At 70.4% G+C, this 56137-nt stretch carries 53 protein-coding genes (2 of these 53 only partly in view); 18 read left to right on the plus strand and 35 right to left on the minus strand.

The genetic code is table 11. The features are described from left to right. From HBB12_RS10410 to HBB12_RS10455, 10 genes are all read right to left on the minus strand, one after another. A protein-coding gene (locus HBB12_RS10410; RefSeq protein WP_236989277.1) for a coiled-coil domain-containing protein crosses the window boundary here: on the minus strand, positions 1 to 463 show its 5' end (the start). It extends 1040 nt beyond the left edge of the window; only the first 463 of its 1503 coding nucleotides appear in the window; the start codon lies at positions 461 to 463; the stop codon falls past the left edge of the window. A 165-nt stretch (positions 464 to 628) separates the two neighbouring features. Beyond that, the gene (locus HBB12_RS10415) at positions 629 to 1465 is read right to left on the minus strand and encodes an alpha/beta fold hydrolase (RefSeq protein ID WP_236989278.1); all 837 of its coding nucleotides are present in this window, start codon (positions 1463 to 1465) and stop codon (positions 629 to 631) included. Continuing rightward, positions 1462 to 2700: an MFS transporter gene (locus HBB12_RS10420; RefSeq protein WP_236989279.1), complete on the minus strand. Its 1239-nt coding sequence runs from the start codon at positions 2698 to 2700 to the stop codon at positions 1462 to 1464. Before HBB12_RS10420 ends, HBB12_RS10415 begins: the two co-directional genes overlap by 4 nt. A 202-nt stretch (positions 2701 to 2902) precedes the next feature. Then, positions 2903 to 3685 (minus strand): hypothetical protein, encoded by a 783-nt coding sequence (locus HBB12_RS10425; RefSeq protein ID WP_236989280.1) that lies wholly within the window; start codon positions 3683 to 3685, stop codon positions 2903 to 2905. Then, complete coding sequence (ureG, locus tag HBB12_RS10430) at positions 3685 to 4314, minus strand: urease accessory protein UreG (RefSeq protein WP_236989281.1); 630 nt, start codon at positions 4312 to 4314, stop codon at positions 3685 to 3687. Before ureG ends, HBB12_RS10425 begins: the two co-directional genes overlap by 1 nt. Before the next feature lie 34 nt (positions 4315 to 4348). Beyond that, positions 4349 to 4705: a tRNA-binding protein gene (locus HBB12_RS10435; RefSeq protein ID WP_236989282.1), complete on the minus strand. Its 357-nt coding sequence runs from the start codon at positions 4703 to 4705 to the stop codon at positions 4349 to 4351. Between the two features lie 71 nt (positions 4706 to 4776). Further along, positions 4777 to 6312 (minus strand): exopolyphosphatase, encoded by a 1536-nt coding sequence (ppx, locus tag HBB12_RS10440; protein ID WP_236989283.1) that lies wholly within the window; start codon positions 6310 to 6312, stop codon positions 4777 to 4779. 66 nt (positions 6313 to 6378) lie between these two features. Beyond that, positions 6379 to 8631, minus strand: coding sequence for an RNA degradosome polyphosphate kinase (locus HBB12_RS10445; protein WP_442919354.1), 2253 nt, complete (start codon positions 8629 to 8631; stop codon positions 6379 to 6381). Between the two features lie 242 nt (positions 8632 to 8873). Next, positions 8874 to 9608 carry a P-loop NTPase family protein gene (locus tag HBB12_RS10450; protein WP_236989285.1) on the minus strand — a complete coding sequence of 245 codons (735 nt, stop codon included), beginning with the start codon at positions 9606 to 9608 and terminating at the stop codon, positions 8874 to 8876. A gap of 44 nt (positions 9609 to 9652) precedes the next feature. Then, complete coding sequence (locus HBB12_RS10455; RefSeq protein ID WP_236992738.1) at positions 9653 to 10786, minus strand: AI-2E family transporter; 1134 nt, start codon at positions 10784 to 10786, stop codon at positions 9653 to 9655. Between the two features lie 316 nt (positions 10787 to 11102). Here HBB12_RS10455 and HBB12_RS10460 point away from each other — a divergent pair, with 316 nt between their 5' ends. Further along, a complete protein-coding gene (locus tag HBB12_RS10460; protein ID WP_236989286.1) occupies positions 11103 to 11861 on the plus strand; it encodes a hypothetical protein in 759 nt (252 codons plus the stop codon). 158 nt (positions 11862 to 12019) lie between these two features. Here HBB12_RS10460 and HBB12_RS34270 read toward each other — a convergent pair whose 3' ends face one another. Next, on the minus strand, positions 12020 to 12763 hold the full coding sequence (locus HBB12_RS34270) for a calcium-binding protein (RefSeq protein ID WP_272913263.1): 744 nt from the start codon (positions 12761 to 12763) through the stop codon (positions 12020 to 12022). Positions 12764 to 12914: 151 nt separating this feature from the next. Next, the gene (locus tag HBB12_RS10475; RefSeq protein ID WP_236989287.1) at positions 12915 to 13493 is read right to left on the minus strand and encodes a CDP-alcohol phosphatidyltransferase family protein; all 579 of its coding nucleotides are present in this window, start codon (positions 13491 to 13493) and stop codon (positions 12915 to 12917) included. Between the two features lie 124 nt (positions 13494 to 13617). Here HBB12_RS10475 and purM point away from each other — a divergent pair, with 124 nt between their 5' ends. The 3 genes from purM to HBB12_RS10490 all read left to right on the plus strand — a co-directional run bounded on the left by purM (position 13618) and on the right by HBB12_RS10490 (position 15836). Next, the gene (gene purM, locus HBB12_RS10480; protein WP_236989288.1) at positions 13618 to 14694 is read left to right on the plus strand and encodes a phosphoribosylformylglycinamidine cyclo-ligase; all 1077 of its coding nucleotides are present in this window, start codon (positions 13618 to 13620) and stop codon (positions 14692 to 14694) included. Then, the gene (gene purN / locus HBB12_RS10485) at positions 14691 to 15350 is read left to right on the plus strand and encodes a phosphoribosylglycinamide formyltransferase (protein ID WP_236989289.1); all 660 of its coding nucleotides are present in this window, start codon (positions 14691 to 14693) and stop codon (positions 15348 to 15350) included. Before purM ends, purN begins: the two co-directional genes overlap by 4 nt. Before the next feature lie 129 nt (positions 15351 to 15479). Continuing rightward, a complete protein-coding gene (locus tag HBB12_RS10490) occupies positions 15480 to 15836 on the plus strand; it encodes a VanZ family protein (RefSeq protein WP_236989290.1) in 357 nt (118 codons plus the stop codon). Between the two features lie 3 nt (positions 15837 to 15839). Here the strand turns inward: HBB12_RS10490 and HBB12_RS10495 are convergent, their stop codons facing one another. Both HBB12_RS10495 and HBB12_RS10500 read right to left on the minus strand, forming a co-directional pair. Further along, on the minus strand, positions 15840 to 15995 hold the full coding sequence (locus tag HBB12_RS10495) for a hypothetical protein (RefSeq protein WP_236989291.1): 156 nt from the start codon (positions 15993 to 15995) through the stop codon (positions 15840 to 15842). Between the two features lie 323 nt (positions 15996 to 16318). Continuing rightward, positions 16319 to 16699, minus strand: coding sequence for a hypothetical protein (locus HBB12_RS10500; protein WP_236989292.1), 381 nt, complete (start codon positions 16697 to 16699; stop codon positions 16319 to 16321). A 187-nt stretch (positions 16700 to 16886) separates the two neighbouring features. Between HBB12_RS10500 and HBB12_RS10505 the strand changes: the two genes are divergently transcribed. The 5 genes from HBB12_RS10505 to HBB12_RS10525 all read left to right on the plus strand — a co-directional run bounded on the left by HBB12_RS10505 (position 16887) and on the right by HBB12_RS10525 (position 22692). Then, entirely contained in the window at positions 16887 to 17621 is a 735-nt protein-coding gene (locus HBB12_RS10505; RefSeq protein ID WP_236989293.1) for a hypothetical protein, read from the plus strand. A 41-nt stretch (positions 17622 to 17662) separates the two neighbouring features. Beyond that, on the plus strand, positions 17663 to 19096 hold the full coding sequence (gene pyk / locus HBB12_RS10510; protein ID WP_236989294.1) for a pyruvate kinase: 1434 nt from the start codon (positions 17663 to 17665) through the stop codon (positions 19094 to 19096). Between the two features lie 397 nt (positions 19097 to 19493). Further along, positions 19494 to 19907, plus strand: a complete 414-nt coding sequence (locus tag HBB12_RS10515; protein ID WP_236989295.1) for a DUF4864 domain-containing protein — start codon at positions 19494 to 19496, stop codon at positions 19905 to 19907. Between the two features lie 63 nt (positions 19908 to 19970). After that, a complete protein-coding gene (gene thrC, locus HBB12_RS10520) occupies positions 19971 to 21383 on the plus strand; it encodes a threonine synthase (RefSeq protein ID WP_236989296.1) in 1413 nt (470 codons plus the stop codon). A gap of 13 nt (positions 21384 to 21396) precedes the next feature. Next, positions 21397 to 22692: a M16 family metallopeptidase gene (locus tag HBB12_RS10525; protein WP_236989297.1), complete on the plus strand. Its 1296-nt coding sequence runs from the start codon at positions 21397 to 21399 to the stop codon at positions 22690 to 22692. Between the two features lie 315 nt (positions 22693 to 23007). Here HBB12_RS10525 and htpG read toward each other — a convergent pair whose 3' ends face one another. After that, a complete protein-coding gene (htpG, locus tag HBB12_RS10530; protein ID WP_236989298.1) occupies positions 23008 to 24840 on the minus strand; it encodes a molecular chaperone HtpG in 1833 nt (610 codons plus the stop codon). Between the two features lie 63 nt (positions 24841 to 24903). Further along, entirely contained in the window at positions 24904 to 25473 is a 570-nt protein-coding gene (locus tag HBB12_RS10535) for a TetR/AcrR family transcriptional regulator (protein WP_236989299.1), read from the minus strand. Between the two features lie 95 nt (positions 25474 to 25568). On the opposite strand from HBB12_RS10535, the gene HBB12_RS10540 reads away from it, so the two are divergent. Further along, positions 25569 to 26177 (plus strand): sugar O-acetyltransferase, encoded by a 609-nt coding sequence (locus HBB12_RS10540; protein WP_236989300.1) that lies wholly within the window; start codon positions 25569 to 25571, stop codon positions 26175 to 26177. Between the two features lie 141 nt (positions 26178 to 26318). Here the strand turns inward: HBB12_RS10540 and HBB12_RS10545 are convergent, their stop codons facing one another. The 6 genes from HBB12_RS10545 to HBB12_RS10570 form a co-directional block, all read right to left on the minus strand. Then, positions 26319 to 26774: a MaoC family dehydratase gene (locus HBB12_RS10545; protein WP_236989301.1), complete on the minus strand. Its 456-nt coding sequence runs from the start codon at positions 26772 to 26774 to the stop codon at positions 26319 to 26321. Positions 26775 to 26791: 17 nt separating this feature from the next. After that, a complete protein-coding gene (locus HBB12_RS10550) occupies positions 26792 to 28177 on the minus strand; it encodes an MATE family efflux transporter (protein WP_236989302.1) in 1386 nt (461 codons plus the stop codon). 104 nt (positions 28178 to 28281) lie between these two features. Then, the gene (locus HBB12_RS10555; protein ID WP_236989303.1) at positions 28282 to 28740 is read right to left on the minus strand and encodes a PIN domain-containing protein; all 459 of its coding nucleotides are present in this window, start codon (positions 28738 to 28740) and stop codon (positions 28282 to 28284) included. Beyond that, on the minus strand, positions 28737 to 29009 hold the full coding sequence (locus tag HBB12_RS10560) for a hypothetical protein (RefSeq protein ID WP_236989304.1): 273 nt from the start codon (positions 29007 to 29009) through the stop codon (positions 28737 to 28739). Before HBB12_RS10560 ends, HBB12_RS10555 begins: the two co-directional genes overlap by 4 nt. A gap of 149 nt (positions 29010 to 29158) precedes the next feature. Next, positions 29159 to 30073: an alginate O-acetyltransferase AlgX-related protein gene (locus HBB12_RS10565; RefSeq protein WP_236989305.1), complete on the minus strand. Its 915-nt coding sequence runs from the start codon at positions 30071 to 30073 to the stop codon at positions 29159 to 29161. 144 nt (positions 30074 to 30217) lie between these two features. Beyond that, complete coding sequence (locus HBB12_RS10570; RefSeq protein ID WP_236989307.1) at positions 30218 to 31294, minus strand: extracellular solute-binding protein; 1077 nt, start codon at positions 31292 to 31294, stop codon at positions 30218 to 30220. Between the two features lie 367 nt (positions 31295 to 31661). Here HBB12_RS10570 and HBB12_RS10575 point away from each other — a divergent pair, with 367 nt between their 5' ends. Next, complete coding sequence (locus HBB12_RS10575) at positions 31662 to 32375, plus strand: response regulator (protein WP_236989308.1); 714 nt, start codon at positions 31662 to 31664, stop codon at positions 32373 to 32375. A 360-nt stretch (positions 32376 to 32735) separates the two neighbouring features. Beyond that, positions 32736 to 33899 carry a PAS domain-containing protein gene (locus HBB12_RS10580; RefSeq protein WP_236989309.1) on the plus strand — a complete coding sequence of 388 codons (1164 nt, stop codon included), beginning with the start codon at positions 32736 to 32738 and terminating at the stop codon, positions 33897 to 33899. 33 nt (positions 33900 to 33932) lie between these two features. Here the strand turns inward: HBB12_RS10580 and HBB12_RS10585 are convergent, their stop codons facing one another. After that, positions 33933 to 34487 (minus strand): DoxX family membrane protein, encoded by a 555-nt coding sequence (locus HBB12_RS10585; RefSeq protein WP_236989311.1) that lies wholly within the window; start codon positions 34485 to 34487, stop codon positions 33933 to 33935. 172 nt (positions 34488 to 34659) lie between these two features. Next, on the minus strand, positions 34660 to 35916 hold the full coding sequence (locus HBB12_RS10590; protein WP_236989312.1) for a multidrug effflux MFS transporter: 1257 nt from the start codon (positions 35914 to 35916) through the stop codon (positions 34660 to 34662). Positions 35917 to 36275: 359 nt separating this feature from the next. Here HBB12_RS10590 and HBB12_RS10595 point away from each other — a divergent pair, with 359 nt between their 5' ends. Next, positions 36276 to 37724 carry a mannose-1-phosphate guanylyltransferase/mannose-6-phosphate isomerase gene (locus HBB12_RS10595; protein WP_236989314.1) on the plus strand — a complete coding sequence of 483 codons (1449 nt, stop codon included), beginning with the start codon at positions 36276 to 36278 and terminating at the stop codon, positions 37722 to 37724. Positions 37725 to 37919: 195 nt separating this feature from the next. Further along, a complete protein-coding gene (locus HBB12_RS10600; RefSeq protein WP_236989315.1) occupies positions 37920 to 39161 on the plus strand; it encodes a GGDEF domain-containing protein in 1242 nt (413 codons plus the stop codon). 66 nt (positions 39162 to 39227) lie between these two features. Here HBB12_RS10600 and HBB12_RS10605 read toward each other — a convergent pair whose 3' ends face one another. Continuing rightward, positions 39228 to 39494 carry a hypothetical protein gene (locus tag HBB12_RS10605; protein WP_236989316.1) on the minus strand — a complete coding sequence of 89 codons (267 nt, stop codon included), beginning with the start codon at positions 39492 to 39494 and terminating at the stop codon, positions 39228 to 39230. Between the two features lie 43 nt (positions 39495 to 39537). Continuing rightward, the gene (locus tag HBB12_RS10610) at positions 39538 to 40248 is read right to left on the minus strand and encodes a carbonic anhydrase (protein WP_236992740.1); all 711 of its coding nucleotides are present in this window, start codon (positions 40246 to 40248) and stop codon (positions 39538 to 39540) included. A 344-nt stretch (positions 40249 to 40592) separates the two neighbouring features. On the opposite strand from HBB12_RS10610, the gene HBB12_RS10615 reads away from it, so the two are divergent. After that, positions 40593 to 41594, plus strand: coding sequence for a 4-hydroxyproline epimerase (locus HBB12_RS10615; protein WP_236989317.1), 1002 nt, complete (start codon positions 40593 to 40595; stop codon positions 41592 to 41594). A 484-nt stretch (positions 41595 to 42078) separates the two neighbouring features. Here HBB12_RS10615 and modA read toward each other — a convergent pair whose 3' ends face one another. From modA to HBB12_RS10640, 5 genes are all read right to left on the minus strand, one after another. After that, positions 42079 to 42858, minus strand: coding sequence for a molybdate ABC transporter substrate-binding protein (gene modA / locus HBB12_RS10620; protein WP_236989318.1), 780 nt, complete (start codon positions 42856 to 42858; stop codon positions 42079 to 42081). Between the two features lie 83 nt (positions 42859 to 42941). After that, positions 42942 to 43730, minus strand: a complete 789-nt coding sequence (locus tag HBB12_RS10625) for a pentapeptide repeat-containing protein (RefSeq protein WP_236989319.1) — start codon at positions 43728 to 43730, stop codon at positions 42942 to 42944. 234 nt (positions 43731 to 43964) lie between these two features. Continuing rightward, positions 43965 to 47138: a multidrug efflux RND transporter permease subunit gene (locus tag HBB12_RS10630; protein WP_236989320.1), complete on the minus strand. Its 3174-nt coding sequence runs from the start codon at positions 47136 to 47138 to the stop codon at positions 43965 to 43967. Between the two features lie 13 nt (positions 47139 to 47151). Beyond that, positions 47152 to 48348, minus strand: a complete 1197-nt coding sequence (locus tag HBB12_RS10635) for an efflux RND transporter periplasmic adaptor subunit (RefSeq protein ID WP_465251168.1) — start codon at positions 48346 to 48348, stop codon at positions 47152 to 47154. Positions 48349 to 48567: 219 nt separating this feature from the next. Beyond that, complete coding sequence (locus tag HBB12_RS10640; protein ID WP_236989321.1) at positions 48568 to 48942, minus strand: hypothetical protein; 375 nt, start codon at positions 48940 to 48942, stop codon at positions 48568 to 48570. A gap of 153 nt (positions 48943 to 49095) precedes the next feature. Here HBB12_RS10640 and pcaF point away from each other — a divergent pair, with 153 nt between their 5' ends. The 3 genes from pcaF (at position 49096) to HBB12_RS10655 (ending at position 52762) form a co-directional block, all read left to right on the plus strand. Then, complete coding sequence (gene pcaF, locus HBB12_RS10645) at positions 49096 to 50310, plus strand: 3-oxoadipyl-CoA thiolase (RefSeq protein WP_236989322.1); 1215 nt, start codon at positions 49096 to 49098, stop codon at positions 50308 to 50310. Between the two features lie 317 nt (positions 50311 to 50627). Further along, positions 50628 to 51575, plus strand: a complete 948-nt coding sequence (locus HBB12_RS10650) for a helix-turn-helix transcriptional regulator (RefSeq protein ID WP_236989323.1) — start codon at positions 50628 to 50630, stop codon at positions 51573 to 51575. A 131-nt stretch (positions 51576 to 51706) separates the two neighbouring features. Further along, positions 51707 to 52762: a KpsF/GutQ family sugar-phosphate isomerase gene (locus HBB12_RS10655; protein WP_236989324.1), complete on the plus strand. Its 1056-nt coding sequence runs from the start codon at positions 51707 to 51709 to the stop codon at positions 52760 to 52762. 316 nt (positions 52763 to 53078) lie between these two features. Here the strand turns inward: HBB12_RS10655 and HBB12_RS10660 are convergent, their stop codons facing one another. The 4 genes in view from HBB12_RS10660 to HBB12_RS10675 are tightly spaced (at most 58 nt apart) and all read right to left on the minus strand, a layout consistent with a single transcriptional unit that may run on beyond the window. Next, a complete protein-coding gene (locus tag HBB12_RS10660) occupies positions 53079 to 53657 on the minus strand; it encodes an NADPH-dependent FMN reductase (protein WP_236989325.1) in 579 nt (192 codons plus the stop codon). A 58-nt stretch (positions 53658 to 53715) separates the two neighbouring features. Beyond that, complete coding sequence (locus HBB12_RS10665; protein WP_236989326.1) at positions 53716 to 55041, minus strand: TRAP transporter large permease; 1326 nt, start codon at positions 55039 to 55041, stop codon at positions 53716 to 53718. Next, positions 55038 to 55649: a TRAP transporter small permease gene (locus HBB12_RS10670; protein ID WP_236989327.1), complete on the minus strand. Its 612-nt coding sequence runs from the start codon at positions 55647 to 55649 to the stop codon at positions 55038 to 55040. Before HBB12_RS10670 ends, HBB12_RS10665 begins: the two co-directional genes overlap by 4 nt. A 29-nt stretch (positions 55650 to 55678) precedes the next feature. Further along, positions 55679 to 56137: the 3' portion of a glutathione S-transferase family protein gene (locus HBB12_RS10675; RefSeq protein ID WP_236989328.1), read on the minus strand. 369 nt of this gene lie beyond the right edge of the window; 459 of the gene's 828 nt are visible here — the last part of the coding sequence; its start codon lies beyond the right edge, outside the window — the gene reads right to left on this strand; its stop codon occupies positions 55679 to 55681.

Below are 56137 nucleotides of genomic sequence, written 5' to 3' on the forward strand. Positions count from 1 at the left end.
GGGCGGCGATCAGGTCGCGGCGCGCCGCCATCGCGGCATCCGACAGGGCGTTGGCGCGGGCCTCCTCCTGCTCCAGGCGTCGACGGGCCAAATCCGCCTCGGCCTCCGCCCGCCGCACCCGCGCCTCGGCCCGCTGCCGGGCCTCCTCGACGGCCCGGATGTCCGGGGCCGTTCGCGCGGGCTCGACGGGTTTCGGCGTCGCGCTGGACTGATCGCCTGCCGGGCCCGGCGGATCGCTCGCTTGCCTGGCCGAATCGCCCGTTTGGCGGGCCAGGATGACGCGCGCCTGCATCTGGCGCGGCACGCCGGCCCGGTCGGCCTCGCTGACATCGGTCCAGGCCGTGGCCGCGCGCGGCTGCGCCGCCGGCACCGGCCCCGCCGCGGGCGGATTTCCCTCCATCGTCAGCGCCGCGCCGGCCCCCGCCAGCGCCAGGCATCCCGACAGACCGAGCCAGAATCTCATGACGCGCCCCTCCGGCTCGAGCGGGCGGATCTCCGCGGAAAGCCGCGCCGTCCCGTCCGGTCGACATTGGGCCGCCGGGACAGCCGGGAGCTATCTGCGCGATGGGGGATTGTCGGGGCGCCCGTCATCCCTCGAAAGAGGTAAGCCGCGCCCCCGCCTTTCGGATCAGGCGAGGGCGCGCCGGATCGCGACCCGGACCCGCTCGGGCGCCTCGAAGGGCAGGAAATGGGTGGTGCCCGGCACCGTCTCGACCTCGACGGCGCCCCGGCTCTCGGCCAGCGCGCAGGTGCTGCCGGTCTCGGCCCGCAGGATCTCGGCCGAGCAGGACAGGCGGTCGAGCGCCGCCCATGGATCGTGGCCTTGCGCCCTGTAGCTCGACGCCTCCCAGGCCCCGGTGCAGGCCAGCGTCACGCCGCTCGGGCCATCCCGGAACCCATCGGCCACGTAATCGGCGAGCGGCGCCTCCGGCCAGGTGCGGAACGCGCCGCGCCCGCGATAGGCGGCGAGCGCCGCCTCCCGGGACGGGAAGTCGCTGCGCCGCCGCAGGGCTCCCTCGGCGAGGCCGGCATGGCCCTCGCCGCGGCGCTCGGGCGGCTGGATCACCGGATCGAGGAGCACGAGGCGGCGCACGCGCGAAGGCCGCTCGGCGGCGGCGAGCAGCGAGGCGGTGCCGCCCATCGAGTGGCCGATCAGCACGAGGGGCGGTGCATCGAGCCGGTCGAGGAGCGCGATGAGGTCGTTCGTGACATCCCACCAGTCGGTTCGCCCCTCGGGCTCCGCCGGCAGGGTGCTGCGGCCGTGGCCGCGATGGTCGTAGGCGAGGACGTGCAGGTCTGTCAGCGGTTCGAGCAGGCTGCGGTAGGTGCGGGCGTTGAAGCCGTTGGCGTGCAGCAGGAGGCCGGCGAGGGGTTGTTCGGCCGGCCCGAATTCCAGGGCGGCGAGGCACCCGCCGGACGGGTCGCCGATCTCGATCATCCGCCGTTCGAACCCGGATTCGCTCACGCTCTCATCCCCTTCGGTCGCGCCAGGGCGGTCCCGGCGGCCCCCAAGGCCATCAGCACGGCCGTGCCGAGGAAGACCGCCCGCATGCCGACATGCCCGCCGACGAAGCCGCCCATGAGCGGCCCCACCACCTGCCCGACATATTGCGACGAGGTGGAATAGCCCAGCATCGTTCCGGCCACCCGGTCGGGCACGGAATGGCGGATCACGCTGGCGATGCAGGGCAGGAGCCCGCCCAAGGCCAGCCCCATCAGGAAGCGCAGGGCGACGAGCTGCCATTCGCTCGTCACCAGGGCCTGCGGCACCAGGAGCAGGGCCGAAGCGGTCAAGCTCCCGGTGATGACGGTCCAGGGCCCGATCCGGTCGGCGAGCCGCCCGAGCCGCGGCGCCGACAGGATGCTGCCCAAGGCGGTCGCCGACATGGCGAGCCCGGCGACCAGGGTGACGCGGGCGGGATCGGCGGCCAGCTCGGCGACGTAGACGGTGATGATCGGCTCGACCGACATCACCGCCAGCATCAGCAGCATGCCGGTCGCCAGCATGGCGAGGGCCGGGCGCTTGTCGGGGATGCTGGAGAACCCGCCGCCTTCGTGCGCGGATTTCGGCGGGCGCGGCGCCTCGCGGATCAGGACGAGCGTCGCCAGGAAGGCCACGAAGATCACTGCGCCGGCGGCCAGGAAGGTGGCGCGGATGCCGATCAGAGGCGGCAGCACCCCGCCGACGAGCGGCCCGACGAGGTTGCCCGCCATGATGCCGGAGCCCAGCGTGCCGAGCGCCCAGGCCGAGCGCGCCTTCGGCGTCTGGGTCGCCACCAGCACCGTCGAGCCCGAGGCGTAGCCGCCCAGGAACCCCGCCAGCAGCCGCAGGGCCACGAGCTGCCAGACGGTCTCGGCGAGCCCGATCAGCGACATCGCCACCGCCATGCCGAGGCTCGCGCGGATCAGCATCAGCTTGCGGCCGTAGAGGTCGGCGAGCCGGCCCCAGAGCGGCGCCACCAGGGCGGCGCTGAAGAAGGTCGCCCCGAAGGCCACGCCGGACCATTGCACGATCGCCGCCCGGTCCTTGACCCCGAGTTCCTCGACGTAGAGCGGCAGGAACGGCAGCAGCAGCGTCATCGCCACGAGCGTCGTGAACGAGCCGAACACGCACACCGCGAGGTTGCGCCGCCAATGGGCTTCTCCCGGGGCCTCGGCCGGCGCCTCGGCCGAGATGGCCGGGCCGCTGTCGCGGGTCATCGTCGTGGTCCTCCGCCCATGCACCACGGGGCTGCCAGGGACGCGGAATGGCGCGGGTATTCCCCTCTCCCCGCCCGCGGGGAGAGGGGAATACCCGCGCCATCCTTTTCCCCGAACAGCCCTCATCCGCCAGGAGCCTGACACTAGACACCTCGCCGCCCGGCGCGAAGCCGTGCCGGCCCCGCGCCGTCATGCCGTCATGTCATGCCGCCGGCCGCCAATCCGGGTAAGCCCCGACGCGATGCACCAGGCGCCGGTCCCGCGCCTCCTCGCCGAACGGCGCCAGGACCCAGTCCCACCCCCGCACCGCCGGCCCCGGATCGACGCCGTAGAGGAGGTCGATCCGCTCCAGGACCCGCCCGTCCCGGTCCTCTTCGGTCTCGTCGCGGTCGGTGACGAGGCAGACCTGCGCCGATAGCCCCGCCAGGGCATCGAGATGGGCCGCCACGATGAGGCCCCCGAAGGCCTCCGGGTCGGTGAACGGCCCGAGCCGGCCCGCCGCCTCGAGCCGGGCCACCGGCAGGATCGGCAGTTGCGACAGGAGGTTGGCCGAGACCACGAGGTCGGCCTCCCGGCAGAGAGGCGGCAGCATCGGCCCGAAGGTCTCGCCACGGCCGAGCAGCAGGTCGCGCGTGCCGCTCAGGTCGTGGACGAGGCGCGAGACGTTGGCAAAGCGCCGCGCCCGCCAGCGGCCGCGCCAGGGATGCACCGCATCGACCAGCACCACCCGCCGGAACGTGGCGGCCAGATCGTCGATCGGCACGTCGTCGAGAAGGCCGGAGCCCAGCACGACGACGGTGTCGCGCCGGGGCAGGTCGCGCATCGCCGCCCGCACCGCGTCTTGCGCCGCCGCCAGATGCGGCGCCCAGGCCGCGCGGCAGCGCCGGGAGCGCGAGGCGAGCCGCACGCTGTCGCCGGCGTAGCCAAGGCGCCGCGCCGTAAGCGACGCGGGCTGGGCGACCCAGTGCAGGAGGTCGAGGAGCACTAAAGCCCCCCGGCCTCCACCACGAAGCGCGCCACCGCCGCGACGCCGTCGCCGTGGCGCAAGGAGGCGAAGACGTAGGGACGCGTGCCCCGCATGCGCTTGGTATCCTCCTCCATCACCTTGAGATCGGCACCGACGAGGGGCGCGAGATCGGTCTTGTTGATGACGAGAAGGTCCGAGCGGGTGATGCCGGGGCCCCCCTTGCGCGGGATCTTCTCGCCGCCGGCCACGTCGATGACGTAGATCGTCAAGTCGGCGAGTTCCGGCGAGAAGGTGGCGGCGAGATTGTCGCCGCCGGATTCGAGCAGGACGAGATCGAGGGCGGGGAAGCGCCGGCGCATCTCCGCCACCGCCGCCAGGTTGATCGAGGCGTCCTCGCGGATCGCGGTATGCGGACAGCCGCCGGTCTCGACGCCCATGATCCGCTCCTCGGGAAGAGCTCCAGCCACCGTGAGGAGGCGCGCATCCTCCTTGGTGTAGATGTCGTTGGTGATGGCGCAGAGGTCGTAGCGCTCGCGCAGGGCCTTGCACAGGCCCTCCATCAAGGCGGTCTTGCCCGACCCGACCGGGCCGCCGATGCCGACCCGCAAGGGACCATGGTTGGAACCGGGACCGTGGCTGGATGTCATGGTGTGGTCGATCTCCTGGAGGTCAGTCGGAGGGTCAGTACAACCGCCCGCCATTCGGCACCGGCCGCTCGGGCGCGATCAGCACCACCGCGCCCTCCGCATCCGGCACGCCGAGGGTCAGAACCTCGGAGCGCACCGGGCCGACCTGGCGCGGCGGCAGGTTGACGACGCAGAGCACCTGCCGGCCGACCAGGGTCTCGGGCGTGTAGTGCACCGTCACCTGGGCGGAGGATTTCTTCAAGCCGAGCGCGGCGCCGAGATCGATGACGAGGCGGTAGGCCGGGCGGCGCGCCTCCGGGATCGGCGCCGCCTCGACGATCGTGCCGACCCGCACGTCGAGCTTCAGGAAATCGTCGATGGCGATCGGGGTCGGCGAAGGGGTCTGGTCCATGGAATCCGGGCTCGGGGACAGGCGCGGGAACCTTAGCGGAGATTCCCGGCCGGCCGAACCCCGCGATCCCCCTACCCCTCGATCTCGATCCGCGCCTCGACCCCGAGGAGCCGCCCGAGGCCGCGCAGGCGGTTCGACAGCCGGTCGCTGGCCAGATCCCGCAGGGCGTGCGGAAGCGTCAGGACGACCGCGCCGTCGCGCATCGCCAGCGGCGTGCGCGGCAGGACGCCCTCCATCGCCACCGAGACCGGGAAGGCGACGCGCAGGACGGCGCCGAGCAGCCGCGCCTGCTCGAACAGGCGCGGGCCGGCGAGCTGGCGAAGGAGCGGGCTCGCCTTCTCGGGGGCGACGCCCTCGTGGCGGAAGAACACCGCGACGGCCAGATAGGCCCGGCCCGGATGGTCGATGCCGACGAAGGAGGCGTGGGCGATGACGTTGAGGCTCTGCTCGCCGCGGTAATCCGGATGGGTGCGCCAGTTGACGTCGGCGAGGAGGCACGCGGCATGGCGAAGCCGGCGCTCGTCGGCGGTCTCGGGCGTCGACAGGCTCGCCATGAAGGCGTCGGTCCAGGCCTGCAATTCGGGGCCGTGGCCCGGGCTGCGGCAGCGCAGGCGGTTGAGCTCGGCCGCCGCCAGCAGCAACGGGTCGCGGGCCCGCGCCGCGTCGTCGAGCTTCTCGTAGAGCAGGCCCTCGCGCACGCCGGTGGCCGAGATCGCGATCTCCCGCGGGCGCCCGGAGCGGATCAGCTCCTCCAGCACCACCGCCCCATAGGCGAGCAGCGGGCGGCGCGCTTCCGACACGCTCTCGACGGCGGCGAGCGTCGCGGCGTCGGATTGCTCGACGACCTGAAGGAACGACAGCTCGTCGTTCGGCTCGATGGTGTAGCCGTGCATGACGTGCAGGCGATAATCCCGCGCCGCCTGGTGCAGGCGGGCCAGCGCCCGCCAGGTGCCGCCGACGGCGTAGAAGGTGCGGCCCTTGAGCGTGTCGAGCTGCGGGCCCGCTTTCTTCAGCGCTTCGGCCGCGATCTTGCGGGCTTTCTTGAGCGAGCCGCCGCTGAGATCCTGGAGGGCCAGGCCGCCCAGCGGCATGGTCACGCCGCTGCCGACCGCCGAGCCGCGCAAATCGACGAGTTCGAGGCTGCCGCCGCCGAGATCGCCCACCACGCCGTCCGGCGCGTGGAACCCCGAGATGACGCCGTAGGCCGACAGCTCCGCCTCGCGCCGGCCCGACAGGAGCTCGATCGGGTGGCCGCAGGCGGCCCGCGCCGCCTCCAGGAAGGCCGGGCCGTTCTCGGCGTCGCGGGCGGCGGCGGTGGCCAGCACGAAGACCTGGCCGACATGCATGGTCTCGCACAGGACCCGGAACCGGGCGAGCGCCTGGAGGGCGCGGCGCACCGCCTCCTCGTTGAGGCGGCCGGTGGAGAGCACGTTGCGGCCGAGGCCGCACAGGACCTTCTCGTTGTAGAGCGGGGTCGGTGCCCGGCTGATGCCCGAATAGGCGACCAGCCGGACGGAGTTCGACCCGATATCGATGATGGCGACGGGGCTGCCTGGCTCGATCCGGGCGAGTGCGGCTTCGTTGAGGGCGGTCTGATCCAGGCCCATCCAGGTCCTCATCACGGGAGCGCCGCCCGACGGACAGGGACCCCGGGACCGGCCTGGGACCTCGTATCAGGCGCGCTGGGCGCGCCGGCTGAGGGCGCGCGGACTCGATTTCTTCGATGCCTTCCCGCGCCCCGACAGGCTCGGGTTGGTCATGAAATACTTGTGCGCGTTGAAGGGTTCCTCGCCCTCGGCGGGCCCGATCCGCTCGCTCGCGCCGGACGCCAGTACACGCCAGCTCTGCTGGTTGTCGAGGAGATTCGCCATCATGATCTGGTCGAGCACCTGCTGGTGCACCGTCGGGTTGAGGATCGGCAGCATCGCCTCCACCCTGCGGTCGAGGTTGCGGCTCATCAGGTCCGCCGACGAGATGTAGACCCGCGCCTTGGGGTGGGGCAGGCCGACGCCGTTGCCGAAGGCGTAGACCCGGCCGTGCTCCAGGAAGCGCCCGACGATCGACTTGACCCGGATGTTCTCCGACAGGCCCGGCACCCCGGGCCGGAGGCAGCAGATGCCGCGCACCACGCAGTCGATCGCGACGCCCGCCTCGCTCGCGTCGTAGAGCGCGTCGATGATCTGGGTGTCGACCAGCGAGTTGCACTTGATCCAGATCGCCGCCGGCCGCCCGGCCTTCGCATGCGCGATTTCCTCGGCGATGTGCTCCAGAAGGCGCTTCTTCAGGGTCAGCGGCGAGACCGCCATCCGCTCCAGCTCCGCCGGCTCGGCATAGCCGGTGATGAAGTTGAAGATCCGCGACACATCGCGGCCGATCACCGGATCGGCGGTGAAGAACGACAGGTCCGTATAGATGCGCGCCGTGATCGGGTGGTAGTTGCCGGTGCCGACATGGCAGTAGCTCACCAGGCGGTCGCCCTCGCGGCGCACCACCATCGAGAGCTTGGCGTGGGTCTTCAGCTCGATGAAGCCGAACACGACTTGCGCGCCGGCCTTCTCGAGGTTGCGGGCCCAGCGGATGTTGGCCTCCTCGTCGAAGCGCGCCTTCAGCTCGACGAGGGCCGTCACCGACTTGCCGGCCTCCGCCGCCTCGGCGAGAGCCGCGACGATCGGGGAGTTGGAGGAGGTACGGTAGAGCGTCTGCTTGATCGCCACCACGTTCGGGTCGCGGGCGGCCTGGGACAGGAACTGCACCACCGAATCGAACGATTCGTAGGGGTGGTGGACGATGAAGTCCTTCTGGCGGATCGCCGCGAAGCAATCGCCGCCGCTCTCGCGGATGCGCTCGGGGAAGCGCGGGTTGTAGGGCTTGAACTTCAGGTCCGGCCGGTCGATGCCGACGATCTGCGAGAGTTCGTTGAGGGCGAGCATCCCCTCGACCACGAACACCGCGTCGGACGCGATCTCCAGTTCGTCGGCGACGAAGTTGCGCAGGTCCTCCGGCATGGTGGCGACGACTTCGAGGCGGATCACCACGCCGCGGCGGCGCTGCTTCAACGCCGTCTCGAAGTGGCGCACCAGGTCCTCGGCCTCCTCCTCGATCTCGAGGTCGGAATCGCGCACCACCCGGAAGCCGCCCTGGCCCTTGACCAGGTAGCCCGGGAACAGGCGGCTGGTGAACAGCACGATCACCTGCTCGATGGCGATGAACCGGGCGGTGCCGGTCTGGCCGAGATCGGGCAGGCGCACGAAGCGGTCGATGATCGAGGGCAGGCGGATCAGCGCGCGCAGCACCCTTGCATCGCGCGGGCGCACCAGGGTGAGCGCGATGGTCGAGCCGAGATTCGGGATGAACGGGAACGGATGGGCCGGGTCGATGGCGAGAGGCGTCAGGACGGGGAAGATGTGCTGGAGGAAGTAATCCTCGAGCCAGGCCGCCTCCTCCGCCGAGAGGTCCATCGCCTCGACGAGGTCGATGCCGTTGTGGTGCAGTTCCTCGCGCAATTCGCTCCAGCGCCGCTGCTGGTCGCCGGCGAGCCCGGTGACCTCGGCGTCGATGCGGGCGAGTTGCTCGGCCGGCGACAGGCCATCGGCCGACGGCGCGGTCAGCCCGGCCCGGACCTGGTCGTGCAGGCCGGCGACCCGCACCATGAAGAACTCGTCGAGGTTGTTGGCCGAGATCGACAAGAAGCGCAGCTGTTCGAGCAGCGGATGGCCGGTATTCGAGGCCTCCTCCAGCACCCGGCGGTTGAACTGCAGCCACGATAACTCGCGGTTGACGTAGCGGCCCGGCTCGTGGCGCAGGGCCCGGCCGGCCGCGACCGCATCGGCCCTGGCCTGGCGGGCGGCGTCCTCGACGACCTCGTCCCCGGTCGTGGACGCCGTCTTGGACGCCGTCTTGGGGGCCGTTTTGGACTCGGCGAGGATCTCGGCCTCGTCGCGCCGGGCGCCCTCCCCCGTCTCAGGCGTCGCCTCGGTCTCGTCGAGGACCGGGATAGCACTGGTTCCGGCAGCGGTGTCCGACACGATGGTTCCTCCTTGGATCGACGCCAGGTCGCGGCTTCCCGCCTTACCCGGTGACAGGACAGTTTGACATTTGCGTGAACGGCGCGGGCGATAACCGTTCGTGCTTGCAAGTGGCGCCGCGGGCACGCCCTGGCGCCGTGGGCTCAGTCTTGATCGGACTCGTCGCCAGGATCCTCTTCCGGATCCTCCTCCCCCCGCTCCCCTTCCAGGGCCGCCAGGGTGGCGAGCGCCAGGGGCCGGGTGATGCGCCGGCGCCGGCTCAGGCCCTCGCGGTCGAGGAGCGCCACCACGTCGCGGGCCCGCGCCAGCGACCGGTCGAGGCGCAGGGCCAGGGCGTCGACGACGCTGGTATCGACGACGAGCTGGCGGTCGAGGAAGAGCTTGACCAGCACGACCTTGAGCAGCGCCTCGTCGGGCGGCGCGAGATGGACGCCGGGCGCCAGCCGCAGGCGCGAGCGCAGGTCGGCGACCGAGAGCCCCCAGGCCTCGACGGGGCGGGACGCCGTCACCACCACGCTTGAGGACCGCTCGCGGGCGAGGTTGAGGAGGTGGAACAGGGCGGCCTCGTCGCGCCCCCCCTCGCGGTCGGCATCCTCGATCACCAGGGCGTCGGCCTCCGCCAGATCCGGCACCGCCGCCGCCGTCACGGCGGCGACCGGGACTGTCAGGGCGCCCGAGCGCTCGGCGAAGATCGCCGCGAGGTGGCTCTTGCCGCTGCCCGGCGGGCCGGTGAGCACGAGGACCCGGTCCGGCCAGTCGGGCCAGGCCTCGATGCGGGCATAGGCCCCCTCGTTCGAGGGGCTGACCAGGAAGTCCTCGGAGCCGAAGCGGGGCGCGACGGGCAGGTCGAGGGCGAGCTGGCGCGGTCGGTCGGACATGCGGTGTCGGGGGTCCCGGCAATGGGTTCAGGGCTTCGATGTGGTCACGGCTTCGATATGGCGGGCGGCGCCGGTTTCGCCACCGTGACCGCGGCGACGGTGGCGTCGGCGGTCAGGATCGGCGTGCCGTCGTGGTAGAGCCGGCTCTCGAGGTAGCGCTTGACCGCGAAGCGGGCGACGACCCCGAGCGCCGCCGCCACCGGCACCGCCAGCAGCAGGCCGAGGAAGCCGAACAGCGAGCCGAAGGCGAGCAGCGCGAACATCAGCCAGACCGGGTGCAGCCGCACCGCATCCCCGACGAGCTTGGGCTGGAGCACGTTGCCCTCGAGGAACTGGCCGACCAGGAAGATCCCGACCGTCAGCACCACCGGGACCCAGTCGGGCCAGAACTGCACCAGGGCGACGCCGGTGGAGAGCAGGAAGCCGGTCAGCGAGCCGACATACGGGATGAAGGTGAGGAGGCCGGCCATCAGGCCGATCAGCACGCCGAAATTCAGCCCGACGCACCACAGGCCGACCGCATAGAACGTGCCGAGGATCAGGCAGACGAGGGTCTGACCGCGGATGAAGGCGGTGATCGCCCCGTCGATGTCGCGGGCGAGCATCCGGGCGGTGGCGCGGTGGCGCGGCGGCACCCAGCGGTCGAGGGTCGCGATCATCCGGTCCCAGTCGACGAGGAGGTAGAACGCCACCACGGGCGTCACCACCAGGAGCGAGACGATCCCGACCACCGCCTGGCTGCCCGACCACAGCGAGCGCAGGAAGCCGAGGATCCAGGCCACCGCCTGGCCCATCAGGTTGCCGACCGAGGATTGCAGCTCCTGGAGCGCGCCGTGGCCGCCGGCCCGCTCGATCAGGGGCCCGGCCCGCTCGGCGATGATCGCCTGGAGCTTCGCGATCATCGCCGGCAGCGAGGCGACGAGCGCCGCGACCTGGTTGGCCGCGAGCGGCACCACCAGGATCAGGGCCAGGATCAGCCCGAGCAGGAACGTCGCCAGGATGATCAGCGTCGCGGTGAGCCGCCCGAGCCCGAGCCGCTCCAGCCGGTCGGCGACCGGATCGAGGGCATAGGCGAGCGCCGCGCCGGCCACGAAGGGCAGGAGCACGTCGCGCAGCTGGTAGAGCAGGAACACCACGAGGGCGACGACCGCCAGGGTGATGGCGGCCCGGCGTTGGATCGGCATGCTCGGCTCACCCCCGTCGCCCCCGCGAATCCGTCGCGTCCCGGCCGGTCCGAGATGGAAGGGCGCCGCCGCAGGGTCAAGCCCGGCCTGCGGGCGCTTCGGGATTCCGGCGCCGGCTGCCCTGCGGAAATAGGTTAATAAAATATATCACGACCGAAAAAAAATAAAAGATCGCTTTTCAGATAAAGTCCATTCCCGACATCTTCTTGGCATTGCCGCTGGGAAATAAATCGGATAAACAAGAGATACACTCAAAAATCGATATCGGCCTGCGCAGTTCCCGGCGCCTGCGCCGTGTTCAGGAGGTGCCATGACCAGCATCGGCAATACACCGGCGTCGTATATCACCACGCTCCTGCAAACGACTGGGCCGGTCTTTCACGGCCGCGTGGGCGGCATCGGACCGGAGGACACGGACGAGGCTGCTGCCGCGATCCTCAAGATCGTCAACACGATCTCCGTCGAGACCACCGCCGCGAGCAAGGCGGCGGCGGCCAAGATCGGCGACGCAGCTTTGCGCGCGGCTGAGATCTGGGCGAGCCCGAATCACGGCAGCAGCCAGGGTGTGCGGTACTACGACCGCCCGGAGGACATTGAGGACCCAGAGTATCGCGCCATCATGGTGGATTTTGCCAGGAAGGAGGCTGCGCAGAAGGCCATCGACGCCGTGACCCCGGGCTATCATCGCTGGCCGGAACAAATGCGAGAAGGAGAAAAAATATTTTCCATCATGGAAGACTATTTTAAATCAGATTTTTCCTACACGACTGGCAGAACCAGCGGGGGAGATGTCATTGAACAAAGCAATTTGTCATATCTGAACTTTCTTGGAGCACTTCGGGATAAAATCGCAACATTGACGGCGGGCGTCGCTGAAGTTGCGGACATTTCCGGCAAAATCGTCTCGCAGGGGACTGATGGCCAACTCCGCATTGGCAAATTCGAAGCACGGGACAAGACAACAGGACAATTAATCATGAAGATGGATGACAATAATATCCTCAGGTTTTACGATCAGGGCACAGTACTTCTCGAAGTCGACTACGGGGCAACGGACGTCGAGCAATAAATTTTTCCTTATTAAATATCACGCGCCTAAATTCACATCGACTGCCTGAAACAAGACAGAAAAGGCCTTCCGTCCGATCCATTCAAGGGGAGCGGCGGTTCAAGCGGCATATCTCGAGGCGGCTGTCGCGTCAGATAGCGTGACAGCCGCCATCTATGCTACCCGTATATGTTGTAAGGAGTCGTGCCGAAATCGTCGGCGCTGATCAACGCTGAAGAAACTCCAGACAAAAGTATACTGGTCGTCCCAGCGGTCACGAGAGTGCCGTTGCCAGAGGCAGCGAAGCTGTAACTGAGGTCAGCGGGAAACAGGATTTTGTCTACGCCATCCTCGAAGTCGTAAATGATGTCAGCGCCATGGCCGGTGTCGAACACAAATTTGTCAGCACCAGCCCCACCGTAAAGTGCGTCGTTGCCGCGACCCCCGACTATCTCGTCCGCCCCATTGTCACCGCAGAGTGTGTCATTACCGATGTATCCCTCCAGAAAATCGTCGCCATCCAGCCCTTTAATAATATCATTTTGTCGACTTCCCTTTATATACTGCGTGCCAGCCATGCCTCTTATGTCATTTATACCTCTTAGCTCAGTTCCATTTAGATTTAGGTAATTATCAGTTACAATGTAAGCTGCAAGTTGACTTTTATTGTCAATTAACTCGACGCTTTCCATAGAGGCTATCTCAAGCCAAATGTAATTATAGTACCACGGAACTTGTTCGATCGAAATTTTGTCGTACCCCGAACCGCCGTCGTAGTGATCGGGTCCTTGCCCCCCTTTCACCAGAAACGTATCATTACCACCTTTGCCGATCAGAACGTCATTCCCTAACGCTCCATCGATCACATCATCATACTCTGTTCCATAAAGAACATTGTTGTTATAATCTCCGGTGATGTTCATCGTGTTATTATTTCGCCTCGCCGCGAATCGCGCGCAGCCCATTCTACGATTTTTATTCAATATTACTCAAGGTAAATAAAATTTTCTCGGTGCGCCGAAAAATACCTTTCCAAAAACAGGCCAGAAACAAATCGGCGCAGGAGCGTCCAGCTCACCGACCCGTCGCCGCTCCCCCTCGCCACGCTGCAAGCCCCTGCGCCACCGCGGACGCGACCGACAGCCCGGCGAGCACCGGCATCACAACCGCCTCAGCCCCCACCGCCGCGATCCCGAGCGCCCGGCTGCCGAGGAGCCAGGCCAGGAAGGCGATCTGGCCGGCGGTGTTGAACTTGCCGATCGCGAGCGGCGGGGTCTCCAGCGGGCGGCCGGCGCGGCGGGCGAGGGCGGCGCCGACGACGATCAGGGCGTCGCGGGCGACCAGCACGGCCGGGAACCAGGGCGGCACGAGGCCGGCCAGCGTCAGGCTCACCAGCACGGCGAGCATCAGGGCCTTGTCGGCGAGCGGATCGAGGATCGCGCCGAGCCGGCTCGCCAGGCCGTAGCGGCGGGCGAGGACACCGTCGATGCCGTCGGAGAGCCCTGCCACGGCAAACAGCAGGAAGGCGGTGCCCCAGGCCTCGCGGGCGATGCCCCAGACGACGAACGGCACCAGGGCGAGGCGCGCGGCGGTGATCAGGTTCGGCAGCGATCGGAGCAGCATCGTCGACAACGGCAGGTGCGGCAAGGACATGGCTCCCCGAGGACATGGCTCCCCGGCTGCCCTGCCTCGCGGTCGCGGGCAAGACTCGCGATCCCTCACAAGAGCGGCTAAGAGCGGTCGCAGCATGGGACGGATCGAGGCGAAGGGTCGAGGGATGACGACGGGCGAGCGCCAGAACGGGATGACCTACGCGGAGGCCGGCGTCGACATCGATGCCGGCAACGCCCTGGTCGAGGCGATCAAGCCCCTGGTGCGGGCGACCCGCCGGCCGGGAGCGGACGCGGAGATCGGCGGCTTCGGCGGCCTGTTCGACCTGAAGGCGGCGGGCTTCAAGGACGCGATCCTGGTCGCGGCCAATGACGGCGTCGGCACCAAGGTCAAGATCGCGATCGAGACCGGGCGCCACGCCACGATCGGCATCGACCTCGTGGCGATGTGCGTCAACGACATCATCGTCCAGGGCGCCGAGCCCCTGTTCTTCCTCGACTACTACGCCACCGGCAAACTGGTGCCGGGGGTGGGCGCCGACATCGTCAAGGGCATCGCCGAGGGCTGCCGCCAGGCCGGGTGCGCGCTGATCGGCGGCGAGACCGCCGAGATGCCGGGGCTCTATGACGGGTCCGACTACGACCTCGCCGGCTTCTCGGTCGGCGCCGCCGAGCGCGGGGCGCTCTTGCCGGTCGCCGGCATCGCGCCCGGCGACGTGGTGCTCGGCCTGCCCTCCTCGGGCGTGCACTCGAACGGGTTCTCGCTGGTGCGCCGGATCGTGGCGGCCTCAGGTCTCGGCTACGACGCGCCTGCGCCCTTCGCGGAAGGCGTCAGCCTCGGCGAGGCGCTGCTGGAGCCGACCCGGATCTACGTCAAGCCGCTGCTGGCGGCCCTGAAGGCGACCGGCCACGGCGCCATCAAGGCGCTCGCCCACATCACCGGCGGCGGCTTCCCCGACAACCTGCCCCGCGTCCTGCCCGACGGCGTCGGCATCGCCATCGACCTCGACGCGGTGACGGTGCCGCCGGTCTTCGGCTGGATCGCCCGCCAGGGCAACGTCGCCGAGGCCGAGATGCTGCGCACCTTCAATTGCGGCATCGGCATGGTGGTGGTGGTCGATCCGGCTCAGGTCCAGGCGGTGGAGCAGGCGCTCCGGGCGGCCGGCGAGGCGCCGGTGCGGCTGGGGCAGATCACCCCGCGGGGCGAGGCGCCGGTGACCTTCACGGGGCGGCTCGCCCTATGAGCACGCGCACCCGGATCGCGATCCTCATCTCGGGCCGCGGCTCCAACATGGTGTCGCTGATCGAGGCCGCGCAGGCACCGGACTACCCGGCCGAGATCGGGCTCGTCGCCTCGAACCGGCCGGACGCACCCGGTCTTACCCGCGCGGCGCAGGCCGGGCTCGCCACCGCGGCGGTCGATCACCGCGCCTTTTCCGACCGGGCCGCCTTCGAGCGGGCGCTCGATGCGGAGCTACGCCGGCACGGCGTCGAGCTTCTGGTGCTCGCCGGCTTCATGCGGGTGCTGACGCCCTGGTTCGTCGAATCGTGGGCCGGGCGGATGCTCAACATCCACCCCTCCCTGCTGCCCCTGTTCCGCGGCACCCACACCCATGCCCAGGCGCTGGAGGCCGGCGTGCGGGTGCATGGCTGCACGGTGCATTTCGTGGTGCCCGAACTCGATGCCGGCCCGATCGTCGCCCAGGCCGTCGTGCCGGTGCTGCCGGAGGACGACGAAGATTCCTTGAGCGCCCGGGTCCTGGTGCAGGAGCACCGGATCTACCCCGCGGCGCTCGCCCTGGTGGCGAGCGGCCGGGCCCGGCTCGAGGGCGGCCGGGTGGTGTTCGCGGCGGGCAGCGGGGCCGCCGAGGGCGCGCTGGTGGTACCGGGCCTCGCCTGATCGCGGTCACGGTGACGCAGCCGGCTCGAAGGGAATCGTAAACCTTTCGGGCCAGGATTGCGGAGCGCGCCGTGTTCTGGCACCGCACCCTCCGCGTCCTTGTCGATGCCCGCACGGGTCTCCCCTCGCATGTCCAGAGCGTCGCGCATTCTCGGCTGGCTGATCCTGGCCGCCATCACGGCGGCGACCGTGGTGCCGATCGGCTACCGGCCGGTGAGCGCCCTGCCGGTCTCGATCGAGCGGGCCGGCGCCTTCGCGGTGCTCGCCTTCCTGTTCGCCCTCGGCTATCCGCGCCACCGCTGGCGGGTGCTGGTGCTGGTCGTGGCGGCGGCGGGCGCCCTGGAGGCGTTCCAGCTGCTCGAGGCGACCCGGCACGGTCGCGTCGCGGATTTTCTGGTCAAGGTGTTCGGCTGCGGCTGCGGCACGGCGGCGTCGCTCGCCGCCGACCTCGTCTGGCCCCGTCTGCGCACCAGCGGCGAGGCATGACCCTCAGTTGATGCTGTAGGCGCGCTCGATGACGACGCCGCAGCTTTCGGCCAGGCTGAAGGCCATCTCGCGCGTCAGCCCGAAGATCAGCGGCGTCTCGCCGCGATAGAGCGTGTAGCGGCCGTCGGGCCGCACCGTGATGCGCACCACTTCGTGCATGGCTGCCTCCTCCGATGGCCGGCCCGTTCTGGTGCGGGCCGACTCGGGGCAGGACTTTAGGCCGATTCGGAGCGGCCGCGAAGGGCCCATCCGACCGCGGATGGCGCACGATCGGCCTCAGCAGATTTCGCCGAAGCGGTGGCCGGTTCGGCGCCAAAAATCTGGGACGAAACAAGAACCTAAGCGGACTTGCGTTGGCAAGCCAACGCAGGTCCGCTCAGCCTCCGCCGGTGCGGGCGGCGCGACGTGGCGGGTCATGACGCCGAGAGGGATCGGCCTGTGTGCCCGAATCGATCGACGCGACCGCTCGAACGGGCTCCGGATCAGGCGGCGGAGACGCGATCGGGCCGCCAGGCCCGGCGGGGAAGCGGCGCGGGCGCGCCGACCCGTTGCAGCGCGATCTCGGCGGCGCGGCGCGACTGCTTCAGGACGACGAGGGCCGACCAGCGCATCGCCACCTCGTGCCGGGCGACGAGCCGGCCGGCGGCGTCGTAGCGGCGCCAGCCGCAGCGGTCCTGCCCGGCTTCGTCGGTCTCGTCGTAGGTCTCGTAGCGGGCGACCAGGGCTCCGGTGGCGTCGAACTCGTCGTGGTACCAGCGCACGCCGTCCAGCGGGGCGCCGCGGCTGCGCGAGCCCCGGATCACCAGACGATGCTCGACGGGGGTGCGGAAGATCGTCTCGAAGACGGGCGGCTGGAACAGCATGGCCGTCGATCATCCCCCTCTGTATCGTCACCGAACAGTTTCCGAGGGACAGGGTGCGTTGCAGCATAACCGGCGTCAAGGGCGTCGCGCTGCGGCAAGCGATGCGATTTGAGCGCCGACGGGTGCTCCTTTGGTCCAAGATGCCCTAGCTTCCGCGGCGATGTCGCGACGAGCGAGGGTTTCGCGGATGCGGGGTGGGGCGCGGTGGGGTGTCGGGTCGCTCGTGCTGGCCTGGCTCGCGGGATCGGGGGCGGCGCTCGCCGCCGACGGGGATTGCACCGATTACGGCGCGCTCGGCGCCGGCGCGGGACCGCGCCTCGGCACGATCAAGGAGGCCGAGGCCCGGGTGCCGTTCGTCAAGGGCACCACCGGGCGCAGAGGCTGTCCCGGCCCCGATCCGGCCTGCCGCGAGAAGGCCTTCCTGGTGCCGGGCAACACCGTGATCCTCGGCGCCACCCTGCCGGGCTTCGTCTGCGCCAGCTATGTCGGAAAGACCGGCGCGACCCGTTCCGGCTGGGTGGCCGACGACGCGGTCGCTCCGGCGCCCGTCTCCCCCGCCCCGTCCCTGAAGGACTGGACCGGCACCTGGACCGCACCGGAACAGACCGTGGTGATCCGGCCGGGCAAGACCCCCGGCACCCTCGCGATCAAGGGCGACGCCACCTACGGCGCCCTCGATCCCGACCGCGTGCGCCGCGGCGCGGTGAATATCGGAGAGGTCGAGGGCGAGACGGCGCCGAAGGGCGCGGACCTCGCCTTCACCATGGGGGACAAGGGCACGCTGCCCTTCTCGGCCGGCGATTCCGGCGATTGCCGCCTGCGATTGAGGCTGCTGCCTCCTTACCTGCTCGCCGAGGACAACAATGCCTGCGGCGGGATGAACGTGACCTTCAACAACCTCTACCGCCGCACCAAGCCCTGACCATCGGGCCCTGATCCGAACGAGAGCAAGGAGCGATTGCCATGCGCCGCCACCGCCACGCCAAGATCGTCGCCACCGTCGGCCCGGCCAGCAACACGCCGGAGCGGCTCAAGGCCCTGTTCCTCGCCGGGGTCGACACCTTCCGGCTCAACTTCTCGCACGGCACCCACGACGACCACGCCAAGGTCCATGCCGCCATCCGCGCCCTGGAGCAGGAGACCGGCCGGCCGATCGGCATCCTCCAGGATCTCCAGGGGCCGAAGATCCGCATCGGCACCCTGCGCGGCGGCCGGGCGGATCTCGCCACCGGCGACCGGATCCGCTTCGTGCGCGAGGGCCGGGAGGGCGGCCCGGATGCGATCCCCCTGCCCCACCCCGAGATCTTCGCCGCGGTGGCGCCGGGGCAGGAGCTGCTCATCGACGACGGCCGGGTCCGGGTGCGGGTGGTCGGCGTCGACGACGCGGCGATCGACGCCGACGTGGTGACGGGGGGGCCGATCTCCGACCGCAAGGGCGTCAACCTGCCCGGCACGGTGCTGGCCCTGTCGCCGCTCACCGAGAAGGACCGGCGCGACCTCGCCTTCGGGCTCGATCTCGGGGTGGACTGGGTCGCGCTCTCCTTCGTCCAGACCCCCTCCGACGTGATGGAGGCCCGCGGTCTGATCGCCGGCCGGGCCGGGCTGATCGCCAAGATCGAAAAACCCTCGGCGCTCGACCACATCGAGGACATCATCCGCATCGCCGATGGCGTGATGGTGGCCCGCGGCGATCTCGGCGTGGAATTGCCGCCCGAGGACGTGCCGGGGCGCCAGAAGGAACTGGTGCGGGCCTGCCGCCGGGCGGTGAAGCCGGTGATCGTGGCGACCCAGATGCTCGAATCGATGGTGTCGGCGCCCTCCCCCACCCGGGCCGAGGCCTCCGACGTGGCAACGGCGGTCTATGACGGCGCCGACGCGGTGATGCTCTCGGCCGAATCGGCGGCGGGGAAATACCCGATCGAGGCGGTCTCGATCATGGACCGGATCATCCGCCGCACCGAGCAGCACCGGCTCTACCGCTCGCTCGTCGCGGCGAGCGAGCCGGAGGTCGAGGACAGCCCGCCCCACGCGGTGGCGGCCGCCGCGGCGGCGCTCGCCGACGCGATCGAGGCGGCGGCGATCGTCGCCTTCACGTCGAGCGGCACCACCGCCGCCCGCATCGCCCGCAAGCGCCCCAACGTGCCGATCCTCGCGGCGACGTCCGACACGGCGGTGTCGCGCCGCCTCAGCCTGTACTGGGGCGCCCATTCGGTGCTCGGGCCCGAGATCGAGTCCTACGAGGCGATGGTCGACCGCGCCGCCGAGGTCGCCGCCCAGGAAGGTTTCGCGCAGGCCCCGGACCTGGTGGTGGCGGTCGCCGGCATCCCGTTCGGCCGGGCCGGGACGACCAACAACCTGCGGGTGGTGGAGCTGGGGCGGAAGGCGAGCGGGGTGTAGGCGCGCGTCGTCGCTCGACAGAGTTTACAACAGTCAGCGACACTGGCGCGAAACCCTCGAGATCGTCTCCTCCATCCACGACCTCATCCTGAGGTGCTGGCGATCGGAGATCGCATTCGACCGTAGGGAGCCTCGAAGGAGAGCTCCAGAGATCGCGGAGATTTCTGGAGCCCTCCTTCGAGGTCAGTCGATCTTCGATCGACTAACACCTCAGGATGAGGTGAGCGTGTAGGAGATTCGGCCTCTACGGGAACCGAGACGCTGATGATCAGGCACCGGCCCCTTCCCTCCGCGACCATCCGCCATTCCCAAAAGGCTCGGACGAGGACAAGTTGTGTGCACGGCATCGGCCTGCTACGCTGCGTTATCCCGATCAGCCCCCCAGGAGGGCCCGGCCATGCGCACCCTCGTCGCCCTGATGACCCTGCTCGCCGTCGGCCAGGGCGCCCTCGCCGCAGGCAGCGACCGGGAGGCGGCCCGGGCGGTGATCCTGCGCCAGCAGGAGGCCTTCCGGCACGACGACGCGGCCGGCGCCTATGCCGAGGCGGCGCCCGCCATCCGGTCGATCTTCAGCAACCCCGAGACCTTCATCGGCATGGTCCGACAGGGTTACGCGGCGGTGTACCGCAACCGCCGCTTCGAGTTCGGCACCGACGAGGCCCTGCCCGAAGGGAGCCTGGCGCAGGGCGTGCGGATCCAGGACCAGGACGGCACCGACTGGGAGGCGCTCTACACCCTGGAGCGCGACGGGGACGGGGCATGGCGGATCACCGGCTGCCGCCTGCGCAAGGCGCCCGGCAGCAGCGCCTGACCTGAGGGCTGACGCGCCCCGCGGTTTCGTGTACGGCCTGCGCCAGCCTCAGGACCGATCACCGTGCTTCATGTCTCGACCCGCGGCAGCGCCGCTCCGCTGACCTTCACCGACGCGCTGCTGGCGGGGCTTGCCCGCGACGGCGGCCTGTACATCCCGCAAGCCTGGCCGCAGATCTCCCGTGAGACCATCGCGGGTCTCGCCGGGCGGCCCTATGCGGAAGCGGCGAAGACCGTACTGTCGCCGCTGGTCGACGGCGAGATCGAGGCCGGCGATTTCGGCCGGATGATCGACGAATCCTACGCCACCTTCCGGCATCCGGCGGTCTGCCCGCTGACCCAGCTCGGCGACAACCTCTTCCTGCTCGAACTGCATCACGGCCCGACCCTCGCCTTCAAGGACGTGGCGATGCAGCTGCTCGGCCGGCTGATGGACCACGCGCTGAAGGCCAAGGGCAGCCGCGCCACCATCGTGGGCGCCACCTCGGGCGATACCGGCAGCGCCGCCGTCGAGGCGTTCCGCGGGCTCGACAACGTCGACGTGTTCATCCTCTACCCCCATGGCCGGGTGTCCGAGGTCCAGCGCCGGCAGATGACCACGGTCGATGCGGGCAACATCCACGCGCTCGCGGTCGAGGGCACCTTCGACGATTGCCAGGCGATCGTGAAGGCGCTGTTCCAGCATCCGCGCTTCGCCGAGGACGTGCGGCTCTCGGGCGTCAACTCGATCAACTGGGCCCGGGTCGCCGCGCAGGCGGTCTACTACTTCACCAGCGCGGTGGCGTTGGGCAGCCCGCACCGCCCGGTGTCGTTCTCGGTGCCGACGGGCAATTTCGGCGACATCCTGGCCGGCTGGGCCGCCAAGCGCATGGGCCTGCCGGTCGGCCGGCTGATGATCGCCACCAACGCCAACGACATCCTGGCCCGCACCCTGGCGACCGGGGCTTACGAGGTCCGGGGCGTGGCGCCCACCACCTCGCCGTCGATGGACATCCAGGTCTCGTCGAACTTCGAGCGCCTGCTGTTCGAGTGCCTCGACCGCGATGCCGGCGCCGTCAACCGGCTGATGGCCGGCCTGAAGCAATCGGGCGCCTTCACGCTCGACGAGCGGACGCTGGCGCGCATCCGCGCCGAGTTCGACGCGGCTTCGGTGCCCGAGGACGAGGTCGTCGCCGAGATCCGCGACATCTACCGGGGCACCGGCCAGATCGTCGATCCGCACAGCGCCATCGGCGTGCGCGCCGCCCGCAAGCTGCTCGCCGACGATCCCGCGACTCCCGTGGTGGCGCTCGCCACTGCGCATGCCGCGAAGTTCCCGGATGCGGTCGAGGCCGCGACCGGCGTGCGCCCGGCCCTGCCGCCGCACCTCGCCGACCTGCTGGAGCGGCGCGAGCGCTTCACGGTGCTGCCGAACGACGAGGCGGCGGTGGAGCGGGCGATCCGCGAGCGCGCCCGCATCCTGAAGAGTGCCGCATGAACGGGACCGCCGCATGAACCAGCATTTCGCGACGCTCGGCGCCTCGCCGGAGCTCAAGATCACCCGCCTGCCCAACGGCCTCACCGTCGTCACCGAGGCGATGCCGGGTCTCGCCACCGCGACCCTCGGGGTCTGGGTCGGAGCGGGCTCGCGCAACGAGCGGCCGGAGGAGCACGGGCTCAGCCACCTGATCGAGCACATGGCGTTCAAGGGCACGGCGACGCGCTCGGCCCGCCGGATCGCCGAGGACATCGAGAATGTCGGCGGCGAGATCAACGCCGCCACCAGCGTCGAGCAGACCAGCTACACCGCCCGGGTGCTCGGCGAGGATGCCGAGGTCGCCCTCGACGTGCTCGGCGACATCCTGACCCGCTCGGTCTTCGAGGCCGGGGAACTGGCCCGCGAGAAGGGCGTGATCCTCCAGGAATACGCCGCCGTCGAGGACACCCCGGACGACGTGGTCTACGACGCCTTCACGGAGGCCGCCTTCCCCGACCAGCCGATCGGCCGGCCGATCCTCGGGCGCCCGGAGACGATCAAGAGCTTCGATCGTGCGGCGATCGAGGCCTATCTCGCCCGCGAATACACGCCGGGCCGGATGGTGCTGGCCGCCGCCGGCGCCGTGGAGCACGACGCCATCGTGGCGGCGGCGCACAAGCATTTCGGCGCCATGCCGGCCGGCGACACGCCGGAGGCGGTGCCGGGCCGGTATCGCGGCGGCGAGCGGCGGATGCCGCGCAAGCTCGAACAGGCCAACCTGGTGCTCGGCCTGCCCGGCCTGTCCTTCCGGGACGAGTCCTATTACGCCACGCATCTCTTCGCGCAGGTGCTCGGCGGCGGGCTGACCTCGCGGCTCTGGCACGAGGTGCGCGAGACCCGGGGGCTGGCCTACGAGATCCACGCCTTCCACTGGCCGTTCAGCGATTGCGGCCTGTTCGGCATCGGCGCCGGCACCGCCGGCAGCGACCTGCCGGGCCTCGTCGAAGTGACGCTCGGCTGCCTGCGCGAGGCGGCGGAGACCGTGGACACGGCCGAACTCGCCCGGGCCAAGGCCCAGCTCAAGGTGGCGTTGCTCTCGGCGCTGGAGACGCCGGGCGGGCGCATCGAGCGCACGGCGCGCCAGCTCCTCGCCTGGGGTCGGGTGATCCCGGCCGCCGAGGTGATCGCCAAGGTCGATGCCGTCACCCCCGACGACGTACGGGCGGCAGGCCGCGCGCTGATCGCCGGCGCGCCGACCCTCGCGGCGATCGGGCCGATCAAGAAGCTGCAGAGCCTGGAGACGGTCGGGGCGATGGTGCGGGGGGCGTGACCGGCTCCGCGGCGGCGTCGGTTCTCCGCCGATAGGCCCCTTTCCCGCGGGGCTGTCCGGGCTTGAAGACGCGCCACGCCCAACTCTCCCCCCTCTGCGGGGGAGGGTGGACCCTGCGTCAGCAGGGGCCGGGAGAGGGGCAGCGCGACGCTCATCCAGAGGGCGACCTTCAGATCGGGTCCGCCTCATCTGGAAGCGTGGTTCCCCTCTCCCGCCCAGCTCCGCCGGGCACCCTCCCCCGCAGAGGGGGGAGGGTTCTGGCGCGGAGGCTATCGCTCCCGCACCTCAACACTGATCAGGCGGCCAAGCCGCCCCTCACCCCTGCGCCAAAGCCGACGCCACCCGGCGGGCGAAGGCGACGGGGTCGCGCGGCGGGTCGCCGCCCTGGACATGGGCGAGATCGACCAGCGTCTGGGCCGCCTCCCCGACATCCTCGCCAGACGCCGCACGCTCGGCGATGCGGCGGATCAGCGGATGGCGCGGGTTCAGCTCCAGCACCGGCTGGCCGCCACCCATGCCGCGGCCGGCGCGGCGCAGCAGGCGCTGCATCTGCAGGTCGGGCCCGAAGGCCGGAGCCGAGAGCAGCACCGCGCTGTCGACGAGGCGCTGGCTCGCCTTCACGTCCGAGACGTCGTCCTTCAGCGCCTCCTTCAGCTTCGGCAGCAGGTCGGCGAGATCGGCCGGGGTGTCGCCCTCGGCGACCTCCGGCTCGAAGGCCGAGAGGTCGTCGCCGCCCTGCGTGATGCTGCGGATCGGCTTGCCCTCGTAGGCGTCCATCCGCTCCGGCCAGAACGCATCGACATGGTCGGAGAGCAGCAGCACTTCGAGGCCGCGGGCCGTAAAACCCTCGATCTGGGCCGAGCGCTTCAGCGCCTCCACGTCGTCGCCGACCAGGATGTAGATCGCCTCCTGGTTCGGCTTCATCCGCGCGACGTAGTCGGCGAGCGAGGTCCAGCCCTCCTGGGTCGAGGAGTGGAAGCGCAGGAGGTTGGCGATGTCCTGACGGTGCTCGGCATCCTCCCACAGCCCCTCCTTCAGCACCGGCCCGAAGGCCTGCCAGAAGGTGGCGTAGGACTCAGCGTCCTTGGCGCGCGTCTTCAGCTCCGAGAGGACCTTGGCGGTCACCGCGCGGCGGATGCGGGCGAGAACGGGGGTCGCCTGGAGCATCTCGCGCGAGACGTTGAGCGGCAGGTCCTCGGTATCGACGACACCCTGGACGAAGCGCAGCCAGGACGGGAGCAGCCCGGCCTCGTCGGTGATGAACATCCGGCGCACATGCAGGCGCACCTTGCTCTCGCGCTGCTCCTCGATCGCCATGAAGGGCTTCATGCCGGGCACGAACAGGAGCGCGGTGAATTCGAGCTGGCCTTCCGCCCGCCAGTGCAGGGTCGCCCAGGGCTTGTCGAAGGCGTGCGCGACCTGGCGGTAGAACTCGGTGTAATCCTCCTCGCTGACCTCGGACTTGGGCTTGCGCCACAGCGCCGTGCCCTTGGTCGAGGGCACCTCCTCGCCGTCGCGCACCAGGGTCACCGGCACGGTGATGTGGTCGGCCCACTTGCGCAGGATGGTCTCGAGGCGGATCGGCTCGAGATATTCCTCGGCATCGGCCTTCATGTGCAGCACGATGTCGGTGCCGGGCTCCGAGCGGGTCGCGGGCGCGAGCGTGTATTCGCCCTGCCCCTCCGAGGCCCAGGTCCAGGCCTCGTCCGAGCCGGCCTTGCGCGAGGTGACCTCGACCCGGTCGGCGACCATGAAGGCGGAGTAGAAGCCGACGCCGAACTGGCCGATCAGGCTCGGGCGCTCCTCGGGCTTGGCATCGGCCAGCGACTGGCTGAAGGCCCGGGTGCCGGAGCGCGCGATGGTGCCGAGATTCTGCGCCAGCTCGTCCTTCCCCATGCCGATGCCGGGATCCGACAGGGTCAAGGTCCGGGCGGCCTTGTCGGGGGTGATCCGGACCTTGGCGTCGGCCGGCAGCGCCAGGGCGGGCTCGGTCAGCGCCCCGAACCGGCGCCGGTCGACCGCATCGGCGGCGTTGGCGACGAGTTCGCGGAGAAAGATCTCGCGCTCGGAGTAGAGGGCGTGGACCACGAGGTCCAGAAGGCGCCCGACCTCGGCGCCGAACGAATGCCGCTCCACAGTTTCGCTCACGTGGTGGTTCTCCGATTGGGAACAAATCGTCGCGGGCGGATATGCGGGGCGGGTTCCGGCTTTTCAAGTTCCGGCCTGTCGAGGAAGCGGGAGCGCCGTTCCGGTCAGGCGGGCGACGATACCCCGGACCTCGTCCCGGTCCGCCGGCGCCCGATCGACCGAGCGGTGGATCGACAGGCCCTCAATCATCGCGTCGAGGGCCCGCGCCGTCTCGGGCGAGAAGTGCTGCTCCAGGGCCGCCCGGCTCTTGCCCATCCATTCCTGCATCACGCTGCGCAGGGCGGGCACCCGGGCGGCATAGGCGTAGAGCTCGTAGCTCAGGAGCAGGTTGCGGGGCGTCGCCCAATCATCGTCGACGACGAGGTCCACCACCGCCTCGCAGGCCTCGGCGCGGGTCACCGCCGCGGCCAGCCGCTCGGTGAACCGGGCCGACACCGTGTCGGCGAGCAGGGTGAAGGCCTCGGTCAGGAGGTCGTCGAGGCCCGCGAAATGGTAGGTCATCGAGCCGAGCGGCACGTCGGCGGCGGCGGCGATCCGCCGGTGGGTCGTGCCGGCGACACCGTGCTCGGCGATCGTGTCGAGGGCCGCCCGGAGGATGCGGGTGCGGCGGTCCGGATCGTAGCGGCGGGTCACGGCGGGCAGGCTCGTCTGGGGGGCGGGTTGGCTTTCGGCCAGGGTGTGTACATATGTACGTATCGCGATCGAAGGCCAGCCGACAGCGAGGAACCATGACGGGCCAGAAGCAAAAAATGCTCGCCGGCGAGCTCTACATCGCCGACGATCCGGAGCTGATCGCCGACAACCGGCGCATCTCGGCGTGGATGGACCGCTACAACGCCGGCAACAGCTTGAGCCAGCCGGAGCGGCAGGCGCTGATGGCGGAGGCCTTCGCGCAGGTGGGTGAGGGCTGCAACATCCGGCCGCCGTTCTGGTGCGATTACGGCTACAACATCAGCCTCGGCCGCGGCGTCTTCCTCAACTTCAACTGCTGCATCCTCGACGTGGTGCAGGTGACGATCGGCGACATGACGCAGATCGGGCCGGGCGTGCAGATCCTCACCGCCGACCACCCGCGCGATCCGGCCGAGCGGCGGCAGATGCTGGAATTCGGCCGGCCGGTCGTGATCGGGGCCAATGTCTGGATCGGCGGCGGGGCGATGATCCTGCCGGGGGTGACGATCGGCGACGATGCGATCATCGGGGCGGGCAGCGTGGTGACCCGGGACGTGCCGGCGGGGGGTGTGGCGGTGGGGAATCCGGCGCGGGTGCGTGGGGCACAGGAGGAAAGGCCTGCTCGGCCATTCGACGGGTTATCCCACCCTCTCACCTCGTCCTGAGGTGCCGCGGAGCGGCCTCGAAGGACGGCTCCGGAAGTCTCTGCGATCCCTGGAGCCCTCCTTCGAGGTCAGTCGATCTTCGATCGACTGACGCCTCAGGATGAGGTCGAGGATAGGATGCTGCGTCAGTCGCGCAACCCATCACCCCTCCGGCCGCCGCACCACCAGCAGGTTGGCCACCAGCACCTGCACCGGCTCGCCATGCTGGTTCAGCGTGGTGGTGCGCACCTTCGCGAGGCCCTGGCTCGGCCGGGAGCGGGAGGGACGCAGCTCGATCACCTCGCTCGTGAGCCGGATCGTGTCGCCGGGTCGCAGGGGCTTGGGCCAGCGCAGCTCGTCCATGCCCGCCCCGATGATCCCGCCGGCCAGCCGCAACTCGCTGCCGACGAGAAGCTGCATGGTGAGCGCGGCGGTGTGCCAGCCGCTCGCCGCGAGGCCGCCGAAGAAGGTCGATGCGGCCTGCCCGGCATCGAGGTGGAAGGGCTGCGGGTCGAACTCGGTCGCGAAGCGGACGATGTCGGCCTCGGTCACCGTCGCCGCGCCCGAGCCGTAGACCTGGCCCGGCGCCAGATCCTCGAGATACAGGTCCCGCGTCATCGCCGATTCCCCATCGCCTATTCCCCTCCCGCTGCCACGAGGGCCGGCACCGCCGCCCGCTCCCCGCGAAACCACACCCCGGCGGCGACCGCGCCGGCATTGACGAGCCCGAGCGCGGCAAGACCGAGGCCGAGCGCCAGGAAGACCCCGTCGAGACCGAGGCCGAGCCGGAGCGCCAGGACACCGCCGCCGATCGAGACCGCCATGCGGGCGATCCCCGCCACCAGCGGCCATCCGACCCGGCCGGCCCCTTGCGAGGCGAAGTAGAGGGCGAGCCCGATTCCGGCGAATCCGTAGAACGGGCCGACGAGGTGGAGATAGCGGCTGCCGACGGTGAGCATCTGCGGATCGTGGCCGAAAATCCTGAGGAACGGCAGCGGCCAGAGGGCGGCGGCAAGCCCGATCGCCTCCGTCAGCCCGCCCGCGATCGCCGCGCCGGTCCAGGCCACCCGCAGGGCACGGGCCCGGTCGCCGGCGCCGATGCAGGTGCCGACCATCGCGCCGATCGGCGCGCCGAGGCCGAAGACGAGGGGCACCAGCAGGTATTCGAGCCGCGCTCCCGTGCCGTAGCCCGCCACCGCCGCCGGGCCGGCCTCCCCGGCGAAGGCGGTGGCGACGGCGATGGTGATGTTGGTGGTGGCGCTGACGATCGACGAGACGGCCCCGATCCGCAGGATGTCGCGCAACGGTGCCCAGGCGAGGCGAGGCGGGCGGGAGCCGGGCCGCAACAGGCCGCGTCCGGCCCAGAGATGATGGGCGAACACCGCCGTGCCGGCGGCGTAGTAGGCCAGCACCGCGACGCCGCCGCCGACGATGCCGAGACCGGGAATCGGCCCGAATCCGTAGATCAGGGCCGGCGAGAGCGGTACCAGCACGGCGGCGCCGACGCTGATGACGAGCGCCGGCAGCGTCATGTTGCCGGTGCCGCGGATCACGGCGGCGAGCGCGTTGAACAGCCAGACCAGCGCCGCACCGCAGAACACCACGCCGCCATAGGTCGTGGCCGCCTGGAGCGAGGCGCCCTCGCCCCCCATCGCCCGGTAGAGCGCCGGCCCGAAGGCGAGTTCGAGCCCGGTGGTGAGCAGGCCGAGGATGAGGCCGATGGCGGCGGCGTACCACGGCAGCCGGTCGGCCTCCGCGCGCCGGCCGGCCCCGAGGCTGCGGGCCACCGCCGACAGGATGCCGCCGCCCATGGCGCCGGCCGAGATCATCTGCACCAGCATCAGCACGGGAAAGACCAGCGCCATGCCGGCGAGGGCATCGGTGCCGAGCCCTGCGACGAAGGCGGTTTCGATCAGCCCGACCAGGGCCTGGACCAGCATGACGACGACGTTCGGCACGGCGAGGCGCAGGAGCGTCGGGCCGATCGGGGCATGGAGCAGGCGGTGGGTGCGCGCATCCATCGGGCAGCGCTCCTCGCGAGTCAGAGTGGCCGGCGGGTCCGGCACGGGGCTATTAGTGGCATATGCCAGTTTTTCGTCAAGGCGGAGTGCGGAGCCGGGACGAGTCAGCGAACACGCAGATGGGAGAAATTGACGGCCTGCCGGCCGGCGCTCACGCTCGCCACATAGAGATCGAGGTCGTCGGTCAGCAGGACCGACGTTTCGTACTGCACCTCGAGAAGAGCCGCGTCGGTCAGCCCGAGGAGGCGAAACTCAGGTCGACGCGCGGCCGCACCACTCGCGACTGTCGTCTCGATGCAATCGAAAACAAAATTCTGCAAGACTGCACAGATGCGGCTGCGACCCGGCTCGGCGAATTGACGGACGAGGTTGGAGGTCTCGGCGAGGACGTGTGGAATGGTCACGACAGACGGTGTTCCAGCCAGGGTATCTTGCAGCAACAAGAAATCCTCAACCGTGTAGGTTTGCGTCCGCTTATGTCGCAGGATGTAATCCTGCGACGCCAAACCGACGATCAGCAGCACCATGAGGTTGGTATCGAGAATGGTGAGCGCAGCCTTCAATGGGCAGGCTCGCGAATCTCCGAAGAGAGCACATCCCCGGTCCGATCATCGATCGTCACGACCTTGTAGGTTCGACCCAGAACGCGATCCCGCACCGAGGCACCGGACCCGACCCATGGCTCGTCCCACGGACGCGAGAAGCCGATCGTGATGCGCCAGGCATCGTCCGTCTTCCTGACTTCTTCCAAGCCGACGTGGCGCAGATCCTCGTCGGCATGGACGTCTGCGATCCAGCGCTTCGCGGTTGCGATGGCTTCTCTTGCGTCCATGGTCCTTCCCGTCTCAGCATCTCCGATCGAATGACGCGGCGCACTCGAATGCGGCTCATGTCCAGGCAGCATCCATATTGGTGCGCCATGCAGGGCGCGTACAGGCGGCGAAGGCAGGCCCAGTCAAGTTTCTTCGGTTCGCCGTGGCCCTACGACGCCACCCCCAACGCCGCCAGCCGCTCCGCCTCGTAGGACGCGAGGTCGAAATCGTCCTCCGGCACCCGCGGCAGGAAACGCTCGACCTGTTCGCACAGCACGATGTCGGGCAGGATGCGCTCGACATAGCCCCAGTCGATGTTCGACGACCAGATGAAGTGGACCTCGCGGAAGGTCTCGGCCAGCATCGCGGTCAATCCGTTGGGGGCGAAGTTGGCGCAGGAATCGCCGAACAGCACCAGGATGCGCGGATCGGCGTCGGGGGAACGGTTGCGGTAGACCGCATGGGCGCCGCTATGCAGCTCGCCGAGGCGGCCGGCGGCCGTGTAGGCGTCGATCAGGCGGCCGCCCCCGACCCGCTCGGCATCGCGGAAGAGCTGGTAGTTGCGCACGGTCTCGAGGGGCGGCGCGTCGAGCTTGTTGCCGATGTCGAGCACGGCCTCGAATTCGTGGAACGGCCGGTCCAGGAAATCGGTGCGCGGGCTCGCCCCGCAGGCCCGGCAGACCAGCCGGTAGGCGAGCAGGCAGCCGTGGATGTTCCAGTGCGTGTCGGTGCGGTAATGCAGGTCGCGCTCGTTGCGCCGCGCGCGCATCGGCCCGAGGAGGTCGATCCAGGCCCGGCGCCCCGGCCAGGACCAGCGCATCAGGGTGCCGAGGCGGCGGGACGGCGCGAGGCGCGGGTCGAGGGTCAGGCCGTCGAAGCGGTCCTCGTAGACGCTGAGCTTCTCGGGCACCACGAGGTGCAGGTAGCGGGCGCCGAAGCTCTGGCCGCGCCGGATGCGCCGCAGGATCTGCCGGCGCCACTGGCGCAGGACCCGGTCCATCGGGCGGATCCGCCGGTACTGGTCCGCGACCTCGTTGGTGCCCCCGGTGAGGAAGAGCCAGCCGTCCTTGCCCGCGTGATACATCCGGTCCCCTGCCCGCAATCCGGCCGCGTCTCGGGCGGGAGGGGTCCCGCGCGGGCGATCGGCTGCCCGGGGGGTCTGCTACCGCAGGATGGAAAAAGAAAGGTGGCCGGAACGGACGGCCGGGCCGGATTGCCGGGATTCGCGTCAGCGCTCGCGGACCTTGGCGCCGTAGCGGCGGCGCCACTCGGCCAGGATGCGGGGCCGGTTGCGGGCCATCCAGTCGAGGTCGTTGCGGATCATCCGCGCCTCGGCATGGGGCGGGTAGTGCGGGCCCGGACTGGAGACGCCCGGATAGGCCACGATGGCGAAGCTGCGGGCATAGAGCGCGTTGGCCTCCCGGCTCGCCGCCCAGTCCGCCACCCGCCGGGCGAGCGCGAGGTGGGGCCGTCCGGCGACGACCGCGAAGGCTTCCGCCTCCCAGCCGGTGCCGTCGACCGGGACCACGATGTCGATGGGCGCGCCCGCCGCCTTCTCGGCGGCGGCCCGCATGTCGAAGGAGAGGCCCAGGGCGACGGCGCCGGAGGCGGCCTCCCGGCACGGGGCCGAGCCGCTCGACAGGTAGGCGGCGACGTTCCGGTCGAGCGCATCCATGTAGGCCCAGCCCGCATCCTCCCCGAGGGTCTGCAGCCAGCCCGCGACGAGGAGATAGCCGGTGCCGGAGGCCGCCGGGTTCGGCATGACGATCCGCCCCTCGAAGGCGGGGCCGAGGAGGTCGCGCCAGAAGCTCGGGCGGGTGATCCGGTGCCGGGCCGCGACCTCGACGTTGAAGCAGATCACCCCCAGATAGGCGTCCATCCCGGTCCAGCTGTAGGGCGGGGTCGGATCGCGGAAGAACGGCCGCAACGCCTCGACGCCGGCGGGGCGGTAGGGATCGAGGAGGTGGGCCGCCTCGAATTGCAGCAGGCTGGTGGCGGCGATCCCGATGAGGAGGTCGGCCTGCGGCGCGTCCCGCTCGGCGAGCATGCGGTCGGTGACGATGCCGGTCGACGCCCGCAGCCAGGCGATCTCGACCTCCGGCACCGCCGCCTCGATCGCCCGCCGGATCGGGTCGAGCTGCTCGATCTCGAGGGCCGTGTAGGCGACGAGCCGGGTGCGCTCCGCCCCGGCGGCGGGTGCGAGGCAGGCGGCGACCCCCGAGACGGCGAGGGCGAGCGAGGCCCGGAGCCGCCGGACGGCCGCGCCGCATCCCCTCCTCCCGCCCGCCGATGCCGCCCCCCGCATCCCGTCCCCTCCGCTTCGCCAAAGCCGCTTCGCCAGGACCGCTTGGCCACGACCACTTGGCCACGACCGCTTCGCCACGACCGCTTCGCCACCGGCCGCGATCGCCCGCCTCGATGCAGGCTCCGTCCGGAATAGGGATTCCCGGCGACGATGCCGTGACGCGCCGCACGACGCCTCCGGCGGCCCTCGCGCACGGGGAGCCGGCGGCGTGTTGCGGCGCGGATTCTCCATGCAACTCTTACGGCGACTGCGAACCGTGCGATAGGTCGTTGATATTGCCAGTTATTCCGTGCCGGGAGGGTACCCAGCCGCCCCCGACTTGCTCTAGGATGATTGCCGCACGGATCGTTTCCAGAGACGCCACGGTATGACCCACCCGACTCCGCCAGTCGCCCTGATCGCGGATGACGACGACTTCTTCCGCCTCGCCGTGGTGGCGATCCTGACCCGCAGCTTCGGCTTTTCCGAGGTCGTCGAGACCGGTTCCCTCGACGCCGCCCTCGACCAGCTCTCGACCCGCCGGGGCGCCGTGACCCTGGCGCTGTTCGACCTGGCGATGCCCGGCATGGAGGGCCCCGGCAGCCTGAGCGCGGTGCGCGAGTGCTTCCCGGCGGTGAAGGTGGCGGTGGTCTCGGCCTCCACCGAGCGCAACAAGATCCTCACCGCCCTCGAGGTCGGGGTCCACGGCTACATCCCCAAGGGGATCGGCTCGTCCGAGCTGACCCGGGCGGTGGGCATGGTCCTCGAGGGCCAGATCTTCGTGCCGGCCTCCCTGGCGGTGCTCGACGGGGCGGGCCCGCGCCCGGCGCTCGAGGCACGGGGCCCCGCCTTCGACGGACGACCGGACGGACGGTTCGAGGGACGGCAGGACGGGCGCCAGCTCCGCATTCCCGACCTGACGCCGCGCCAGCGCGACGTGCTCGCCCTCCTGGTCGAAGGCCGGTCGAACAAAGAGATCGCCCGGCGGCTCCAGCTCGGCGAAGGCACCGTCAAGGTCCACATGGCGGCGCTGCTACGCAGCCTCGGGGTGCAGAACCGGGCCGCGGCGGCGGTGGTCGGCGCACGTCTGCTGGCGGATTGATCCCGGCCGGCCCGCACGCCATGCCGATCCGGAAAAGACCTGCGGGCCGGAGCTTTGCAACACTATATCATCGGCGGTGCTGCGATTTGGGCGCATTGACCTTTCGTCGAATGCTCGCTCTTGACCTCCCGAATCGGCGCTGCCCCGGCCTCGACCTCCCCCAATAGCGCCGGCGCTCTTCGCCGATACTGCCCTTGGGTTAGCTTCTTAGAATGGTTTTGATCTTGACACTGGAGCGTGCTTTTGTATGCCTTCACCATGTGTTGGGGAGGCGACGACAACTGATCGCTTCGCCGGCAGGTTGTGCGAACGCGGCGTGATGGCGTGCACCCGCGCGACGGAACGCGACGGGAACGAGTGATGGATCGGGAAGCGATTGGAACGGAGACCATCAGCGCGACCCTGGACGCTCTGCTCAACCTGCCGCCCTTGAAGAAGTCGCCCCAGCTCTCCGCCTTCCTGGCCTATGTCGTGCGCGAGAGCCTGGCGGGACGCGGCAGCCTGCTCAAGTCCTACACCATCGCGACCGATGCCCTCGGCCGCTCGAGCAGCTTCGATCCGGCGACGGATGCGATCGTGCGGGTCGAGGCCCGGCGCCTGCGCCAGGTGTTGCAGCAGATCTATGCCGATGCCGCCTGCCCGCTCGAGGTGCGCATCGACCTGCCGCTGGGCCGCTACGAGCCGAGCTTCCGGCAGGTCGCCCCGGCCCAGGGATCGCCCGTGCCGGCCAGTCGGCAGGAGGCGGAGGACGGCAGGCAGGAGAGCGAGCAGCGCTACCGCGCCCTGGTGGAGGCGAGCGCGGCGGTGGAGTGGCGCTCGGGCCCGGACGGCAGCCTGATGCAGACCTTCGGCCTGAGCGCGCGCACCGGCCTGAGCGATGCCGAGCTGCAGGGTTTCGGCTGGCTCGACGCCCTGCACCCGGACGACCGCGCCGCGGTCGGGGCCCTGTGGCGGGCCTGCTGCCAGAGCGGCACGCCGCTGGACGCGACCTACCGGGTGCGCCACCGCAGCGGCCAGTACCGCTGGATGCTCGGCCGGGCGGTGCCGCTCGAGAGCGCCGAGGGCACGATTCGCGAATGGGTCGGCACCATGGCCGATATCGACGAGCAGGTCCGCGCCGCCGAGGCCCTGCGCACGAGCGAAGAGCGCTTGCGCCTCGCCATCGCGGCGGCCGGACTGATGACCTGGGACGTCGACGTGGCGACCCGGGAGGTCACCTGCTCGGAATTCGGCGCGAGCCTGATGGGCGCGACGAAGGGCCCGCTCGACGAGTTGTTCCTGGCGATGGTGCTGCCGGAGGATCTGCCGACCGTCCTCGCCAGCCTCGAACCCGCCCTGCGGGGCGAGGGCACCTACGACGCGCAGTACCGCATCGCCCACGAGGACGGCGTGCGCTGGATCTCGGCCCGCGGCAGCCTGATGACGTCCTCCGACGGCCGCACCCGGCTGATCGGGGTCGCCTGCGACATCTCCGGCCGCTACGCCGATGCACACCTCGCCGAGGAGCGGCGGCTGTCGGCCTGACCGCCGCCGCCAGTTCCTCGCTCCCACGCGCCGTCAGGCCGCGGCCTTGGCCGGGCGGGGCCCGCGGGGCGCGGCGGCCCGCTTGCGGGGCGGTTTCGAGGCCGAGTCCTTGGGGGCCGAGTCCTTGGGGGCAGAGTCCTTGGGGGCCGGGACCCTGGCCGCCGGCGCCGTGCCGCGCTCGCCCCCGTGCCACCAGCCCTGCCAGCTCCAGCCGCCCGGACCGGTCACGGCGTAGAGCACGAAGCCCGCGGCGAGGCCGAGCTGGGCGAGAAAGAGTTCCTGCTCGACCCGGGCGACGGCGCCGGAGAACTCCCAGAACCGGTGCAGCAGCAAGCCCGCCACCACCGCGTGGAGCGCGAGGCCGAGGCCGACGAGGCGCGGCAGCAGCCCGAGCGCGAGGAGGAGCGGGCCGAAGATCCCGATCACCACCGAGGCCGTCGCGACGGCGTTCGGGTAGGGCATCCCGGTCGCCGCCAGCGTCAAGGCGAAGCCCGAGGGGTTGAGCGCCCGCCCGATCGCCGCCGGCAGCAGGGCGGAGGCGAGCAGGAGCCGCCCGGCGAGCAGGATTCCGTCGTTGCGCGCAGCCATCCCGAGCCCCTCGTCGAATGGGCGGACGGTGGCGCGGGACCGGTTAAGGGGGTTCTACCGGACCCCGCACCTCCGCGGATTTCGCCGAAGTGGTTACCGGTTCGGCGCCGAAAATCTGCGACACGGCAAGAGCCTGAACGGGCGAAGCGTCGGCCTGCCGACGCCAGTCCGCTCAGAACAGCCGGCCGCGCTCGGTCCACAGCACGGTGGCGAGGGACAGCCCGCTCAGGGCGCAATAGCCGAGCGCCAGCGGCGTCACGGTCCCGTCGAAGGACTGGCCGACGAGGAGGCCGCAGAAGGCCGCCAGCAGCGTGGTGTAGAAGCCGATGAACGACGAGGCGGTCCCGGCGATCGCCGCGAGCGGCTCCATCGCCAGGGCGTTGAAGTTCGGCATCGCGAAGCTCATCAGGAACTGGCACGCCGCCAGGGTGACGATCAGCAGCCAGAGCGGCGGCGTCCCGGCGAAGGCCAGGACCAGCGCGAGTTGCAGGCAGGCGGCGAGGAACAGCCCGAGCGTGCCGCCATGGGCCAGCCGCCGCATGCCGAGGCGGCGCACGAGGCGGGCATTGATCAGCGTCGCGACACCCATCGCCCCGGCGATCAGCGCGAAGGCGACCGGGAACAGGGGCCCGAGATGGTAGAGGCCGGTATCGAAGACGGCCTGCGCCGAGCCGACATAGCCCATGATGCAACCGGTGGTGAGGCCGAGCGCGGTGGCGTAGCCGAGGGAAGCCCGGGTCCGCACCGTGACGGCGATGCCCGATCCGATCGCCCGGGCCGAGACCGGCCGGCGGAAGGCCGGATGCAGGGTCTCGGGCAGGCGCGTGCCGAACCACGCCAGGGTGACGAGCGCCAGCGCCAGCATCAGGCCGAAGATCATCCGCCAGCTGCCGGCGAACAGGACGAGGCTGCCGAGCGAGGGGGCAAGAATCGGCACGATGAGGAAGACCATCATGCAGAACGACATCACCCGGGCCATGTCGCGGCCCTCGTAGCGGTCGCGCACGATCGCCACCGCGAGGACGCGGCCCGCCGCTCCCCCGACGCCCTGGATCGCGCGGGCCAGCAGCAGCACCTCGAAGCTCGGCGCCAGCATGGCGAGCACGCTGCCGGCGAGGTAGATGCCGATGCCGGCGATCAGGGCCGGGCGCCGCCCGGTCCCGTCCGAGACCGGGCCGTAGACGAGCTGGGCGGTCCCGAAGCCCAGCATGTAGACGTAGACCAGGAGCTGCAGCCGGTTGGGGTCCTGGATCGCGAAGTCGCGCTGGATCGCCGGGAAGGCCGGCAGGAAGCTGTCGATGGTGACCGCGGTCAGGCCCATCATCAGGGCCATCAGGGCGACGAACTCGACGAAGCCGGGCCCGGCCCAGCCGGATTCGGGCCGGATCATCTCAGGCTTGGTCGCCCCGCCGCTCGCGCTGCTCGCCATGGTCATCCCGAGGGGCCGGCTCTCGCGGGAAGGCGGCCGGCAACGGCGCCGAGGAGTGACGCAGGCCCGCCGCACCCGCAAGGCGCGCGGGGGCATGGCAGCGATGCGGCACTCCTCCGCCAGCGGAGGCGCGGCATTCGCGTCCGCGAAACCATGCGGCGCGACTTTCCGGCGGGACGGCCGGAAGTGGCGGGCCCCTCCCCTTTCGAGTCGCTTGATCGGCGTGGCAAACTCCGCAACCTGATCCGGCCTCGCGCGCGGCGGCCTGCCCGGTCTCCCGAGATCCGCACGGCCATCAGCCGCGAAGCCCCTGTTTTTCGAGCCGTCCCCCTCGGCCGTTCCCGGCCCGGAGCCCGACCATGTCCGATGCTGGCGACCTGATCCACCCGGTGATCCTGTGCGGCGGATCGGGGACGCGGCTATGGCCGGCCTCCCGGGAGAGCTTCCCCAAGCAATTCATCCCGCTCGCCGAGCCCGGGCGCTCGTCGTTCCAGGCCACCGCCGCGCGGCTCTCCGACCCCGCCACCTTCGCCCGCCCGGCGGTCATCACCGCCAACGACGCCCGCTTCCTCGTCGCCGAGCAGCTCGCGCAGGGCGGCGTCGCCGCCGACATCCTGCTCGAACCGTGCCGGCGCGATTCCGCCCCGGCGGTCGCCGTCGCGGCGCTCCACGCCGCCGCCCGCGATCCGCAAGGCCTGGTGCTGATCCTCGCCGCCGACCACGCGGTCGGGGACGACGCGGCCTTCGTCGCGGCCGCCCGGGCCGCCCGGGCCGGGGCGAGAGCCGGGCACATCATGACGCTCGGCATCGCGCCAACGCAGCCGGCCACCGCCTACGGCTACATCCAGCCGGGCGCCTCCCTCCCGGGCGAGGCCGGCGCGGACGGAGCGCGCGTCGTCGAGCGGTTCCTCGAGAAGCCGGACGCCGCCCGCGCCGCCGGCCTGATCGCCGAGGGCGCCCTGTGGAACGGCGGCTACTTCCTGTTCCGCGCCGACGTGATGCTGGACGAGCTCGCGGCCCACGCCCCGGCGGTGCTCGCGGCGGCGAAGGCGGCGTTCGAAACCGCCACCCGCGACCTCGACTTCGTGCGCCTCGGCGAGGAGGCGTTCGCCCGCGCGCCGCAGATCTCGATCGATTACGCGGTGATGGAGCGGACCGCCCGGGCCGGCGTGCTGCCGGTGAGCTTCCCGTGGTCGGATATCGGCACCTGGGGCGCCCTGTGGGAGGTCTCGCCCCGGGACGCCGACGGCAACGCGCTCCGCGGAAGGGTCGCGGTGCGGGACACCCGCAACAGCCTGGTCCACGCCTCGGGCGAGATCCTGACCACGGTGGTCGGCCTCGACGACGTGGTGGTGGTGACGACCGACGACGCGGTGCTGGTGACGCACCGGAATGCCGGGGCGGAGGTGAAGGGCCTGGTCGAGGCCCTGCGGCGTCGGGCTGAGCCGGAGGCGGATGCCCACCGGCTGATGTACCGGCCCTGGGGCTCCTACCAGCGCATCGACATCGGGTCGCGCTTCCAGGTGAAGCGGATCACCGTGAAGCCGGGCGGCCGGCTGTCGCTGCAGAAGCACCATCACCGCGCCGAGCACTGGGTGGTGGTGCGCGGCACCGCCGAGGTCACGGTCGACGGGGTCGTGCGCCTCGTGCACGAGAACGAGGCGGCCTACCTGCCGATCGGCTGCGTGCACCGGCTGGCCAATCCGGGCAAGATCCCGCTCGAGCTGATCGAGGTCCAGGTCGGCAGCTATACCGGCGAGGACGACATCATCCGCATCGAGGACGTCTATGGCCGCGAGGGCGGATGACGCCCGGCGGCGCGCCCGGTCGCGAGGGGCGGCGCATCGCCGCCTCGGCCCCGCCCGGACTGACGGATTAGTACGACAATACTGGTATCGAAGACGCGCCCGGATTTACCGTGTCGCAACGTTAAGGAACGGGTAGGCCATCCTCACCTAAGGACAGGAGGCGCTGTGGCAGACGCGGCATAGGAGGGTTCGACCTTGGCCGCCGGATGTCCCGCACCGCCCGACGAGACCGGCCGCCTGGACGGGCTGCTGCGCTTCGATCCGCACACGGACGCGCGGTACGAAGCGGAGCATGGCCGGGAGCGTGCCGTCGCCTTGTGCCAGATCGTCCTGTTCGGCGTCGCCATCTACAACGTCGACAACCTCACCAACCTGTGGCTGACGCCCGATCTCTTCGCGCTGAGCGTCGTCTGCCACCTGCTGGTGATCACGCCGGTCTCCCTCGTGCTGGCCTGGCTGATCCGGCGCGTCGGGCCGGCCCGGCGCGAAGGGCTCGCCCTTCTCGGGATGATCGGAGCCGCCGCGGTGCCGATCCTGCTGTTCTGGCTGACGACGGCCCCGCTCGGCAGCTACACGTTCCACACGTCGGTCCTGGCGATCGTCTTCGGGAACATGCTGCTGGCCCTGCGCTTCCGGCACGCCCTCGCCTTCACCGGCCTGGCCTTCGTCGGCGCGATGCTGGCCCTCGCCACCAAGTCGGGCCTCGATCCGAACCTGCGGCTCGGCCTGTCGGTGCAGTTCGTCACCGGCGGCACGTTCGCGCTCTACGCCAATTACCGGATGGAGCGGCAACGATGCCGCGAATATCTCCGGACGCTGGCCGCGCGAACCGCCTCCGAGGCGGCGGAGTCCGAGCGCGAGCGCTATCAGAGCCTGTCGCATACCGATGCCCTCACCGGCCTGCCCAACCGCCGCGCCCTCGACGAGCGGGTGCAGGACTGGCTCGGCGACGAGCGCGCCGTCGCCCTGATGATGATCGACATCGATCACTTCAAGCCGTTCAACGACACGTTGGGGCATCCGGAGGGCGATGCCTGCCTGCGCCGGGTGGCGGCCCTGTTCGCCACCTTCGTGCCGGAAACCGGGATGTGGCCCGAGATCCTGGCCGCCCGCTTCGGCGGCGAGGAATTCACCGTCGTGCTGCGGGATGCCGGGGCGCCGGAGGCGGCCCGGTGCGCCGCCGCCCTGGTGCGCGCCGTCGAGGCGCTGGCCATCCCCCATCCCGGCCGCCCGGACGGGACGGGGGTCGTCACGGTCAGCATCGGGGTCGCGCTGAAGGACGTGGGCGCCGCCCGGTCCCGGCCCGCGCTGTTTACGGCGGCCGACCAGGCGCTCTACCGGGCCAAGAGCCGGGGGCGGAACGGCTATGCCCTGGCGGAGGGCGGAGATCCCGTCGGGACGCGACCGTCGACGACGGCGGTCGCCAAAGTTGCCTGACCGGTTGGCCGGCGCCGAGCCCACGGAGCCGACCCCACGAACCGAGGTCGATGCCGTGCCGGAGCGTCAGCGACCGGTGCAGCGCAGGGCCTCGCGCTGGCAGGCGAAGCCGGGCGTCGAGCAATGGACCCCGTCGGCACCGCGGGTGCACACGCGGCACGAATCGGTCCATTCGCGGCAGCCGGGATCCTCGGCCGGCGACACGGCGACGGGGTGCGGCGCAGGCCCGCGGGCCGGCGCGACATGGGCCACGAGGATCGTCGCCAGGGTGGCGGCGGCGGCGATCCACGCGAAGGCGGTGTCGCGGGAGCGGTCGGGTCGGAAATCGGCCATGCCGGGTTCCTCTCCCGCCGCGCCCCGCCTGTCAATCGAAGCTCTACTCGGCCGCCCGGACCTCGGGCGTCCCGACGCCGGCGGCGGCGAGCCGCGGCGCGGCCGAGGACTCGGCCACCGGCAGATCGTCCTCCTCGGCCAGGACCACGAAGCGCCCGGCCTCACCGTCATAGACCAGGAGGTGGCCGGTCTCGATCTCGAACAGCCAGCCGTGCAGGGTGAGCTGGCCGGCGGCGAGGGCGCTCGCCACCGCCGGGTGGGTGCGCAGGTGGTTGAGCTGCACCAGCACGTTCTCCATCGCCAGGGCGTGCAGGCGGCGCTTGTCGTCGATATCGTCCGGATAGGCGTCGCAGACGATCTTGCGGGCCGCCTCGCCATGGCGCAGCCAGGCGCCGACATTCGGCATTTTTTCCGCGAGGCCCGGGGTGAGCAGGCCCTTCATGGCGCCGCAATCGGAGTGGCCGCAGATCACGATGTCGCGCACGCCGAGCGCCATCACGGCGTACTCGACCGCCGCGGTCACGCCGCCCAGCATGGTGGCGAAGGGCGGCACGATGTTGCCGACGTTGCGGGTGACGAACAATTCGCCCGGGCCCGCCTGGGTGATCAGCTCCGGCACGACGCGGGAATCGGCGCAGGAGATCACCAGGGCCTTCGGCTTCTGGCCGTCATGGACGAGGCGCTGATAGACGGAACGCTGGCTCGGAAACACCTGCTCGCGGAACTGCGTGAAACCCTGAACGATATTGTCCATCATCGGCAACCTCCTCTCTGGGGGCACCGCCCGACGACGCGGAGACCGGCCGGTCGGACGATGCGGCAAACTCCAGGGCCTGGATCGGCATCCGACCGCGTCGCGATCGGGCAGCTTTCCAGGCCGCAGCCGAGCGGGCCCGCCACGGGGCCGCGCCATGATCCCGAGAACGTCGCGAGACGCCGCCGGGTTGCCCTGGGTCGTGCCTCTGCCTGTGCGTCATCTGGCCCGGCGCCGGGCCGGGATGAGAGTGCGGTCCTCGACCGTGGCCGTGCCGCGTTGACGGCGCGGCGAATTCTGCGACGAAGGGGGCGTCCGCGCCTCTCCCGGAGACCGCCCGCGCCATGCACCCGCACACCTTCCTCTGCGTCGACGCCCATACCTGCGGCAACCCGGTGCGGGTGGTCGCCGGCGGCGGCCCGGTCCTGCCCAACGTGTCCATGGGCGAGAAGCGGCAGATCTTCGTCGCCGAGCACGACTGGGTGCGCCGGGCCCTGATGTTCGAGCCGCGCGGCCACGACGCGATGTCGGGCTCGATCCTCTATCCGCCGTCGCGGGAGGATTGCGAACTCGGCGTGCTGTTCATAGAGGTCTCGGGCTGCCTGCCGATGTGCGGCCACGGCACCATCGGCACCGTCACGGTGGCCCTGGAGCAGGGCTTCGTGGTGCCGCGCGTCGAGGGGCACCTGTCGCTCGAAGTCCCGGCCGGCAAGGTCGAGGTCGAGTATCGCCGCAACGGCCGCTTCATCGACGAGGTCCGGCTCTACAACATCCCGAGCTACCTGCACGCCGCCGATGTCCGGGTCGAGGTGCCGGGGCTCGGGCCGCTCACCGTCGACGTGTCCTATGGCGGCAACTTCTACGCCATCGTCGAGCCGCAGCCCGGCTGGGCCGGCCTCGACGGCATGACCTCCGCCGAGATCCTGACCCTGAGCCCGCTGGTGCGCGAGGCGGTGCACCGGGCCGTCGCCCCGGTCCACCCGGAGGATCCGCGCATCCAGGGCCTGAGCCACGTCATGTGGGCCGACCGCCCGAAGCACCCGGAGGCGCACGCCCGCAACGCCGTGTTCTACGGCGACAAAGGCATCGACCGCTCGCCCTGCGGCACCGGCACCTCGGCCCGGATGGCACAGCGCGTCGCCAAGGGCCTGCTCAAGGTCGGCGACGACTTCGTGCACGAGAGCATCATCGGCACGCTGTTCCACGGCCGAGTCGAGAGCCAGGCGGAGGTCGGCGGGCGCGCCGCCATCCGCCCGAGCATCGGCGGCTGGGCCCGGGTGATCGGGCACAACACCATCCTGGTCGACGAGCGCGACCCCCTCGCCTTCGGGTTTCAGCTGGCGTGAGGGCGCCGTTCAATCGGCTTTGTCCGCAGAAACTTGGATAAAGTCCGAGATCTCCCATCCTCCACCTCATCCTGAGGTGTCAGAGCTTGTTTGATTATGATGTGACTGCTGCAGAGGACTTCTTCTTCCAGCCCACAACCTCATCCTGAGGTGTTAGCCGATCGAAGATCGGCTGACCTCGAAGGAGGGCTCCAGGGATCGCGCAGGCTTCTGGAGGCCTCCTTCGAGGTCAGTCCATCGTTGATGGACTGACACCTCAGGATGAGGTCGAGAATGGGAAGAAATTACCCTTCACGTCAAACAGGCTCTCAGTCGATCATCGATCGACTGACCTCGAAGGAGGGCTCCAGAAATCTTTGAGCGAACTGGAGCCCTCCTTCGAGGCTCCTTTCAGTCGCACCTCAGGATGAGGTCGCGAATGGGGAGAAAGAGACGCATGCGTGGCGAGCCTCGCCGATCGGACAGGCCCTGAGGTGTGGAATCGTCATTGCGACGCCCCCTCCCCGATCATCGTGAAGCCCTGCGCCTCGAAGAAGCGCCTTGCGGCCTTGCTCCGCAGATAGGCGAGGAAGCGCGCGCCACCGTCGCCCTTCGCCTCGGCCGTGACCGCGAACGGATAGACCACCGGCGGGTGGCTGCCTTCGGGAAAGACCCCCACCACCTTCACGCCCGGATCCGACCTCGCGTCGCTCTCGTAGACGACGCCAAGCGGCGCCTCGCCGCGGGAGACCAGCGCCAAAGCCGCCCGCACGTTGTCGGCCTGGGCGAGCCGCGGCTGCACCTGCGCCCACAGGCCCAGTGTCTCGAACGCCGCCTTGGCGTATTTGCCGATCGGCACCGAGTTGACCTCGCCGGTGGCGAGCCGCCCGTCGGGACCGAGCGTCCGGGAAAACCAGTCCGGCGTGAACGTCGCCTCGGTCACCCTGGCATCCTTGGGCGCAACCACCACCAGGCGGTTGGCCAGCAGGTTCACCCGGGTCTCGGGCCGGATCAGCTTGCGGGCGGCGAGGTAGTCCATCCATTCGAGATCGGCCGAGGCGAAGAGATCGGCCGGCGCGCCCTGCTCGATCTGGCGCGCCAGCGCCGAGGAGGCGGCGTAGCTCGCCCGCACCGGGATGCCGCTCTCCGCCGCGAAGGCCTTGCCGGCCTCGTCGAGGGCGTTCTTCAGGCTCGCCGCGGCAAAGACCGTGGTGGGTTCGGCGGCCGAGGCCGGGGCCGCGAGGAGGAGCAGGCAGGCGGCCCAGAGGGCGCGGGTGCGGCGCATGGCTAAAACATCCTCTCGTCGCGGCCGAGCGGGTCGGCCGCCGCTTCTTATGTCGCGGCGCATGGCGGCGGCCAATATCGAGGTTACCGGCTCGCCCGCGTGATCGCCCGCTCCGCATTCACCCGCGCCGCCCAGTCCCTGGCCCGATCCTCGCCCTTCAGATCGACGAGCCGCGCGCCCGCCACGTCGGCATTCTTGAACTCCGCCCCCGCCACATTCGCGCCGGTCAGGTTCGCCCCCGACAGATCGGCCCCCGTCAGCACCGCGTCGGTGAGGTCGGCGCCGCGCAGATCGGCATAGTCGAGCCGGGCGCGGCCGAGATCGGCGCCGCGCAGGGTGGCGCCGGTGAGGTTCACCGAGGTAAACACCGTCCGCATCAGGCCCATCGACTGGTTCTTGAGGTCGGCCCCGCCCTTCAGGCCGGCGAGGTTCGCCCCGCTCAGGTTGGCGTTCCGGAAATCGCCGATCGGGATCGCCTGGCTGAGATCGGCGCCGCTGAAATTCGCGTCGCGCGCCATGATGCCGAACATCCGCGCGCCCGCGAGCTTGGCGCCGGAGAGATCCGCCTTCAGGAACCAGGATTGCTCGAGGTTGGCACCAGTGAGGTCGGTGCCGCGCAAGCTGGCCTTGTTCAGGCGCGCGGTGCGCAGGTTGGCGCCGTGCAGGTCGAGGCCGGAGAGGTCGAGGCCGGACAGAGCCTTGCCCGAGAGATCGACCGGCCCACCCCTGGCGATCAGCGCCTCGATGTCGGCCCGGCTCATCTCGGCCTTCGTCATCGCCGGGGAGGCCATGTCGGCGCCGAGCAGCATGTCCTGCTCGGCGGCGGCCGGGCCTGCCATCAGGACGAGGACAGCAAGGGCGAGGCGGCGCATCGGTTCACTCCCGTCGGTGTACCGCGCCGATCGATCGGGCGCCGGCCTGTTGCCCGCAATAGAGCATCAAGCCAGTCCCGAAGCGAGGCCGACCAACAGCCAAGGGCGCGGGCCTTAGAGCGCTTCACGATCGCGGCGCAATCGCGAAGCTCTCTAAGTCCTTGTTATGCCGCATTTTCTGCGACGAACCGGTTTCCACTTCGTCGGAAAATGCTCTAGCCCGCGCCCTTCACCTCAATGCCCGTGGGCGTGCTCCCGCGCCGGTTCCGGCGCGTGCACCGCCTCCGGCGCCGCGTCGAGGTTCTCGTCCCGCACGCGCTTCCTCTGGAAGAACCGCATCGCGACGACGAAGAAGACCGGGACCAGGATCACCGCCAGCACGGTGGCGGAGATCATCCCGCCCATCACGCCGGTGCCGATCGCCTGCTGGCTCTTCGAGGCCGCGCCGGTCGCGATGGCGAGCGGCACGACGCCGAAGATGAAGGCGAGCGAGGTCATGACGATCGGCCGGAAGCGCAGGCGCGAGGCCTCGACCGTGGCCGGCACCAGCTTGGTGCCGGGCTTCCAGAGTTCACGGGCGAACTCGATGATCAGGATCGCGTTCTTGGCCGACAGGCCGATGATCGTGATGAGCCCGATCTTGAAGTACACGTCGTTGGGCATGTCCCGGATCAGCACGCCAGCGACCGAGCCGATCACGCCGAGGGGGATGACCAGCATCACCGCGAGCGGGATCGACCAGCTCTCGTAGAGCGCGGCGAGACACAGGAACACGATCAGCACCGACAGCGCCAGCAGCAGGGTCGCCTGCGAACCCGCCTGCTTCTCCTGGAGCGACTGCCCGGTCCAGGTATAGCCGAACCCCTTCGGCAACTGGGTCATCAACCGCTCCATCTCGGCGATGGCCTCGCCCGAGGTGAAGCCCGCCGCCGGCTCGCCGGTGATGCGGACCGACTGGTAGCCGTTGAAGCCGATGATCTGGGCCGGGCCGACGCTCCACTTCAGGCTGGCGAAGGACGACATCGGCACCATCGTCCCCTGCTGGTTCTTGACGCCGTAATTCAAGAGGTCGGTGGCGTTGAGGCGCTGGTTGTCCTCGGCCTGGACGATCACCCGCTGCATCTTGCCCCGGTTGGGGAAGTCGTTGGTGTAGACCGAGCCGAGATTGACTTGGATGGTGTCGTTGATGTCGGAGAAGTTGACGCCGAGGGCCGCCGCCTTCTCGCGGTCGATCACCAGTTCCGCCTGCGGCGCGGGCGGCAGGCCCTCGACGTAGACGTTCTTGAGGATCGGGCTCTTGCGGGCGATCGCAAGCAACTGCTCCTGCGCCGCCATCAGGGCCGAGTAGCCCTTCTGGGCCCGGTCCTGGAGGCGGAAACTGAAGCCCGAGGCGTTGCCGAGGTTGTCGATCGGCGGCGGCTCCAGCGCCTGGATCACCGCGTCGCGGTAGCCTGCCATCGCCTTGTTGGTCCCGGCGACGAGCGCCGCCGCCGACTGGTCCTTGCCGCGCTCCGACCAGGGCTTCAGCGTCACGAAGGCCTGCGAGGTCATCTGGCCCTGGCCGGAGAACGAGAAGCCGTTGACGATCGTCACGGTCGCCACGCCCGGCTGGGCCAGCAGGTGCTCCTCGGTCTTCTTCACCGCGGCCAGCGTACGGTTGAACGAGGAGCCCGGGGGGGTCTGGATGTCGACAGTGAAGAAGCCCTGGTCCTCGACCGGCAGGAAGCCTTCGGGCAGGCGCACGAAGGCGTAGGCCACGCCCGCGACCAGGATCAGGTAGACCACCATCATCCGGCCGGACTTCTTCACCGCCCAGGCGACGCCGCGGCCGTAGCGGGCGGTCTCGCGGTCGACGATCCGGTTGAACCAGCCGAAGAAACCCTTCTTGGCGTGGCCGTGCCCGGCCTCGACGGGCTTCAGCAGCGTGGCGCAGAGCGCCGGGGTTAGCGAGAGCGCCAGGAACGCCGAGAAGGCGATCGAGGTCACCATCGCGATCGAGAACTGGCGGTAGATGATGCCGACCGAGCCGGGGAAGAACGCCATCGGGATGAACACCGCGACGAGCACCAACGTGATGCCGATGATCGCGCCGGTGATCTGGCGCATCGCCTTGCGGGTCGCCTCCTTGGGCGACAGCCCTTCCTCGGACATGATCCGCTCGACGTTCTCGACCACCACGATCGCGTCGTCGACCAGGATGCCGATCGCCAGCACCATGCCGAACATGGTCAGCACGTTGATCGAGAACCCGGCGAGCAGCATGATCGTGCAGGTGCCGAGAAGCGCGATCGGCACCACGATCGTCGGAATCAGGGTGTAGCGGATGTTCTGGAGGAACAGGAACATCACGATGAACACCAGCACCACCGCCTCGACGAGGGTGTGGAGCACCTTCTCGATCGAGGCCTCGACGGCGGGGGTGATGTCGTAGGGGATGTCCCACTTCACCGTGTCGGGGAAGAACTGGGACAGCTCGACCATCTTGGCGCGGATGGCCTTGGCGGTGTCGAGCGCATTCCCATCGGGAGCGAGCGTCACCGAGATGCCGGCGGCAGGCCCGCCATTGAGGCGGGTGGTGAACTTGTAGTCCTCGCCGCCGAGCTCGATCCGGGCGACGTCGCGCAGGCGCACGGTCGAGCCGTCGGGATTGGCCCGCAAGACCACCGCGCCGAATTCCTCGGGCGCCCGCATCTGGCCCTTGACGGTGATGGGATAGTTGACCGCGTTGGTCTCCGGGCTCGGCTGGGCGCCGACGGCGCCGGACGCGATCTGGACGTTCTGGCGCGTGATCGCCTGGGTCACGTCGGCGGCGTTGAGCGACAGGCCGCGCAGCTTGTCGGGGTCGATCCAGACCCGCAACGAGCGCTCGGTCGAGTACAGGGTGGCGCGGCCGACGCCGGGGATGCGGCGGATCTCGTTGATGACGTTGCGGATGAGGAAGTCGCCGAGGGCGACCTCGTCCATCGACCCGTCCTTGGAGACCAGGGTGATGATGTTCAGCGTCGCGGCCGAGGCCTCCTCGACCAGGATGCCCTGCTGGCGCACTTCCGCGGGCAGCCGCGCCTCGACGCGCTTCAGGCGGTTCTGCACCTCGACGCCGGCATAGCCCGGATCGGTGCCGGGCTCGAAGTTGGCGGTGATCTCGACGACGCCGAACGAATCGCTCGCCGATTCGAAGCTCTGGATGTTGGCCGCGCCGTTCAGCTCGTCCTCGATGAGCCGCGTCGTGCCGGTATAGAGGTCCTCCACCGAGGCGCCCGGGAAGGCGGTGGAGAGGGCGATCGAGGGCGGCGCGATAATCGGGTACTGCGCCACCGGCAGCATCGGGATCGTGAGCACGCCGCCCAGACAGATGAACAGCGCGACGACCCAGGCGAAGATCGGCCGGTCGATGAAGAAGCTCGCCAAGGGGGTGTCCTCCTCAGCGCTGTTCGGTCGAGGCGGGGGCGGGGTGCGAGCCCGCCGACGCCACCGTAGTGGTCTCGAACGGCACCGCCGCGACCTGGGTGCCGGCGACGATCTTCTGGAAGCCCTCGGCGACGACCCGGTCGCCCTCCTTGAGCCCGTCGCGGATCACCCACTGGCTCTCGACCACCGGACCGACCTCGACCGGCTGGAGCACCACCTTCTGGTCCGGCCCGACGAGCCAGACCTGGGCGCGGCCGTCGTTGGAGCGGTGCACCGCCTGCTGCGGCACCGCGATGGCGTCGGAATCGATGCCCTGCTTGATCCGGGCGCGGACATACATGCCGGGAAAAAGCTCGCCGTGGGGGTTCGGCACCACGGCGCGCAAGGTCACCTGGCCGGTGCTCGGATCGGCGGTCACGTCGGAGAACAGCAGCCGGCCGGGCTCGGGATAGAGCGAGCCGTCATCCATGATGACCCGCACGCTCGCGACATCGGCGGCGAGGCGGTCGAGCTCGCCGCTGGCGAGATCCCGGCGCAGCTTGTTCAATTCGCCGACCGACTGGGTGATGTCGACGTAGATCGGGTCGAGCTGCTGGATCGTCGCCAGGTTGCTGGCGCCGCCCTGCTCGACGAGAGCGCCCTCGGTGACCAGCGCCCGGCCGATGCGGCCGGAGATCGGCGCCCGCACATCCGTGTAGCCGAGGTTGAGCTGGGCCCGGTCGCGGGCGGCCTTGGCGCCGGCGACCTCGGCCTCGGCCTGCTTCTGGGCCGCGAAGGCGGCGTCGTACTGGGCCTGGCTCGCGGTCTGGCGCGAGAGGAGGGTCTCCAGGCGCTCGGCCTGCTGGCGGGTGAGCACCAGGGCGGCCTCGGCCTTGGCCAAAGCCGCTTCGGCGCTGGCGAGGTCGGCGCGGAACGGCATCGGGTCGATCTTGTAGAGGATATCGCCCTCCTTGACCTGGCTGCCCTGCTCGAAGGTGCGCTTGGTGACGAGGCCGGCGACCCGCGCCCGGACCTCGGCGATCCGCGTCGGTGCGGCGCGGCCCGGCAGGTCGCGCTCGTAGGGAATCGGCTGGTGCTTGACCGTAACGATCGAGACTTCCGGCGGGGCGGCCGGGGCCGCGGGGGCGGCGGCCTGCTGGGCCGGCTTGCAGGCGGCGAGCCCGAGGACGAGGGCGGTCGCTCCAAGGAGGATGCGGCGGCGTTGGATCACGGGTCGGTCTTTCCTGCGCGATGGGGAAGCGGCCGGGGCGCGTCGCGCCGCCGGGCGTCCGGGCAAAGGTCGGGGGGCTCGCGGGACTCGGGCGAGCCTTGAGGATGCGCGCATCGGCGCTGCGGCCTTGCGGCGGCGGCGAGCCGGAAGACTCGCAAGGTTCCGAGGCGGAGATGTGACGAGGGGTCCGCTTCCGCAAGGGAACGGACGGACCAGCCGTCAGGCGGCGGCTTTCGGCGGGCGCTCGGGCAGGGCGGCGCCGGCCTGGACCAGGGCACCGAGGCGGCGCGGGGGCATCGGCGTGGCGGCGCCCGCCGCCGGATCCTCGGCCGGGCAGGCGAGGTTCGTGCTCGCCGCGCCGCCATCGTCCGGGCGGGGATTGTCGACGCTGGTCGCCGTGAGGGTGCAGGCCGGGCTCTTCACCCAATGGGCATGCAGGCTCGCCATCGGCGAGGCGCCATGGCCGGCACGCAGCACCGGCTCGGGACGGCCGGAAGCGGCATCCGCCGCCGACATCGCCAGGAGGGCGAAGCCGAGGCCGAGAAGGGCGGTCGCGCAGAAACGCGCGAGAGATGTCCAGAGACGACCGGTCACGGAGCGGAACAGTGGGGGTTCCGACCGCAGCGCACAAGACGCCGCGACATTCTGTCAGTCGCGCGATGGAGTACGGGCGGACGCCGCCCGGGCTTGATCGGAGACGCGCATCGCCGTACCGGTTTTTCGAAACCACGATCGGGAGAGGAAGCCATGAGCGCGCCGCGGGACGTCTACATCTGCGATTACGTGCGCACGCCGATCGGCCGCTACGGCGGCGCGCTGGCCCGTGTGCGGGCGGACGACCTCGCCGCCGTGCCGCTGGCGGAACTCGCGCGGCGCAACCCGGCCCTGAAGGACGCCGTCGAGGAGGTGTTTCTCGGCTGCGCCAACCAGGCCGGCGAGGACAACCGCAACGTCGCCCGCATGGCGCTGCTGCTGGCCGGCTACCCCGAGCGGGTGCCGGGCCTGACCCTCAACCGCCTCTGCGCCTCGGGCCTCGACGCGGTCGGGGCGGCGGCCCGCGCGATCCGGGCCGGCGACATCGACCTGGCCGTGGCCGGCGGCGTCGAATCGATGACCCGGGCGCCCTTCGTGATGGGCAAGAGCGAGGGCGCGTTCCAGCGCCAGGCCGAGATCCACGACACGACCATCGGCTGGCGCTTCGTCAACCCGGTGCTCAAGGCGCAGTACGGCGTCGATTCGATGCCGGAGACCGCCGAGAACGTCGCCGAGGAGTATCAGATCGGCCGCGCCGACCAGGACGCCTTCGCGCTGCGCTCGCAAGCCCGGGCGACCCGGGCGCAAGCCGACGGCACCTTCGCAGCCGAGATCGTCGCGGTCGAGATTCCCGACCGCAAGGGCGGCCATGTCAAGGTCGAGCGCGACGAGCATCCCCGGGCCGACACGACCGCGGAGGGACTGGCGAAGCTCAAGCCTTTCGTGAAGAAGGACGGCACGGTCACCGCCGGCAACGCCTCGGGCGTCAACGACGGCGCCGCCGCCCTGGTGCTGGCGACCCGCGAGGCCGCCGAGCGCCACGGCCTGACCCCGATCGCCCGGGTGCTCGGCCTCGCCTCGGCCGGCGTGCCGGCGCGCATCATGGGCATCGGCCCGATTCCCGCCGTCGAGACGCTCTGCGCGCGGCTCGGCCTCACGCCGTCCGACTTCGACGCGGTCGAGCTGAACGAGGCCTTCGCCTCGCAGGCGCTCGCCTGCCTGCGCGGCCTCGGCCTGCCCGACGATGCCGACCACGTGAACCCGAACGGCGGCGCCATCGCGCTCGGCCATCCCCTCGGCATGTCGGGGGCGCGCATCGCCGGCAGCGTCGCGCTCCAGCTCGGCCGGGCTGGCGGCCGGCTCGGCCTCGCGACGATGTGCGTCGGCGTCGGCCAGGGCGTGGCGCTGGCGGTCGAGCGGGTCGGCTGAGCAGACTCACCGGCAGCGGAGCGGGACACGGCTCCGCTCCGCCGCCAATCGACCCGGCGGGGGATCGCGAAGTCGGGGACGAGCGTTCCATCGTGCCGCACTGCACCATGGCGGGGCCGCGTGGCATGGTTTAAGTATGAACCAGTCTCGCCCTTCCCCCGGAACCGCGCGGAGGATGCGCCCGCCCCCGCGGGACGGATCCCGCGGCGCAAGCGATCCCCATTCCCCATGACCCGCCACGCTTTGTCCACCGGCCCCGCTCTCCTGCCGTCCGATTGGGGCCGCCCCTTCGCCCTGTCGCCCCGGTGAGGCCCGCCATGCCCAGCAAGACCGGATCGCGCCCGGACGCGGACGACTCTCCCGACACCGACGGCCCGGAGGCCGGCGACGCCGAAGCCGAGTTCCTGACGATCCTCGGCCAGCGCGTCCGCACCATGCGGGCGGTGCGGGCGATGTCGCGCAAGGTCCTGTCGCAGACCTCGGGGCTCTCCGAGCGCTACATCGCCCAGCTCGAAGGCGGGCAGGGCAACGTCTCGATCATCCTGCTGCGCCGGGTGGCCCTCGCCATGGGCGTGCGGCTCGAGGACCTGATCGCCGCGGTCGAGAGCCCGCCCGACTGGCCGGTGGTGCGCGACCTCCTGGAGAAGGCGAATGCGGACCAGATCGCCGAGGCTAAGCGCGTGCTCTCGGGCGCGGCCGCGCCGGGCGAGGGCCCGACGCAGCGCGTGGCGCTGATCGGCCTGCGCGGCGCCGGCAAGTCGACCCTCGGGCGGATCCTCGCCGAGCGGATGGGCTGGACCTTCGTCGAGCTCAACCGCGAGATCGAGCGCGAGAACGGCCTGTCGGTGGCGGAGATCTTTGCGATCTACGGCCAGGAGACCTATCGCCGCCTGGAGCAGGGGGCGCTCCGGCGCCTCGCCGAGCGGCCGGGCCCGATGGTGCTGGCGACCGGCGGCGGCATCGTCGCCGAGCCGGTCACCTTCGACCTGCTTCTGTCCGCCTTCTTCACCGTCTGGCTCAAGGCGCGGCCGGAGGAGCACATCCACCGGGTGCGCGAGCAGGCGGCCAAGGGCCTCGCCCAGGCCCGGCTGCCGGACAGCGACAACGCCCTGCGGGAGATTCGCGCCGTACTGATGAGCCGCGAGCCGCTCTACGCCCGCGCCCGCGCGGTGATCGACACCGCCGACCATACGGTCGCCGAGACCGCCGCCGAGCTGACCGGCCTGGTCGAGGGCTATCTCGGCACGACGCGGCGCAGGGCCTGAGGCGCGGGCGCCACAGCGGCGCCGGAGGCCGTGAAAAATCTCCGGCGCGGCGGGGGACCACCCGTATTCTGGCCGCAAATGAGTCGGCAGGCTCGCCCCTCACACGGGATGCGGCGGGGTCGAGGAGCACGATGGAGAGTTCGAACCGGGCCGAGAGCTACGCGGCGGCGGAAAGCAGTGCACCTGGAAGCGCGGGAGGCCAGGTGGTCGAGGCGGCGCATTTCTCCGCCATCCGCAGCGTCCGCACCGAGGCCGAGGCGCTCCTGACGCTGGCCCGTGCCCTCGACCACGAGCTGAAGGCCGGGTTCGGCGCCGCCGTCGCGGCGATCCACGACATCCCGGGCAGGGTGATCGTGTCGGGCATCGGCAAGAGCGGCCATATCGGGCGCAAGATCGCCTCGACGCTCGCCTCCACCGGCACCCCGGCCTCGTTCATCCACCCGAGCGAAGCCAGCCACGGCGACCTCGGCATGATCACCTCCCAGGACATCGTCATCGCGCTGTCCTGGTCGGGCGAGACCACCGAGCTCGGCGACCTCATCAGCTTCTCGAAGCGCTTCGCCGTGACGCTGATCGGCATGACCTCCAATCCGGCGAGCACGCTCGGCCAGGCCGCCGACATCCTGCTGCCGCTGCCGCTGGTGAAGGAGGCCTGCCCGCACAACCTCGCGCCGACCTCGTCGAGCGTGATCCAGCTGGCGCTCGGCGACGCGCTGGCGGTGGCGCTGCTGGAGCGCCGCGGCTTCTCGGCCAGCGACTTCAAGGTCTTCCATCCGGGCGGCAAGCTCGCGGCCCGGCTCAAGACCGTGACCCAGCTGATGCATGCCGGCGAGGAGATGCCGCTGGTGCCCCGCGGCATCCGGGTCTCTGAGGCCCTGATCGCCGTGATGGGCAAGCGCTTCGGCTGCGCCGGCATCGTCGACGAGGCCGGCCGGCTCGTCGGCATGATCACCGACGGCGACGTGCGCCGCCACATGAGCCGGGGCGACGGCCACAGCGACCTCCTCGCCCGCCGGGTCGAGGAGATCATGACGCCCGCACCGATCACCACCACCCCCGGCACCTTCGCCAGCGCCGCCCTGGAGCTGATGAACCGCAGCCAGATCACCGCCCTGTTCGCGGTGGAGCGCGGGCGCCCGGTCGGCATCCTGCACATCCACGACATCTTGCGGGCGGGGGTGGTCTGAGGGCCGCTCGCCTGCCACGCACCTGGACGACGCGCCGGGTCATCCGGGCCTCAACGAGGCCGGGCCCGGCACACGACACAGCAGGTGCGCAGTGCGGGAGCGACGGCCAAGAGCATGAACCCTCCCCCCTCTGCGGGGGAGGGTGGCCTGCGGCGCAGGCCGGGAGAGGGGAACCACGCTTCCGGATGAGGCGGAACCGTTCTGACGGGCGCCCTCTGGATCAGCGTCGCGCTGCCCCTCTCCCGGCCCCTGCTGACGCAGGGTCCACCCTCCCCCGCAGAGGGGGGAGGGTTTTCGCGCGCGGTCGTCGCTCCCCTCAATACGGTACCCCACCCCGCCGCTTCTCCCGCAGCGCCTCCGCGTACCAGGTCAGCTCGTCGAGGAAGCGGCCGGTCGGACGCTCCAGCCAGGGCTGGAGCGGGCGGCCCTCCTCGTCCAGCGCCTTGTGCACCTCGGGAATCGGCAGGAGCGAGGGGATGCTCGGCGTGCCGAGCTCGCCCAGCATGGCGCGCAGCTGCATCGCCGCACGCACGCCGCCGTAGCGGCCGGCCGAGTAGCAGACGATCGCCGAGGGCCGCCAGAAATACTCCTCCAGGAAGTGGTCGAGGGTGTTGGACAAAGCCGGCGGGATGCTGTGGTTGTACTCCGCCGAGACCACCACGAAGCCGTCCGCCCGGCGGTACAGGGCGGCGAGCCGCTCCAGCGGCTCGGGCGCCTCGCCCGTCGGGTATTCCTTGTACATCCGCGTCAGCAACGGCAGGGCAAGCTCGGCCGGATCGACCAGCGGCGCCTCGTGGCCGCGGGATTCGAGGGCCTGGACCAGGTAGCGGGCGGCGCGCAGGCCGTTGCGCCCCTGGCGCACCGAACCGAGGATGACCGGGAACACGAGCGCCATGGCGGAACTCCGGGAAACGAGGATTCTTCCCGGAGTCTACAGCAAGTCCGCCAGGGTCTCACATCATCCCGAGCATCCGCGGCAGCCACAGCGAGATCGCCGGGACGTAGGTCACCACCACCAGGAAGATCAGCATGGTGAGCAGCCACGGCCAGACCGCGATGGTCAGTTCGGTGATGCCCATCCGGGTGATGCCGGACGCCACGTAGAGGTTGAGGCCGACCGGCGGGTGGCACATGCCGACCTCCATGTTGACTACGATCAGGATGCCGAAATGCACCGGGTCGATGCCGAGCTTGGCGGCGATCGGGAACAGGATCGGCGCCATGATCAGCACGATCGAGGACGGCTCCATCACGTTGCCGGCGACCAGCAGCAGGATGTTGACGATCAGCAGGAACACCACCCAGTTCAGGCCGGCCCCGGTGATCCAGCTCGCCATCGCCTGCGGGATCTGCTCGCTCGTCATCAGGAACGAGAACAGCACCGCGTTGGTGATGATGTAGAGCAGCATCGCGCTCATGTTGGCCGAATCGAGCAGCACCCGCGGCACGTCCTTCCAGGTCAGATCCCGGTAGACGAACAGCGCGATGACGAAGGCATAGACGGCGCTGACCGCCGCCGCCTCGGTCGGCGTGAAGGCGCCGCTGTAGATGCCGCCCAAGACCAGCACGATCAGCAGGAGGCCCCAGACCGACTTGCGGAACGCGACCCAGCGCTCGCGCCAGGTCGCCTTCGGCATCCGCGGATAGCCGAACTTGCGCGCCCGGTACCAGGTGGTGAAGCCGAGAAGTGCCGCCAGCATCAGGCCCGGGAACACGCCGGCGACGAACAGGGTCGAGATCGAGGCCGAGGAGACGCGCTGGCCGTCGGGCCCGGTCACCACCGCGCCGCTGGTCGCCACCGAGTACATCACCATGACGATCGAGGGCGGGATCAGGATGCCGAGCGCGCCCGAGGTGGTGATGACGCCGGCGCCGAAGCGCTTCGGGAACCCTTGCGCCACCATGGCGGGCAGGATGATCGAGCCGATCGCCACCACGGTGGCCGGGCTCGAGCCCGAGATGGCGGCAAACAGCGCGCAGGCCATCACGCCCGCGAGCCCCAAGCCCCCGTGCCAGTGGCCGATCATCGCGGTGGCGAAGTTGATCATCCGCCGGGCGACGCCGCCATGGGTCAGGAAGTTGCCCGACAGGATGAAGAACGGGATCGCCATGATCTCGAAGTTCTCGATTCCCGTGAACAGCTTGAGCGCCACCGCCTCGATCGGCACGGTGGTCATGGTGAACAGGAAGGTGAGCACCGAGAGGCCGAGCGCGATCGAGATCGGCATCCCGGTGAGCATCAGGGCGATGAGCAGCCCGAAGATGATGGCGGCGTTCATCGGGCGGTGCCTCCGGTGCGGGCTTCGGCAGCGAGGTCTTTACCCAGGTCTTCCGCGGCGTGCGGGCTCTCGACCACGCCCTCGACATGGCCCGGATCGTGGTGCGGCAGTTCCCCGGTGCGCCAGAAGCTCCAGGCGACCTGCAGGAAGCGGAAGCACATCAGCCCGGAGCCGAGCGGAATCGCCAGATAGACGACCCAGCTCGGAATCTCGAGGTCGGGCGTGGTCTGGTCGGTATCGACGAGGCCGTAGACGAAGCGCGCGCCCATGATGCCGACGATGGCGGTGAAGAGCGCGCCGCAGAACAGGCCGAACAGCACGATCCGGTTGCGCCAGGCGGGGGGCAGCTGGTTCACCGCCACGTCGACGCCGACATGGATGCCGGTGCGCACGCCGTAGGCCGCGCCGAACTTCGCCATCCAGACGAACATGTAGATGCACAGCTCCTGGGCCCAGGAGAGGTGGATCGCGGTGGTGATCGAATACAGGGCCGGGATGCCGGAGGCGTAGCGGTGAACGACGGCGACGAAGATCAGCAGCGTCGCGCCCGCCATCAGGCTCGCGATCAGGATCTCCTCGAGGCGGTCGAGGATGCGCAGGGGGTGCATGGAGTCTTCCCGGGAGGGCGGTCGGGGCGTCAGATCGTGTCGGCGTGGGGCCGGATTTCGCCTTCGGGCCGAATCTTGCCTTGGGGCCAAGCGAAGCGGATGGTGCCGTCGCGCAGGCCCGCCAGCACCACCTCGACGCCGCCGGATTTCACCATCCATTCGAGGCGGTGGTCGCGGTATTCGCGGCGGCGCCCGCCGGTGGTGTAGAGGTCGGCGGCTTCCGCCATCCGGGCCGCCGCGGCATCGAATTCCCGGAAGGTCTGCGCCACGGAGGGGCGCTCGCGCAGCCTTGCGTGCCAGCGCGCGAGCGGGCTGCCCGCCTCGGGTCCCATCCCGTAATGCACCGAGCGGTTGACCATCGGCGCCGCCGCCGCGTCGGCCCAGCCGAAGGCCGCGCCGCCGAACCACGCCGCCTCGCCGAGGCGGCCTGTGAGCCAGTCCTGCAGGGTCTTCGTCTGCGCCGCGGCCTGGCTGCGCAGGTGGTCGGC

Origin of the sequence: Methylobacterium sp. SyP6R (assembly GCF_019216885.1) — a bacterium.
Classification (GTDB): Bacteria; Pseudomonadota; Alphaproteobacteria; order Rhizobiales; family Beijerinckiaceae; genus Methylobacterium.

Coding starts and splice junctions, on each gene's coding strand:
- HBB12_RS10540 (WP_236989300.1), top strand. CDS start 25,569: ATGACGGGCCAGAAGCAAAAAATGCTCGCCGGCGAGCTCTACATCGCC.
- ppx (WP_236989283.1), bottom strand. CDS start 6,312: ATGGGCCTGGATCAGACCGCCCTCAACGAAGCCGCACTCGCCCGGATC.
- HBB12_RS10650 (WP_236989323.1), top strand. CDS start 50,628: ATGCCCAGCAAGACCGGATCGCGCCCGGACGCGGACGACTCTCCCGAC.
- HBB12_RS10565 (WP_236989305.1), bottom strand. CDS start 30,073: ATGTATCACGCGGGCAAGGACGGCTGGCTCTTCCTCACCGGGGGCACC.
- HBB12_RS10590 (WP_236989312.1), bottom strand. CDS start 35,916: ATGGCGAGCAGCGCGAGCGGCGGGGCGACCAAGCCTGAGATGATCCGG.
- HBB12_RS10450 (WP_236989285.1), bottom strand. CDS start 9,608: ATGTCCGACCGACCGCGCCAGCTCGCCCTCGACCTGCCCGTCGCGCCC.
- HBB12_RS10460 (WP_236989286.1), top strand. CDS start 11,103: ATGACCAGCATCGGCAATACACCGGCGTCGTATATCACCACGCTCCTG.
- pcaF (WP_236989322.1), top strand. CDS start 49,096: ATGAGCGCGCCGCGGGACGTCTACATCTGCGATTACGTGCGCACGCCG.
- modA (WP_236989318.1), bottom strand. CDS start 42,858: ATGCGCCGCACCCGCGCCCTCTGGGCCGCCTGCCTGCTCCTCCTCGCG.
- HBB12_RS10670 (WP_236989327.1), bottom strand. CDS start 55,649: ATGCACCCCCTGCGCATCCTCGACCGCCTCGAGGAGATCCTGATCGCG.
- purN (WP_236989289.1), top strand. CDS start 14,691: ATGAGCACGCGCACCCGGATCGCGATCCTCATCTCGGGCCGCGGCTCC.
- HBB12_RS10665 (WP_236989326.1), bottom strand. CDS start 55,041: ATGAACGCCGCCATCATCTTCGGGCTGCTCATCGCCCTGATGCTCACC.
- HBB12_RS10515 (WP_236989295.1), top strand. CDS start 19,494: ATGCGCACCCTCGTCGCCCTGATGACCCTGCTCGCCGTCGGCCAGGGC.
- HBB12_RS10580 (WP_236989309.1), top strand. CDS start 32,736: ATGGATCGGGAAGCGATTGGAACGGAGACCATCAGCGCGACCCTGGAC.
- ureG (WP_236989281.1), bottom strand. CDS start 4,314: ATGACATCCAGCCACGGTCCCGGTTCCAACCATGGTCCCTTGCGGGTC.
- HBB12_RS10610 (WP_236992740.1), bottom strand. CDS start 40,248: ATGGACAATATCGTTCAGGGTTTCACGCAGTTCCGCGAGCAGGTGTTT.
- HBB12_RS10545 (WP_236989301.1), bottom strand. CDS start 26,774: ATGACGCGGGACCTGTATCTCGAGGATCTGGCGCCGGGCCAGGTCTAC.
- HBB12_RS10595 (WP_236989314.1), top strand. CDS start 36,276: ATGTCCGATGCTGGCGACCTGATCCACCCGGTGATCCTGTGCGGCGGA.
- HBB12_RS10420 (WP_236989279.1), bottom strand. CDS start 2,700: ATGACCCGCGACAGCGGCCCGGCCATCTCGGCCGAGGCGCCGGCCGAG.
- HBB12_RS10490 (WP_236989290.1), top strand. CDS start 15,480: ATGTCCAGAGCGTCGCGCATTCTCGGCTGGCTGATCCTGGCCGCCATC.
- pyk (WP_236989294.1), top strand. CDS start 17,663: ATGCGCCGCCACCGCCACGCCAAGATCGTCGCCACCGTCGGCCCGGCC.
- purM (WP_236989288.1), top strand. CDS start 13,618: ATGACGACGGGCGAGCGCCAGAACGGGATGACCTACGCGGAGGCCGGC.
- HBB12_RS10435 (WP_236989282.1), bottom strand. CDS start 4,705: ATGGACCAGACCCCTTCGCCGACCCCGATCGCCATCGACGATTTCCTG.
- HBB12_RS10625 (WP_236989319.1), bottom strand. CDS start 43,730: ATGCGCCGCCTCGCCCTTGCTGTCCTCGTCCTGATGGCAGGCCCGGCC.
- HBB12_RS10495 (WP_236989291.1), bottom strand. CDS start 15,995: ATGCACGAAGTGGTGCGCATCACGGTGCGGCCCGACGGCCGCTACACG.
- HBB12_RS10575 (WP_236989308.1), top strand. CDS start 31,662: ATGACCCACCCGACTCCGCCAGTCGCCCTGATCGCGGATGACGACGAC.
- HBB12_RS10655 (WP_236989324.1), top strand. CDS start 51,707: ATGGAGAGTTCGAACCGGGCCGAGAGCTACGCGGCGGCGGAAAGCAGT.
- HBB12_RS10615 (WP_236989317.1), top strand. CDS start 40,593: ATGCACCCGCACACCTTCCTCTGCGTCGACGCCCATACCTGCGGCAAC.
- HBB12_RS34270 (WP_272913263.1), bottom strand. CDS start 12,763: ATGAACATCACCGGAGATTATAACAACAATGTTCTTTATGGAACAGAG.
- HBB12_RS10660 (WP_236989325.1), bottom strand. CDS start 53,657: ATGGCGCTCGTGTTCCCGGTCATCCTCGGTTCGGTGCGCCAGGGGCGC.
- HBB12_RS10500 (WP_236989292.1), bottom strand. CDS start 16,699: ATGCTGTTCCAGCCGCCCGTCTTCGAGACGATCTTCCGCACCCCCGTC.
- HBB12_RS10570 (WP_236989307.1), bottom strand. CDS start 31,294: ATGCGGGGGGCGGCATCGGCGGGCGGGAGGAGGGGATGCGGCGCGGCC.
- HBB12_RS10505 (WP_236989293.1), top strand. CDS start 16,887: ATGCGGGGTGGGGCGCGGTGGGGTGTCGGGTCGCTCGTGCTGGCCTGG.
- HBB12_RS10525 (WP_236989297.1), top strand. CDS start 21,397: ATGAACCAGCATTTCGCGACGCTCGGCGCCTCGCCGGAGCTCAAGATC.
- HBB12_RS10605 (WP_236989316.1), bottom strand. CDS start 39,494: ATGGCCGATTTCCGACCCGACCGCTCCCGCGACACCGCCTTCGCGTGG.
- HBB12_RS10550 (WP_236989302.1), bottom strand. CDS start 28,177: ATGGATGCGCGCACCCACCGCCTGCTCCATGCCCCGATCGGCCCGACG.
- HBB12_RS10475 (WP_236989287.1), bottom strand. CDS start 13,493: ATGTCCTTGCCGCACCTGCCGTTGTCGACGATGCTGCTCCGATCGCTG.
- HBB12_RS10560 (WP_236989304.1), bottom strand. CDS start 29,009: ATGGACGCAAGAGAAGCCATCGCAACCGCGAAGCGCTGGATCGCAGAC.
- HBB12_RS10585 (WP_236989311.1), bottom strand. CDS start 34,487: ATGGCTGCGCGCAACGACGGAATCCTGCTCGCCGGGCGGCTCCTGCTC.